Source organism: Acinetobacter sp. WC-323 (genome assembly GCF_000314615.1).
Lineage (GTDB): Bacteria > Pseudomonadota > Gammaproteobacteria > Pseudomonadales > Moraxellaceae > Acinetobacter > Acinetobacter courvalinii.
In genome coordinates, this window is record NZ_AMZS01000046.1 from 57672 (window position 1) to 115342 (window position 57671).

53 protein-coding genes and 3 pseudogenes (2 of these 56 cut by a window edge) are annotated in these 57671 nt (G+C 42.5%); 32 read left to right on the forward strand and 24 right to left on the reverse strand.

Annotated features, from left to right (window positions below; translation table 11 throughout):
• Both ACINWC323_RS08410 and ACINWC323_RS08405 read right to left on the reverse strand, forming a co-directional pair.
• Positions 1–512 carry the 5' portion of a type 1 glutamine amidotransferase domain-containing protein gene (locus tag ACINWC323_RS08410; protein WP_032881537.1) on the reverse strand. 292 nt of this gene lie to the left of the window's left edge, so the window shows 512 of its 804 coding nt (coding positions 1–512); it begins with the start codon at positions 510–512; the stop codon falls past the left edge of the window.
• Positions 513–618: 106 nt separating this feature from the next.
• Complete coding sequence (locus tag ACINWC323_RS08405) at positions 619–1038, reverse strand: MerR family transcriptional regulator (protein ID WP_009512542.1); 420 nt, start codon at positions 1036–1038, stop codon at positions 619–621.
• A gap of 89 nt (positions 1039–1127) precedes the next feature.
• On the opposite strand from ACINWC323_RS08405, the gene ACINWC323_RS08400 reads away from it, so the two are divergent.
• The 10 genes from ACINWC323_RS08400 to ACINWC323_RS08355 all read left to right on the forward strand — a co-directional run bounded on the left by ACINWC323_RS08400 (position 1128) and on the right by ACINWC323_RS08355 (position 14096).
• Positions 1128–1820, forward strand: a complete 693-nt coding sequence (locus ACINWC323_RS08400) for a type 1 glutamine amidotransferase domain-containing protein (RefSeq protein ID WP_009512803.1) — start codon at positions 1128–1130, stop codon at positions 1818–1820.
• Positions 1821–1926: 106 nt separating this feature from the next.
• Positions 1927–4335 carry a TonB-dependent hemoglobin/transferrin/lactoferrin family receptor gene (locus ACINWC323_RS08395; protein ID WP_009512870.1) on the forward strand — a complete coding sequence of 803 codons (2409 nt, stop codon included), beginning with the start codon at positions 1927–1929 and terminating at the stop codon, positions 4333–4335.
• 296 nt (positions 4336–4631) lie between these two features.
• Entirely contained in the window at positions 4632–5150 is a 519-nt protein-coding gene (locus ACINWC323_RS08390) for a sigma-70 family RNA polymerase sigma factor (RefSeq protein WP_005285884.1), read from the forward strand.
• Positions 5151–6161: a FecR family protein gene (locus ACINWC323_RS08385; protein ID WP_009512642.1), complete on the forward strand. Its 1011-nt coding sequence runs from the start codon at positions 5151–5153 to the stop codon at positions 6159–6161.
• Positions 6162–6355: 194 nt separating this feature from the next.
• Entirely contained in the window at positions 6356–9517 is a 3162-nt protein-coding gene (gene hphR, locus ACINWC323_RS08380) for a hemophilin receptor HphR (protein ID WP_283202001.1), read from the forward strand.
• A gap of 188 nt (positions 9518–9705) precedes the next feature.
• On the forward strand, positions 9706–10497 hold the full coding sequence (locus ACINWC323_RS08375; protein WP_009512545.1) for a Slam-dependent surface lipoprotein: 792 nt from the start codon (positions 9706–9708) through the stop codon (positions 10495–10497).
• Between the two features lie 77 nt (positions 10498–10574).
• On the forward strand, positions 10575–12065 hold the full coding sequence (hsmA, locus tag ACINWC323_RS08370) for a hemophilin secretion modulator (RefSeq protein WP_009512880.1): 1491 nt from the start codon (positions 10575–10577) through the stop codon (positions 12063–12065).
• Positions 12066–12074: 9 nt separating this feature from the next.
• Entirely contained in the window at positions 12075–12989 is a 915-nt protein-coding gene (locus ACINWC323_RS08365; protein ID WP_009512763.1) for an energy transducer TonB, read from the forward strand.
• Between the two features lie 32 nt (positions 12990–13021).
• Positions 13022–13621, forward strand: coding sequence for a biliverdin-producing heme oxygenase (locus ACINWC323_RS08360; protein WP_155758135.1), 600 nt, complete (start codon positions 13022–13024; stop codon positions 13619–13621).
• Between the two features lie 25 nt (positions 13622–13646).
• Complete coding sequence (locus ACINWC323_RS08355) at positions 13647–14096, forward strand: YbaN family protein (RefSeq protein WP_009512775.1); 450 nt, start codon at positions 13647–13649, stop codon at positions 14094–14096.
• An 87-nt stretch (positions 14097–14183) separates the two neighbouring features.
• On the opposite strand, the gene ACINWC323_RS08350 is transcribed toward ACINWC323_RS08355, so the two are convergent.
• Positions 14184–14618: a hypothetical protein gene (locus tag ACINWC323_RS08350; RefSeq protein WP_009512657.1), complete on the reverse strand. Its 435-nt coding sequence runs from the start codon at positions 14616–14618 to the stop codon at positions 14184–14186.
• A 163-nt stretch (positions 14619–14781) separates the two neighbouring features.
• Between ACINWC323_RS08350 and mhpT the strand changes: the two genes are divergently transcribed.
• Positions 14782–16038 (forward strand): 3-(3-hydroxy-phenyl)propionate transporter MhpT, encoded by a 1257-nt coding sequence (gene mhpT / locus ACINWC323_RS08345; RefSeq protein WP_009512555.1) that lies wholly within the window; start codon positions 14782–14784, stop codon positions 16036–16038.
• A gap of 174 nt (positions 16039–16212) precedes the next feature.
• Positions 16213–16887: a YjjG family noncanonical pyrimidine nucleotidase gene (locus ACINWC323_RS08340; protein WP_009512874.1), complete on the forward strand. Its 675-nt coding sequence runs from the start codon at positions 16213–16215 to the stop codon at positions 16885–16887.
• Positions 16888–16916: 29 nt separating this feature from the next.
• On the opposite strand, the gene ACINWC323_RS08335 is transcribed toward ACINWC323_RS08340, so the two are convergent.
• Entirely contained in the window at positions 16917–17486 is a 570-nt protein-coding gene (locus tag ACINWC323_RS08335) for a helix-turn-helix domain-containing protein (protein ID WP_009512943.1), read from the reverse strand.
• 94 nt (positions 17487–17580) lie between these two features.
• On the opposite strand from ACINWC323_RS08335, the gene ACINWC323_RS08330 reads away from it, so the two are divergent.
• Positions 17581–18756 carry a benzoate/H(+) symporter BenE family transporter gene (locus ACINWC323_RS08330; protein WP_032869687.1) on the forward strand — a complete coding sequence of 392 codons (1176 nt, stop codon included), beginning with the start codon at positions 17581–17583 and terminating at the stop codon, positions 18754–18756.
• Positions 18757–19156: 400 nt separating this feature from the next.
• Entirely contained in the window at positions 19157–20089 is a 933-nt protein-coding gene (locus tag ACINWC323_RS08325) for an LpxL/LpxP family acyltransferase (RefSeq protein ID WP_009512708.1), read from the forward strand.
• 113 nt (positions 20090–20202) lie between these two features.
• Here ACINWC323_RS08325 and ACINWC323_RS08320 read toward each other — a convergent pair whose 3' ends face one another.
• The gene (locus ACINWC323_RS08320; protein ID WP_005230470.1) at positions 20203–20436 is read right to left on the reverse strand and encodes a DUF2171 domain-containing protein; all 234 of its coding nucleotides are present in this window, start codon (positions 20434–20436) and stop codon (positions 20203–20205) included.
• Positions 20437–20698: 262 nt separating this feature from the next.
• On the opposite strand from ACINWC323_RS08320, the gene ACINWC323_RS08315 reads away from it, so the two are divergent.
• The 5 genes from ACINWC323_RS08315 to ACINWC323_RS08295 all read left to right on the forward strand — a co-directional run bounded on the left by ACINWC323_RS08315 (position 20699) and on the right by ACINWC323_RS08295 (position 24320).
• Positions 20699–21712, forward strand: coding sequence for an acyl-CoA dehydrogenase (locus tag ACINWC323_RS08315; RefSeq protein ID WP_032881538.1), 1014 nt, complete (start codon positions 20699–20701; stop codon positions 21710–21712).
• Positions 21700–22476, forward strand: a complete 777-nt coding sequence (locus ACINWC323_RS08310) for a PIG-L deacetylase family protein (protein ID WP_009512536.1) — start codon at positions 21700–21702, stop codon at positions 22474–22476. The genes ACINWC323_RS08315 and ACINWC323_RS08310 overlap by 13 nt, the downstream gene beginning before the upstream one ends.
• Positions 22469–23068: a class I SAM-dependent methyltransferase gene (locus ACINWC323_RS08305; RefSeq protein ID WP_009512685.1), complete on the forward strand. Its 600-nt coding sequence runs from the start codon at positions 22469–22471 to the stop codon at positions 23066–23068. The genes ACINWC323_RS08310 and ACINWC323_RS08305 overlap by 8 nt, the downstream gene beginning before the upstream one ends.
• Positions 23065–23709, forward strand: a complete 645-nt coding sequence (locus ACINWC323_RS08300; protein ID WP_009512809.1) for a glycosyltransferase family 2 protein — start codon at positions 23065–23067, stop codon at positions 23707–23709. Before ACINWC323_RS08305 ends, ACINWC323_RS08300 begins: the two co-directional genes overlap by 4 nt.
• A 140-nt stretch (positions 23710–23849) precedes the next feature.
• Positions 23850–24320, forward strand: coding sequence for a BLUF domain-containing protein (locus ACINWC323_RS08295; protein WP_005230460.1), 471 nt, complete (start codon positions 23850–23852; stop codon positions 24318–24320).
• Here the strand turns inward: ACINWC323_RS08295 and ACINWC323_RS08290 are convergent.
• Both ACINWC323_RS08290 and ACINWC323_RS0119095 read right to left on the reverse strand, forming a co-directional pair.
• Positions 24307–24660: a hypothetical protein gene (locus ACINWC323_RS08290; RefSeq protein WP_009512591.1), complete on the reverse strand. Its 354-nt coding sequence runs from the start codon at positions 24658–24660 to the stop codon at positions 24307–24309. The two genes, ACINWC323_RS08295 and ACINWC323_RS08290, sit on opposite strands and share 14 nt — an antisense overlap.
• Positions 24661–25201: 541 nt before the next feature.
• Positions 25202–25844 (reverse strand): annotated as a pseudogene (locus ACINWC323_RS0119095) (SOS response-associated peptidase).
• 469 nt (positions 25845–26313) lie between these two features.
• On the opposite strand from ACINWC323_RS0119095, the gene gltS reads away from it, so the two are divergent.
• The 4 genes from gltS to yddG all read left to right on the forward strand — a co-directional run bounded on the left by gltS (position 26314) and on the right by yddG (position 30980).
• Positions 26314–27534, forward strand: a complete 1221-nt coding sequence (gene gltS, locus ACINWC323_RS08285) for a sodium/glutamate symporter (RefSeq protein ID WP_009512569.1) — start codon at positions 26314–26316, stop codon at positions 27532–27534.
• Positions 27535–27820: 286 nt separating this feature from the next.
• On the forward strand, positions 27821–28984 hold the full coding sequence (locus tag ACINWC323_RS08280) for a zinc-dependent alcohol dehydrogenase (protein ID WP_009512911.1): 1164 nt from the start codon (positions 27821–27823) through the stop codon (positions 28982–28984).
• 150 nt (positions 28985–29134) lie between these two features.
• Positions 29135–29935 carry an SDR family NAD(P)-dependent oxidoreductase gene (locus tag ACINWC323_RS08275; protein ID WP_009512785.1) on the forward strand — a complete coding sequence of 267 codons (801 nt, stop codon included), beginning with the start codon at positions 29135–29137 and terminating at the stop codon, positions 29933–29935.
• Between the two features lie 160 nt (positions 29936–30095).
• Positions 30096–30980, forward strand: a complete 885-nt coding sequence (yddG, locus tag ACINWC323_RS08270) for an aromatic amino acid DMT transporter YddG (RefSeq protein WP_032881540.1) — start codon at positions 30096–30098, stop codon at positions 30978–30980.
• Positions 30981–31087: 107 nt separating this feature from the next.
• Here the strand turns inward: yddG and dsdA are convergent, their stop codons facing one another.
• Positions 31088–32413: a D-serine ammonia-lyase gene (gene dsdA, locus ACINWC323_RS08265; protein WP_009512514.1), complete on the reverse strand. Its 1326-nt coding sequence runs from the start codon at positions 32411–32413 to the stop codon at positions 31088–31090.
• A 496-nt stretch (positions 32414–32909) separates the two neighbouring features.
• Between dsdA and ACINWC323_RS08260 the strand changes: the two genes are divergently transcribed.
• The 4 genes from ACINWC323_RS08260 (at position 32910) to ACINWC323_RS08245 (ending at position 38409) form a co-directional block, all read left to right on the forward strand.
• The gene (locus tag ACINWC323_RS08260; protein WP_009512837.1) at positions 32910–34901 is read left to right on the forward strand and encodes a TonB-dependent receptor plug domain-containing protein; all 1992 of its coding nucleotides are present in this window, start codon (positions 32910–32912) and stop codon (positions 34899–34901) included.
• A 142-nt stretch (positions 34902–35043) separates the two neighbouring features.
• A complete protein-coding gene (locus ACINWC323_RS08255) occupies positions 35044–35424 on the forward strand; it encodes a Fur family transcriptional regulator (protein ID WP_009512558.1) in 381 nt (126 codons plus the stop codon).
• A gap of 153 nt (positions 35425–35577) precedes the next feature.
• On the forward strand, positions 35578–37746 hold the full coding sequence (locus tag ACINWC323_RS08250; protein ID WP_009512919.1) for a TonB-dependent siderophore receptor: 2169 nt from the start codon (positions 35578–35580) through the stop codon (positions 37744–37746).
• Positions 37747–38172: 426 nt separating this feature from the next.
• Positions 38173–38409, forward strand: a complete 237-nt coding sequence (locus ACINWC323_RS08245; protein WP_003651786.1) for a VF530 family protein — start codon at positions 38173–38175, stop codon at positions 38407–38409.
• Positions 38410–38426: 17 nt separating this feature from the next.
• Here the strand turns inward: ACINWC323_RS08245 and ACINWC323_RS08240 are convergent, their stop codons facing one another.
• Positions 38427–38768 carry a hypothetical protein gene (locus ACINWC323_RS08240; RefSeq protein ID WP_009512669.1) on the reverse strand — a complete coding sequence of 114 codons (342 nt, stop codon included), beginning with the start codon at positions 38766–38768 and terminating at the stop codon, positions 38427–38429.
• A gap of 408 nt (positions 38769–39176) precedes the next feature.
• Here ACINWC323_RS08240 and ACINWC323_RS08235 point away from each other — a divergent pair, with 408 nt between their 5' ends.
• Positions 39177–39878 (forward strand): SDR family oxidoreductase, encoded by a 702-nt coding sequence (locus ACINWC323_RS08235; protein WP_009512900.1) that lies wholly within the window; start codon positions 39177–39179, stop codon positions 39876–39878.
• Positions 39879–39970: 92 nt separating this feature from the next.
• Here the strand turns inward: ACINWC323_RS08235 and ACINWC323_RS08230 are convergent.
• Positions 39971–40848: pseudogene (locus ACINWC323_RS08230) on the reverse strand (LysR substrate-binding domain-containing protein).
• Between the two features lie 268 nt (positions 40849–41116).
• The gene (locus ACINWC323_RS08225) at positions 41117–42133 is read right to left on the reverse strand and encodes a helix-turn-helix domain-containing protein (protein WP_009512638.1); all 1017 of its coding nucleotides are present in this window, start codon (positions 42131–42133) and stop codon (positions 41117–41119) included.
• 128 nt (positions 42134–42261) lie between these two features.
• On the opposite strand from ACINWC323_RS08225, the gene ACINWC323_RS08220 reads away from it, so the two are divergent.
• From ACINWC323_RS08220 to ACINWC323_RS08215, 3 genes are all read left to right on the forward strand, one after another.
• Positions 42262–42960 carry an NAD(P)H-dependent oxidoreductase gene (locus tag ACINWC323_RS08220; protein WP_009512596.1) on the forward strand — a complete coding sequence of 233 codons (699 nt, stop codon included), beginning with the start codon at positions 42262–42264 and terminating at the stop codon, positions 42958–42960.
• Between the two features lie 250 nt (positions 42961–43210).
• Complete coding sequence (locus ACINWC323_RS20480; protein WP_283202002.1) at positions 43211–43345, forward strand: hypothetical protein; 135 nt, start codon at positions 43211–43213, stop codon at positions 43343–43345.
• Between the two features lie 27 nt (positions 43346–43372).
• A complete protein-coding gene (locus tag ACINWC323_RS08215) occupies positions 43373–45601 on the forward strand; it encodes a phosphocholine-specific phospholipase C (RefSeq protein WP_009512878.1) in 2229 nt (742 codons plus the stop codon).
• A 106-nt stretch (positions 45602–45707) separates the two neighbouring features.
• Here the strand turns inward: ACINWC323_RS08215 and ACINWC323_RS08210 are convergent, their stop codons facing one another.
• Positions 45708–46454: an iron-containing redox enzyme family protein gene (locus ACINWC323_RS08210; RefSeq protein ID WP_009512776.1), complete on the reverse strand. Its 747-nt coding sequence runs from the start codon at positions 46452–46454 to the stop codon at positions 45708–45710.
• Between the two features lie 297 nt (positions 46455–46751).
• Here ACINWC323_RS08210 and ACINWC323_RS08205 point away from each other — a divergent pair, with 297 nt between their 5' ends.
• Positions 46752–47981: a GGDEF domain-containing protein gene (locus ACINWC323_RS08205; protein WP_009512761.1), complete on the forward strand. Its 1230-nt coding sequence runs from the start codon at positions 46752–46754 to the stop codon at positions 47979–47981.
• 112 nt (positions 47982–48093) lie between these two features.
• Here the strand turns inward: ACINWC323_RS08205 and aroC are convergent, their stop codons facing one another.
• The 12 genes and pseudogenes from aroC to kdsA form a co-directional block, all read right to left on the reverse strand.
• Positions 48094–49185: a chorismate synthase gene (gene aroC / locus ACINWC323_RS08200; protein WP_009512640.1), complete on the reverse strand. Its 1092-nt coding sequence runs from the start codon at positions 49183–49185 to the stop codon at positions 48094–48096.
• A gap of 13 nt (positions 49186–49198) precedes the next feature.
• Positions 49199–50209, reverse strand: a complete 1011-nt coding sequence (prmB, locus tag ACINWC323_RS08195; RefSeq protein ID WP_009512939.1) for a 50S ribosomal protein L3 N(5)-glutamine methyltransferase — start codon at positions 50207–50209, stop codon at positions 49199–49201.
• A 125-nt stretch (positions 50210–50334) separates the two neighbouring features.
• A pseudogene (locus ACINWC323_RS08190) lies at positions 50335–51090 on the reverse strand (pyridoxal-phosphate dependent enzyme); the annotation flags it as partial.
• A 212-nt stretch (positions 51091–51302) separates the two neighbouring features.
• Complete coding sequence (locus tag ACINWC323_RS08185) at positions 51303–52001, reverse strand: histidine phosphatase family protein (RefSeq protein ID WP_009512676.1); 699 nt, start codon at positions 51999–52001, stop codon at positions 51303–51305.
• Between the two features lie 189 nt (positions 52002–52190).
• Entirely contained in the window at positions 52191–53063 is an 873-nt protein-coding gene (locus tag ACINWC323_RS08180) for an MBL fold metallo-hydrolase (RefSeq protein ID WP_009512540.1), read from the reverse strand.
• Positions 53064–53065: 2 nt separating this feature from the next.
• A complete protein-coding gene (locus ACINWC323_RS08175) occupies positions 53066–53485 on the reverse strand; it encodes a DUF6691 family protein (RefSeq protein WP_009512850.1) in 420 nt (139 codons plus the stop codon).
• Positions 53485–53901, reverse strand: a complete 417-nt coding sequence (locus ACINWC323_RS08170) for a YeeE/YedE family protein (protein WP_009512667.1) — start codon at positions 53899–53901, stop codon at positions 53485–53487. Before ACINWC323_RS08170 ends, ACINWC323_RS08175 begins: the two co-directional genes overlap by 1 nt.
• Positions 53902–54034: 133 nt before the next feature.
• Complete coding sequence (locus tag ACINWC323_RS08165) at positions 54035–54511, reverse strand: DUF6438 domain-containing protein (RefSeq protein WP_005230682.1); 477 nt, start codon at positions 54509–54511, stop codon at positions 54035–54037.
• Positions 54512–54669: 158 nt separating this feature from the next.
• Positions 54670–55374, reverse strand: coding sequence for a 2-C-methyl-D-erythritol 4-phosphate cytidylyltransferase (gene ispD / locus ACINWC323_RS08160; protein ID WP_009512581.1), 705 nt, complete (start codon positions 55372–55374; stop codon positions 54670–54672).
• Entirely contained in the window at positions 55358–55729 is a 372-nt protein-coding gene (ftsB, locus tag ACINWC323_RS08155; protein ID WP_005230686.1) for a cell division protein FtsB, read from the reverse strand. Before ftsB ends, ispD begins: the two co-directional genes overlap by 17 nt.
• A 125-nt stretch (positions 55730–55854) precedes the next feature.
• Positions 55855–57144, reverse strand: a complete 1290-nt coding sequence (eno, locus tag ACINWC323_RS08150) for a phosphopyruvate hydratase (RefSeq protein ID WP_005230688.1) — start codon at positions 57142–57144, stop codon at positions 55855–55857.
• A 45-nt stretch (positions 57145–57189) separates the two neighbouring features.
• A protein-coding gene (gene kdsA, locus ACINWC323_RS08145) for a 3-deoxy-8-phosphooctulonate synthase (RefSeq protein WP_005286061.1) crosses the window boundary here: on the reverse strand, positions 57190–57671 show its 3' portion. The gene runs 376 nt beyond the window's last position; the window shows 482 of its 858 coding nt (coding positions 377–858); its start codon lies off the right edge, out of view — the gene reads right to left on this strand; the stop codon is at positions 57190–57192.

Genomic DNA, 57671 nt, shown 5'->3' on the forward strand with positions numbered 1-57671 from the left:
CAAACTGCGGATAACACACCACCTTGCTGGTAAATCTGCTCACTGATCTTTTTCAGGTCCTCATTTTTTGGAAAATCCCACATGGTGCCGTGACCACCGGTATAATAAATTGCTTTGTAACGGGATGGATCAATCGCTTTCGGGGCAAGCGTGGTGTTTAAACGTTGCATAAACTTAGGATCGGCTAAATGAGCTTTGGCAGATTTATCCAGATAAATTGGTTTTAAGCTACGCTCATCCAGTGGAACTGCACCACCTTGCGGACTGACAAAATCCATGCCATAACCAGCGGCTTGGGCAATGTCATAAAAGTGGGTAAGTTCGGTTAGCCATAAGCCAGTATGGTCTGAACGGGTGGGGTAAGCTGAGTGGTTGGTCATGACCACCAGAATTTTGCCTAAGGACTGGGTGTGTACATTTTGCCCAGGTTCAGCAGCAAAGACTGGGTTAACCGAAAAGATCAGTATAAATAGGCTGATCCACCACTTTTGAAGATTCCAACGTTGCAACATGACAGGTTCCTCATCAATCACCTGTCAATCATCCTATGCTTAAAGTAGGCTTTAAGGTCAATAGCTTCCTATCCGTTGCTCGGCGGAAAACCATTACAAAAGATGATTATTTTTCAGCTTTATCAGCGGTATAGTAAAGATTGAGCAGGCGCTGTGCATTTTCTTCACAGGTAATTTCATCCGGCTTGTTATTAATCGCTGTAATCATCATTTGAAGATTGAGTTTACTCATGGCCAGTTTCTGTTCTAATTCTTCAATATCCTTAATTTTACTTTCCAGCAAACCAATCAGGATATCGTGATCCCAAGTCGTCACATTCGACGGTAAAAAAGCCTTGATCTCTGTCAGCGAAAAGCCAACCTGTTGTGCTTGCTGGATCAGGAACAATTGTTTCAGATCATTTTCACTATATTCCCGATAGCCATTAGATTTACGTTTAGCCTTGGGTAACAGTTTAATCTGTTCATAATAACGAATCGTAGGCGTACTTAAACCGCTTTGTTTTGATAATTCGCTAATATTCATTACTGATTTCCTCTTGACATTAAAGCTAACTTTAGACTTATAGTGGGTTAAAAGCAAGACTAAAAATAATGTAAAAGCTGAGGTGAAAAATGTCTAAACGTATCCTGCATGTGGTGACCAATATTGCTCAATATGAAACAGTTGATCGTCCCACAGGTTTATGGCTCGGTGAGTTGACCCATGCCTACGATGAATTTGAAAAACAGGGTTATATTCAGGATATTGTAAGCCCTTTGGGAGGTCACTCTCCAATTGAACCCAAATCACTGGAGCGTTTCGTCGCGGATGCATCTGTTTTAAAGCGCAAAAACGATCCTGCCTTTATGCAGTTGCTGGAAACCACCAAAAAGCCTGCCGAGATCAACTGGCAAGATTACGATGTGATCTATTACACCGGTGGGCACGGCGTGATGTGGGACTTTTTAGACAATCCCGAACTGCAACAGATCACCAGCAATCTTTATGAACATGGTGGCATCGTTGCCAGTGTCTGTCATGGTTATTGTGGATTGCTCAATGTTCAGCTTGCAAATGGACAATACTTGATTGCGGGTAAAGAACTGACCGGTTTTGCCTGGTGTGAAGAAGTACTGGCAGGGGTGGCGAAAAAAGTGCCCTATAATGCCGAACAACTTGCTAAACAACGTGGCGCGAAATATGAAAAGAAACTAATTCCGTTTATGCCAAATGTGGTTCAGGATGGCAAACTGATTACGGGGCAGAATCCTTTTTCAGCACGTGTGACTGCTTTAGCCATCATTGAAGCATTAGAAAAAGCTTAAATGAGCGGATAAACAGCTTAATTGATAGAAAAATAACATGATTTTGTTTACAAAATTACAAATGTAAACGATAATTATTATCAATTAGGTAAAGTTTTATAATTGAATGACACACTCCCTTAATTTCACCAAGAAACACAGTGTAATTCTTGGTGAATCACATCTGAATCAGCCACTTACACAGGGCATGGTATCTAAACCGTTGTTGTTGGCAACTGCGATAGCGTTATCCATGAATTTAAATGCGGGCCAAAGCGTTGCAGTGCAGCCGTTAAGCCATGCCGAAAGCACAGCGTCATTATCAAATAAATCACTTCAGAGTTCGACCCAAAGTAATGCCCAGAACCAGATTTATCAGATGACACCGATCGTGGTACAGGCCGAAAAAGATGATACCATCCAGTTTGGTCAGAGTGTATTAAACCAGAAAGCCATTGATCGTTATCAAGCCAATAATGTCGCACAATTGCTGGATCATATGCCCAGTGTAGGATCTGCAGGTTCTCCAAGACCAGGTGGGCAGACCATTAATATTTTAGGGATGGGCGGTGTCGAGGATGTTCCGATTACCCTGGATGACTCGGTTAAAAGTTTTGATAAATATCGGCAGGGCTCAGTGTTTATTGAACCCGAAATTTTAAAGAAAATTACGGTCGATAAAGGGCCGCATAATGTTGAAGTCGGTAATGGTGGTTTTGGCGGTAAAGTAACACTGGAAACCAAGGATGCAACGGATTTACTGGAAGATGATCAGCAGGTCGGTACATTTTTAAAGTATTCGCGTTTTTCCAATAACCAGCAAAATACTTATACCGGTGCGGTTTATGCTCAAAGCAACAATGGCCTGGTCGATGGCATGTTTTATTATACCAATCGTGATAGTGGCAATGTGACCCGCCCAGACGGCACAAAATTTTTATACTCTGCCCAAGAACAAAACACCTATCTGGCCAAGCTGAATTTCCATCCAACCGACAGTCAGAAAATCACTTTCAATGCCATGCAAAGCGGGCATGATGGCTGGGAACCTTTTGCTGCCATGCGTGATCAGGATGCAGTACCAACCGAAGCCGATATTAAGAAATATGGCTATGAAGAGGCATGGAAACGCCGACTGGTTTACCGTGACCAGAAAGATAGCAGTTATTCCATCGGATATGAGTTCAATCCGGCATCCAATCCTTATGTGAACTTTAAAGCCATGGCTTCGTATTCCAAGACAGATCAACATGACCAGCGCTTACCGAGTGTGAATGGATCAGCTGCAACCTTGGGCAATGAAAGCTGGGTCACTTATACCAACACGGCCCTTAAGCTCAGTAATATCAGTGATTTTGAGACTGACTATGGCACACATAAATTAAAAGTCGGTGCGCAATATCAGAAAATGGAGCAGAACTCCCTGATTTACGATAAAACCAACTCGAAAAAGCCAGATTATAATTTTGGTTATTATGAGCCAAATTATATGCCGGCAGGGGATCAGCAGATGCTGAGTGCCTTTGTAGAGGATCAATATCAGATCAATGATTTCACCATTACGCCTTCTATTCGCTACGATCACATTACCAACACGGGTAAACCGAACCGTGCGTCACGCTATAACGACCCTGAAGCGGGACATGATTATTCAAGCAAGACCTATACTGGCTGGTCGCCGCGTTTAGCCTTGGCATGGAAACAGGCCGATTATCTGACCTGGTTTGCCAATATCAGCAAAACCTGGCGTGCACCGCGTGTCGATGAACAATATTATGTACAATCCGCGGTCACCTCTGTGCCATCCACCAGTCGTTATTTATTGCCTGAAAAAATGCTCGCGCTTCGCTTAGGCAATGAAATGAACTTCGATGATGTATTTGCCGAAGATGACCATTTACAAGTTCGCCTGACCTATCATCGTAATCGTGGATCTGATGAAATCTTCCGTAACCGTTCCACCTTCTGCAAAGCACAAGCTGAAAACAATGCTAACGGCGGCAATGGCAGCATCAATGACTGCAATGGAAAATATCCTCATGGTTTTTATCGTAATGTGAATGATTATACGATCAAAGCCTATGAAGCCGAGCTTTTCTATAACCAGCCCATGTGGTTTACCGGGTTAACCTATTCTTATATTCGAGGGCAACGGGATAACTCCCCAGTCAACCCATGGTTTGACCAGAAAACCTGGATGACCGATATTCCACCGAGAAAAGCCACAGCAACTTTGGGCGTGAATGTGCCAGAGCATCACCTAACTATGGGCTGGCGCGGGATTTTTGTGGCGGCACAAGACCGTAGTCTTTCGGACAATGACAAATCTATCGCTGCCTCTTCATTTTCGCTGCCGAAAACCAAGGGTTATTCATTGCATGGCGTCTATGTGGACTGGCAACCTGTAGGGCAGAAAGGGCCTACCTTAAATATGTCGATTGATAACCTGTTTAATCGAGACTACAAGATGTATCTGGGTGAATATATGACTGGCACAGGCCGGGATTATAAATTCAGTATTTCCCATAAATTTTAACCGTCTCTGTAGAGTACACTCATTAAAGCTGAATGCATTACTCAACCGTACAGCGCTCCAACCAGCATGTGGCGCTGTATAAATCAGATGAAGTGGTTGCTGGCTTAAAACCATTAATTAACCACTAGACAAGATTTTTACTTTTTTAAAATTCACTAGTAATTTTAGTTTTCGTTGATATTTCCATCAACATATCATGTATTTAACATAAAAATCAGAGAAAGCATCAATCCATCTTGACTTTTGTTAATGATAATTATTATCATTTAAATATACATTGTTTGAGTCGGATCATTGTGAACAGAACCCCGCTGCTTATAGATGAATTATATAAAAACCATCGTGGCTGGCTTCACCAATGGTTGAGGCAAAAACTGGGCAATACCGAACAAGCGGCTGATCTGGTTCAGGATACATTTATTAAACTTCTACAGACCCGTGATGAACTTTTAGGGATCAAAGAACCGCGTGCCTATCTGACCTCTATTGCCAAGAACTTACTGATTGATCAGGTGCGCCGCAAGCGTATCGAGCAAGCATATCTGGATGGTTTAAGCCAGATGGAATACATGCTGGACGCCGTTGCTTCACCAGAAGACCAGATGCAGATTATTCAGGCGCTTGAACAACTGTGCAAGGCACTGGAAGGAGTGTCTGCCAAAGCCCAACAGGCGTTTATTCTGCACTATCTGGAAGGCTACACCCATAAGGAAACCGCACAGCAACTGGGTGTATCAAGCAAAATGATCCAAAAGTATCTGGCAAGCTGTCTGGTCCAGTGCTATCAGACACGACTGCTTATGGATGCGGTATAAATGGCGATAGATCAACCTGATCAACGTCAACTGGTAGAAGAAGCGGCACTATGGATTGTGCAACTCAGCTCAGATGACGAATCGACACGCCATCATGCTCAATTGAAGTTTAACCAATGGAAACAGCGCAGTCAGCATCATCAGAAAATAGCAGCAGATATTGAGCAATGCATCCATTCGATTCAGATCGTATCTCAAGCCACGCCTGATAAAAAGCTGGTTAAATCTGCGCTTAAGGCAGGGTTGGGCTCTAGCAAAACCTATAAATATCTGCGTGCAGGAAGTGCTTTTTCGCTTGCCTTATTTGCGTTCAGTTGCGGAATATTATTTTTAACGAATTATTCTGTGGCTTATTTGATGGCAGATATTCAAGGGGATACGGCCCAATGGACCGATCAAATCCTGACAGATGGTTCTCGTCTGATTTTACGTGGAAAGAGTGCCGTCAACATCGATTTTCAGGGCAAGCAACGTGTGGTCGAATTAGTACAAGGACAGATCTATATCGATGTAGCCAAAGATCCGCAGCGGCCATTGATTGTCAAAACGCCGCATGGCCAGATTCAGGCGCTAGGTACGGCGTTCAGCGTGGACTACTCAACTGAAGCGACGCAGTTAAAAATGTTACATTCCCGGGTACGGGTACATGCAGCCAATGCATATTCCCAACCGTCCGTCATTATCAACGCAGGTCAGGCTGTAAGTCTGAATCAACACGGCATACAAGCACTGTCCACAGTCAATATTTATAATGAACAACAAAAATGGCAGAAACATCAGCTGATGGTAGAAAATTTGCCGCTTGATCAGGTGTTAAAGCAACTGGATCAAAACTATAAGGGCAAAATCCTATTTAACTCAGCGGCATTACATAAGATTCAAGTCAATGCTGTTTTGCCTTTGGACCAGACCCAGGATTCACTCAAATTATTGGCAAGCGTTTTTCCAGAGATAGAGGTGTATCAAATTACGCCTTATCTGGTTGTCGTTACCACAAAAAATACCCGATGACCGGAATATGGCGGGCATTTATCTATTTATGTTCAAAAAAATTAAATTTTTTTAAATTCAGGTTCCACTTTTTTCAAAGCTGTTCGTCATAGTAAGTAGAAGCAATTCATTTGGATCATTTTATTCAAACAGGTTAAATGATTCTTATTTCGATTTACCGGGGCGGTACAATGAACAACACTGGAAAAGGGAAAATGCAAAATCGGAACTTCTTTCGATTTTCAACACTCGCATTTGCAATACATACGGTGTGTATAGGTAGTTTGACTTTGCCTTTACAACACGCCTATGCGGAAACTGCGGATATAAAGACCTACGATATTCCGGCAGGATCCCTGGCCAATGTATTGAACCAGTTTGCAGAACAATCCGGTACTTCAATTGCTATTGATGCGCAACAGTTAAAAGGACAAAGCAGTTCGGGTTTAAAAGGTAGCTTTGCGCTGGAACAAGGCTTTCAACACATTTTAACCTCTTCAACATTTCATGCCCTGAAAGTCGGCCAAGGCTATACGCTGGCGCCTAACACGACTCAAAATACTCATCGTATCGCTGCGCCCACAACGACATTGCTCAATAATACAACTTCTCAGCAAAATCAGAATGATGAAGTAGCCGTTCGTTTGACTCCGCTTGTAGTCTTTGGTCAGGAAAATCGTGATACTCAGGGCAGCAACAGGGTATATGATGCCAACCGCTCTTCAGTTTATGCAGGCAAAGACTATATCGAGCGCTTCAAAGGCACCAATCCCGCCGATGTGTTACAAGGGATGGTCGGTGTTTATAGTGGCGATGCCCGAAATAGCGGCGCACTGGACCCGAGTGTACGTGGTGTACAGGGCGTGGGTCGAGTCCCCTTGACCATTGATGGAACGGAACAGTCAATTGCGGTATGGCGTGGCTATAATGGCGTGAATAACCGAAATTATATCGATCCCAACCTGATCGCGGGCATTGAAGTAATTAAAGGCCCGTCCTTAGAACGTAATACCACGACTTCAGTCGGTGGCGGTGTGGTAGTCAAAACCCTGGAAGCGGATGATATCGTTCGCCCCGGTAAAACATTTGGTGCCGAGCTCAAAGTTGAAGGCTCAACTAACTCAATCGACCCATCGCTTCCGGACATGAGCAAAGTCGGCAAAAATTATGATGATACAACACCGTGGAACGATGTAAACGGGAAAAAGTACGATCCGGATATCTATAAAAAGAACCGCAGCAGAAATGATAACTCTAACTTCTCTGGCGATGATCTCGCGGGCCGACTGGCACTGGCAATGAAGCAGGACAAATTTGATTTATTGGCAGTTTATGCAGTACGCGAACGCGGCAACTATTTTTCAGGTACACATGGGGCAGGCTATTATAAACGGGCAGAACCGAGTAATAGCCTTGATTTTATTCCTTATTTTGCACATTCATACAAACCGGGCGATGAAGTACCGAATACCTCAAGCCAAATGGAATCGTGGTTATTCAAAGCCAACTATCGCCCAACTGATGATCAGGCACTGAAACTGACCTATCGAGACACCAAAAATAGATTTGGTGAAATCATGCCATCACGGATTGAATGGGGGCTAACGCCTGATATAGGTGTACCGCAATGGCCACTCAGCAATATTCGTTCTAAAGCCTATAGTCTGGAATATAAATTTAAACCCGAAAATATTCAGTGGGTCGATTTCTATGCCAATATCTGGCAGACCGATACCGAAAGCCAGACCTATACACGCGGTGGCTGGCCAACCACGATTGATTTTCGAGACAACCGCATTATCAATACCGCGATCAGCCATTCTGATAACCGGCGCCAAGGCATCACGATCAGTAACAAAGCCAGTTTGTCCCAACAACTTGATTTAACGCTGGGTGGAAGTTTTTTAAAAGAGAAACTCAGTTCTGATGATATCTATGGCGAATATGGGCCAATGTATAGCATATTTCAGGCTTTACCGCGTGCAGGCCGCCGTGAAGAAAAGACCTTTGATTTTAATTTTAACTATCGTCCCGCTTCATGGTTAAGTTTTGATGCAGGGATGCGTTATCGCTCCTACTGGGCTTTTGATGATTTCTTGAATAAATCCCTGCGAGATGGGGTTGATCCTGCCTTAAATCCGTTATTTACCAAGAAAAGCAAGCTCAAGGAATACAGTTTTGAATACCAGACCATGCCTGAAAGTTATAGCGCTCAGCAGCAACGCATGCTGGACCGGTTCACTCAACGTTATGCCAGCAGAAATCCAGACTGGGATGGCAAACTGGAAACGGTTCCTGCTTCAGAAAGCACTTTGTATAACCTTATTTGGTCACAGAAAAATACGCTTACCTGGAAAGCAGATGACAACGGTCAGCTAAATTTGGCCGATAATGTATTAGAACGACTGAATGCCTTAGGTCAAAAATATGTGATTACCGGCAGTGGTAATCTAAGCCCGGCAGTGATTGAACAGGTTCCGATTGAAACGGCGCAAAAAGTAAAAGACAGTGGCTGGGCACCTCAGCTTGGCGCCTCCCTGCATTTAACTGACAATAACCGGCTCTATGTCCGTTATGCAGAAGAGTATCGCTTACCTAGCCTATTTGAAAGCACGGTTGGCTTTTCCGCCCTGATGCCTTATCAACCGATCAAACCCGAACATGCATTTAATTATGAAGTGGGATATGTCTACGACATGCGTGAATGGTTGAGTTCAGCACGAAATGCCGATCTTAAACTGGCGTATTACTACAATAAAACCAAAAACGTGATCGAGCGCAATCAGAACCTGATTTTCACTAATATGGATGAGCAAAAACTTTCAGGGCTGGAACTGCAAAGCCGTTTTGATAATGGCGCTTTCTTCACCGATCTGAGCTTGGCTTATAACCTGAAGAATCAAGTCTGTGACAGCAATAGTGCCATCGATAAAATGATTAACAGCGGCACGGTGCAAACGGATCAGGGGATTCAGTTCCGTGATGCCTATAAACGTTGTGTCGATGATGGTTTTCCGAATGGCTATCTGGTTACCATGTCGACTCCCGAGCTGAGTGCCCATGCGTTGTTGGGCGCACGTTTTCTCGATGAAAGATTAGAGTTGGGTGCGCGTGCAACCTTCTACAAAGGCTATGAAAGTCCGCTGCGTAAAAATAATGATGCAGGGATCAACAAAGGCTATTACCTCAATGTGCCGTTGGCCTGGGATGATACCTGGCTTTTTGATGCTTATGCCCGTTATCAAATCGATACCTATAACACGCTTGAATTTGTGGGCAACAATCTTTCCAACCAGTTCTATATCGATCCTTTAACGCGAAGTGCCATGGCCGCACCCGGCCGTACTTTGAAAGTCAGCTGGACCACCAAGTTTTAACACCGAATTTAATTTCCTCTTTTAAATCAGCGGGAATTAGATAAGCGTAAATAATATAGTTGAATGATTATTATTTACAAAATCAAGGCGTAGTGATCGATCCAACTGCGCATACAACTACATGGATAACGAAATCGTTATCTTTATTGAAACAATAACTTAGCTTTAGAAAAATGGAGTAACAATAAATGAAAATCTCTCAACTGTTCATCGCTCTGGTTGCATGTTCTGCGGTATTCAGCCATGCAGCAATTGAAGGCGCTTCAAGCAACGAAGCAAATATCAAAGTCGGTGCGGCAGCAAATGCCAGTCATAGCGGTGGAACAGCTGCTGTTTCAGTAGAGGCGGCAGGTGCACCTTATAATGCATTCACCGGTTTTAGTTCACTCAAAGGTCTAGCGCAAGCATTTGCTGCACAAGGAACCAGCAATAGCAATGTAACTGTGGGTAGCAAGAGCTTTAATATCTCTCACATTCCTGCCTCTGCAATGCCGCCTTCACATAGCGCTTTAGGTAATTTTAACTTTGGACAGGTCGGCACACAGGAAGTTTATTTCGGTGAATGGTGGAAAGCCGGTGATACGCCTGCCAGCGCAAGCCATACGGTTTATTACGCAGGTGACAATACCAATACCACAGTACCTACTGCAGGAACGGCAACCTATACCGTTGCAGGGATTAATGGCTCGGCAGCCAATCTGTTAACTGGTAATTTCACTGCAAACTTCGGTGCAGGCACGCTCGAAGGATCATTAACCGGAACCGGCACTAGCGTTTCAAACTTAACACTGGATGGTGTGACCTTTAATCCGGGTTCGGCTGCATTTAGCGGTTTTGCAATTGCAAATGGTACCGCTGGCTTAAATGACTCCGGAGCGGTTCAGGGACATTTCTTTGGCGCAAATGCGGCTGCTTTAGCGGGTATCGCGAAATTTGACAATGTGTCTTATAACACGGCATTTGGCGGTGCGAAAAACTAATGGTGGCAAGAGGAATCTACAGCTGTAGATTCCTTTTTCTTGTTTAAGGACTCATGCTTTTCTTTTTTACGGTTGTTATGAACAAAACATTGCTGTGCTGTGTGATTTTACTGGCTGCTTCATCACTCTATGCCGATGATGAGACACAACTCCGCCTTAATCAGAGTCTGGATCAGAATCTGTTCCAGCAACAGCATCAATTACAACAACAAGGCACCATTCGTGACACCGAGAAACTACCCAGCATCCGTATTAATGGCCAAATTTACGCGGTAGAGCAGAATCCGGATGATCTGGCCAAAGCGCTATATCTGGCGGTTATGCAAAAGCAATGGGGCAATGCTGCGATTTACTTAAAACACTATCAGCAGTATCAAGGCTATGATCAGGCTTTAACCGATTTTGCCGAAGCGGCTTTGGCGCGCGCTCAGGGAAAGCTCAAATTAGCCGAACAAAAATTTCAAAGTAGTCTTAATCAACAACCGAATAATCTGATTTGTGAACTCGAGTTAGCGCGCGTGCTGTTTGAACAGCAGAAGAATAAACAAGCAGCACGCCTTTTTACATCGATTCAGGACAAGCTAGGGCAGAGCAATGGGGCAATGATCCCACCAGAAGTGCAACAAACGGTTGATCTGTTCGTCAAAGCACTTGATCAGCGGGATTCGTGGCAAGGCAGTGTCGCAATTGGCCCATCCTATGCCACAAATCTGAATAGCTCTTCTGAACAAAGCAAAACATGGACCTTGTATGGCATTGATGACAAGGGCAAGGCGACTCCAATTCAGGAAATTACCCGTGGCAGCCCCAAAGCAGCATCAGCAACAGGGGTTGACTATGAGGCCAGTCTAATCAAGCGCTTTTCGCTTTCGGGCAATCATGGCATTTCCTTACGCGGTTTAGCATTTGGGCAATCCTATGCTGATCATGCGCTCTATAACGAATCCACCCTGAATATCAATGCAGGCTATAGTTTTTTTGATTTAAAAAATCAAATCACCATTGCACCGCTATTTGAACATAAACGTTATGCCAATGATGGTTTATACAATGCATGGGGGGCACGTACTGAATGGATGCGATTTCTAGCACCAGACAAAGCCTTCAAGCTTGAAGCTGAAATCAAAGATCTGGGCTATCAAAAATATAAAAACCTAGATGGTAAAGAAAGCTCGGCCATGTTTACATTCTGGAAAATTCTACCGCAGCAATGGACACTTTTTAGCGGACTGGATGTACTGGACCATGACACCCAGGAAAAATATATGGCGGCTTATCAGCAACAAGGCATCCGTCTAGGACTGAGCAAATCCTGGAAAGCAGGTTTGAATACCACGCTATTAACCTCATACCGCTGGCGGCAGTTTGACCGCTACGTCGAGACCTTTGCTGCACGTCGCCATGATTTTGAACAGAACTATACCCTGGTTGTACAAATGCCACGGTTTAAGTTTTATGGTATGACGCCGAATTTGACCTATCGCTACAACCATAATGACAGTAATGTCGACTGGCTCTATTCCTACGATAAACACAATATCAGCTTAAAGCTGGAACATCGTTTTTAGGAGAGCGTGATGAAACCAAAATCCCAGTCACTCTCTTATGCATGGACTTCAACATTCGCCTCTAGAGCGGCTTTGATTCATTCATACCCTAAATCATTCATTAGCTTATTAGTCATTGCGCTGCATCTTTTAGCCATATGGTTTCTCAGCCATTTTATTGAACCTTATAGCCTGGCAACTTCACCCAAAGTGAATGCGCTCAAGGTGCACTTCGTCTGCTTGTCACCGGCAGAACAAGAGTCGCCTCATACATCGGCTCAAATTGCGCGTGCTCAACCACCAGCAGCACAACAGGTAAAACCACAATCTACCCGTCCTCGCATAGATAAACAGGACAGCAACGAGCAGAAGATTCTGGTCAGTCATAATGCTTCGCATAGCGTGTCCAACCAACAATTGAATAAACAACAACATGCTGACGCATCCCCACCAACACAACCGCTTGCTGTTCAAACTATAGAAAATAAAACGGCGAAATCACATTTACAGCCAGAACCATCCTCTGCTGCCGTGAATTCACATCAGCAAATACCTCAAGCAGATGGGGGAGAAAAGCACGAGCTCTCTGGTGGCGTAAAAGCGCCTGTAGCACAACAGCAGCTTAGCCGGGCACCTGACAGCCAGGTTGAACGTGATGCACCTATGCAAGTCAGTCATGTCGAGGTTCTCAGTTTTGGCAAGTTTGCCTACGACGACCGGGAACTGAGACAACAAACCCGCATGGTGGAGTTACGTTTACACATCAATGAAAACGGGCAGCCAATCGATATTCAGTTAAAACAAAGTTCAGGTATTGCCAGTTTAGATCAGCGCGTTCTAAACGCAGCCCGTCAGTCCAGATTCAAACCCTACACAGTCAATGGCCGAGCAGTGGCTATTGTTGTCGATTTTCCAGTGCAACTTAAACTCAGTCGGGATCGTTAACCGATGAGCAATATTCTTTCTTCAGGAGAATGATCATGAACGCAGTCACAGAACCAATGGTCGCCAACAGCCTTTCGCAGCGTTTAAAGCAAGAAACGGCAGCAGAGCATGAACGGATGCATCGCCTGATGGCGCAGGCCGATGTATTTGCCAACAAGGAAAAATATGCGCAATTCACCTTGTCACAATACTATTTCCAGCAGGAAATTGAACATCTTTTTGAACAGGAAGGTGTGGCTGGACTTATTCCAGACCTCGGTATTCGTGGTCGTTCTTTGCAGGCTTATGAAGATTTGCAGGACTTGGGTATTCAACCGGCAGGACAAGCGCTACAAAGTGCAGCAGTCAAATTACCTGAAGCCTTAGGCTGGATTTATGTCTCGGAAGGGTCAACCTTGGGCGCCGCTTTCTTATTTAAAGAAGCGCAAAAACGCTTAGGCTTCTCTGAAACCTTTGCTGCCCGTAATCTGGCTGCTTATCCGGAAGGACGTGCCAAGGTTTGGAAACGTTTTGTTCAGGCACTCGACGATGCGGATTTTGACCCGGCATTACAGGATCGCGTAGTGCAAGGTGCTTTGGATGCATTTGGCTATTTTGGAAAGGCCTTAAACCAGCTGGACGAATTGAAATAAGCAGGTGACTTAAGGATGAGCAGGTATGGAGAATATTGATCGCATGAATCATGATGTGAATAGCAAGGTTTTGCCACAACCCTCACAGCCGGCAAGCAAATTAGCACGCTCGTTCTGGTGGCGATTACTCTTTATCTGTCTGGCCTGGTTATGTATTGCACTCGGCATACTTGGAATTTTTATTCCAGGTCTGCCGACAGTTGATTTTATATTATTGGCGGTTTTCTTTGCAGCCAGAGGCTCAGAAAAACTGCATCAATGGTTCCTTAATCACCGCTTTATCGGGCCTATGCTCAAAGAATGGCAGCACAACCGCCGCATTCCCAAAAAAGCAAAATACATGTCAACCGTAAGTATGAGCATTGCTGCAGTCATCATGCTCTGGACCATTCCACATCCGTGGCTGGTCTATCCTTTAATTGCCTGTATGGCTGCGGTGTTGATCTGGATGTGGAGCAGGGATCATGGTCGCTAATCCTGTGTATTATCCAAATGTTCTATCTGGCCTGAGGAAATAACATCTGGCTCAGAGGACTCCGCATTTAACTGCTTCGACACAATTTTATCGCTCCAACTCGTTTACCGAGTGATTCGGTTTCAGATTAATTAATATCAACCAGTAGCACACTGCGGGGATCAAGGCGATAAAGAACGCAAAAATATCATCATAGAGCACGCCCCATTGTTTTGGCAGTTGGCCGGTATGGCTCCATTCCAGAACAATAAACAAAGGGGCTGCAAGCAATAATGCACTCAGACAAATCGTAAAAAAATTCAGGCACCGATAGTGGTTTAAGCCGAGTGACAATACCAAGGAAAAAGGAACGGTTAAAATGCAATAGGCGAGATAAACCAGAAAATGTCCAACCAGAATCATAAATAGCGAATAAGGTTTAAATTCACTATTCAGCAAGATAAACAGCAAGGCCATAAACACTAATAAAGGAATCGGCGCCAATAAAAGCGCATACAGTATGGTCTTGGTCTTATATTTCAATCAAACACCCTCGACCGCCTCAAGGTTACGTATTGCATAATTTTAATACATATTGCGTAATACCCTTTGCTCTGCTAGTCTTTTTTCGCTTTCTCTCAAAATATGTCAACTCAGGATAATATACAAGAGATTAAAAAATCGAATAATCATAAGGAATATGGACATGTTCAAGGATACGCACGCCACGTTGCATTCCTCAAAAAAAGCAGCAGTGATCACCTTACTACTTTGTTTTCTGTTTGCCATTATCGAAGGCTTTGATTTGCAATCGATGGGCGTTGCCGCACCCAGAATGAAAGCAGAAATGTTACTGAGCAGTACCGAGATGGGCTGGGTGTTTAGTGCAGCGGTGCTCGGTACTTTACCTGGCGCCATGCTTGCAGGAAGACTGGCCGATTCAATTGGGCGTAAGAAAGTATTCATTAGCTGTATTCTGATTTTTGGCCTGATGTCATTACTGACACCTTTTACCCAACAACTGAACAGCTTGCTTCTGGTGAGATTTCTGACCGGATTAGGCATGGGTGGGGCATTACCGCTTGTAATTACCATGGTGTCCGAGGCGGTGAGTGAAAAATATAAGGCCACAGCAGTGAGTGCCATGTATTGTGGTATGCCGATTGGTGGAGTGCTCACTTCCGTGGTGGCTTTGTCACTGACTGCCGATCATGAATGGCGGCATATCTTTTATTTCGGTGGCATCGCACCTTTATTACTTGTCCCTGTTCTGATTTTCTTTTTACCTGAATCGAAAGCCTATCTGAATAAAACAGCAAATAGCCTGGCAACACGCCCAAGTTTGATGACGGTCCTATTTGCGAAACCCCGTATACTGATTACGTCCAGTTTATGGTTGAGTTTCTTCGGCACACTTTTGGTATTAGCGCTATTCCAGAACTGGTTACCGACTTTAATTTCAGGCTTAGGTCTGAATAAAGCACAAGCCAGTTATATCCAGATTGGCTTTAATCTGGGCGGTTCGATTGGCATCCTGATTTTGGGCTTTATGCTGGACCGGTTAAATAAATTCCTGATTGTTGCAGGTGTTTATACCGGCATTCTGATTTCACTGATCGGACTGGCTTATTCCAATAGTGCATTTAGCTTCACCTTATTCGCCAGTGGATGCGGTATGTTTGTGATTGGTTGCCAGTCGATTTTATATACTTTGGCAGCCACGTATTATCCAACAGAAATGCGGGGAACCGGCGTCGGTGCTGCTGTTGCGATTGGCCGGATCGGTGCCTTTTCCGGCCCATTAGTGGCGGGCTATTTATTGGGAACCGGACAAAGTGAAATTGTGGTGATTGCTTCGAGTATTCCGATGATTTTATTGGCTGCCATCTCGGCATTGATCTTACTTCGTAAACCGGCACATTCAACCAAAGACAAAGATGCACTTAAGGCCGTGACCCAGTGATTTGATTTTTAGACTTTGTTATCACCGCAATATCAGGGAATAGCCATGCTATTTCCTTTTTTATTTTAGCCCGTTTAATTGCAATCCCTCGATAATGCGGCATTACATTGTGTTTTGGCGTATCGGTATAATAAAATAATGCCGATTTTAGGATGAACCGATAGGAAGAGTAGGATGTATAAGGCGATTTTCTTTGATATTGATGATACCTTGCTGAATTTTAGCGTGGCCAATCGCTCGGCATTTGTAAAATCCTTCGGAGAATTTAATCTACATCATGATGATCTGACCTATACCATTTATAAACACATTAACCATCTTTTATGGGAAAGACAGAAGTTAGGTGAAATTACGGTACAGGACGTAATTAATAACCGCTTTAAACAACTATTTACTGCTTTGAAAGTGGATATTAATCACGATCATTTTCGCGATACCTTTCAAGGCAATCTGGCCAAAGAACATACCCTTGAAGAGGGTGCCGCAGAAGCAATTCAATATTTAAGCCAAAAATATAAACTCTTCGCCGCCTCGAATAGCATTCTGCTTCAGCAAAAGGCACGTTTACACTTGGCCGGTCTATTGCCACATTTCTCTGATCTGTATGTATCTGATGATGTCGGTTATGAAAAACCTGATCAGCGTTTTTTCCAGACCTGTTTAGCCAGAAGTAAGATTGCTAAAGAAGAAATTCTTTTTATTGGCGACAGTCTTGAAGCAGACATCAAGGGTGCCTCTTCATGTGAAATTCCAACCTGCTGGTACAATCCCAAACAAATCAAGAATGAACAGAATCTGAATATCACGTATACCATTCAACATCTATCAGATCTGACTCAGATTCTATGAAACAGAAACTTGCCTTTGCTGCTGAAGGTTTATGGGGCAGGATGTGGATAGTGAATAATATTGTGCATGATCACACTCTGCTCACCCGTATTGGCATAGGTATGTGGAATATCGGCGTGAAAGCGGATCGATTCTCCAGCTGCCACCGTGTGATTAATCCCTTCAAGCTGTAGCTGCAATACCCCAGCAAATACAATAATATGTTCAATTACGCCAGCTTCATGCGGGCTAGATTCACTGCTTGCGCCGGGCAGTAATTCAATCTTTAGCACATCCATGCGAAGTTGCTCATCAAAAGCAATCAGGGGACTGACCCGCATGCCTGAATGACCCTGTTCAAAAACAGGCAAGTCTCTGAAATGATGGATTTCCGGTGCTGTTTGAGCTCGTCCACCTTCAAGAAAAGTCGAAAATGCAACATTGAAGCCGGTCGCAATTTTCCAGAGCGTTGCCACCGTCGGACTCGACTTGCCCAGCTCGATTTGACCCAGCATTGCTTTACTGACACCGGTCAATTCAGCAGTTTGGCTTAAACTCAAACCTCGCTCGGTTCTCAAGCTTTTTAAAGCTTCAGCAACATTGGGTGGAATATCTTGCATAAATAGACGTCTTCTTGAATAAAAACGATTGTCCGTTATAACAGACGATGATATTTTAGTCACTCTACCTTCATTCGTCAGTAAAGTATTTCCTATGCGTAACTTAGCATTTTTTAGGTCTTCCTCACCAGCCATGATTATGACCGGGCTTGTGGCAGTGCTGGTCGGCTATGCCAGTTCCTTAGCCATTATTTTGCAGGCGCTGGAAAGGGCGGGACTGGATGCTTCGCAAACAGGAAGCTGGCTGATGATGCTGGGTATCGGCATGGGAATTACCAGTATCGGATTGTCACTCTATTATCGTACCCCGATTTTAACGGCGTGGTCGACACCCGGGATTGCCTTGCTTGCGACTAGCCTGACTGGAGTCAGTATTAATGAAGTGGTGGGTGTGTTTATCTTTGCTTCAGGTCTGATGCTGTTATGTGGCGCGACAGGTATTTTTGCCAAGCTGATGAATTACATTCCACGCTCGATTGCTTCTGCCATGCTGGCAGGCATCCTGTTACGTTTTGGTTTAAGTACATTCGAAGCCTTACAGGTCAATTTTACCTTGTGTCTTGCCATGCTGGCGGCGTTTGTATTGACCCGACGCTGGTTCCCACTCTATGCCATTATTGCAACGCTGATTACAGGGATTGTTGTGGCCGGGATCAGCGGAGACCTGCATTTTACCCAGACCGGTAATGTGTTCACGCTGCCCACCTTCGTCCAGCCGCAGTTCACCATGACCACGCTGATTGGTGTGGGGATTCCATTTTTTATCGTTTCGCTGGCATCGCAAAATGCACCGGGTATTGCGATCTTACAGGCCAGTGGTTATACACCTAAAACCTCTATGTTGCTGGTCTGTACCTCTCTAACCGCGATTATTTTAGCGCCGTGGGGTGGTTTTAGTATCTGTATCGCAGCCATTACCGCAGCACTTTGTATGGCACCCGATGTTCATCCTAATCCGGCAAAACGTTATATTGCATCGACTTGGGCAGGTATTTTTTACTTAATCGCCGGGATTTTTGGCGGCGCTATTTTTATATTGTTTAATGGCTTACCAAGCGTATTAATCCATATTCTGGCTGGACTGGCATTATTGACAACCTTGATGAACAGTCTGCATCAATCATTAGTAGACGAACAGGGCCGCGATGCAGCAATGATCTGTTTTCTTCTCACCGCGTCAGGCATCACCTTACTAGGAATTGGTTCAGCGTTTTGGGGCTTGGTCGGCGGGATTCTGGCTTATCAGATTCTGGTGAAACCTGCCCGATAATATCGGATATTGTTGCAGGATCAGTTATATATAAAAAGCGATTATTAATTGAATATAATCGCTTTTTTACTATGCAATCTCAGATAGAATAGGTAAGGATAGAGTTATAGAATTTTTTTAAATTTTATAAAAAATAGTGCTAGGAAAAATGAACCCGATTATCCTTGTTTATAATATAAAAAGCTTAAATAAGACTTGCTTCACACAATAATTTAATTATGTATATTACCTTACTTAATTTATTTTATTTCATACAATCAATATTTTATTAATATTTTCATATCATTTTTCAGTAGATATATAAATTAAAGCAACTGAATTGTTGTATTTGTAGCAGCAGTCCGACATAAAAATATTTTATATGCTAGGCTGTTTAGTTTTTCTTAAGAAATGCGTTCAAATGGATTTAAAGCAGAAGTATGAAACAGGCCGGTTTTATTGGTCATTTTTATTACCGCGATACTGGGCAATATGGATTTGCCTGACTATTTTAATGTTATTTGCAATATTACCTTGGGCGGTACAATGGCGACTCGCTGACGCTTTATCAAAACTGGCCTGGAAAGTTTTAAAATCCAGACGAAAAACCACCTTAAGAAATTTCGAGCTCTGCTTTCCTGAAAAAAGCCAGCAACAAAGAGAAGCTGAAGCGAAGCAGGTGTTTTTCAATATGATGATCGGCTTGTTTGAGGCCCTGAATGCCTGGTACAGCCCGAAGTGGTATCGAAACCGCATTCATATTCATGGCTTGGAGCACATTTCACAAGCACGAGAGACCGGTATTCTGTTATTGGGTTCGCACACCACCTTGCTGGATGCGGGAGGTTATGTCAGCAGTTGCTTCTTCGATCTTGATGTAGTGTATCGTCCACAAAACAATCCTTTGTTAGATATGCTGATCAGCCGCTCACGTGCCACCATTTATAAAAATCAAATCTCCAAAAATGATATGAAAGGTTTGATTAGCAATCTGAAACAGGGGCGGGCAATCTGGTATAGCCCAGATCAGGATTTCGGTCTAAAACAAGGCGTAATGGCACCGTTCTTTAATATTCAGGCCGCGACCGTAACGGCGCATCGCCGTCTGATGAATATTTCCAAAGTCCCCGCGATTCCCTTATTTTTCTATCGCAAAGGTGATATTCGTAATCCTCAATATCACATTTTACTTGAACCTCGCTTAGAAAATTTTCCGAGTCGGGATGAAGTTGCCGATGCCACCAAAGTGAATCTGATTATTGAAAACCAGATCAGCATGTATCCGACCCAGTATATGTGGTTTCACCGAAGATTTAAAACCAGAGCATTAGGCGAGGCTACGCTATATTCATAATCGGGTCGTCTCTAATTTATTATTGATATCAACAATAAAAAAACCGACCGCCAATCCATTATGGCGGTCGGTTTTTTATAAGCACACTCAAATACTTTAGATCATCGAGTGGCTTATATCGCTTGCCACTGCTGCTTAACTTCTTCAGAGTTTTTAATCAGAATGACTTTGTCATCTTTGACTTCGCCAATCCAGGCTGTCGGGATCAGGTGATGCTGATCGTTTTCATCACGCGTCAATTTAAGTTGGCTGTCACCCTCGAGATGGTCAACTGTTCCCACCTTGGTGCCACAAGACGCAATTACATCAGAATGTTTTTTAATATCTTGAATATTTAAAGTACTCATTTCTAAACCTCTTCTATAAGTATCACAACACGGTAGTCACTAAGCTACTGCATATTTTCGGGTAATTGTTGGGTTTTAAATAAACCTTACAGGATGGTTTTATAGTTTCACCTAAACCTACCTTTTAGTTAACAATGAAACAAAACGAAATAAATAGTTCAATACTAATGAAGAATTATCTTTTTATTACAATTCATCTATTTAAATAAACGCAACTTTTCATTTACTTTTAAATAAACTGTCATGAATTAATATTTTAACAATGAATAGTAAAATATCGATAAAAAGATCAACCTTTGACATATTAAATTGCTTTGCGCAGTACACAGCTGAAGAGCAACAACGGCAACGTCCACGAGTACTCAAGCAGTTGATTCAAACACTAGGGCGCTTGCCAGAACCCGCTTCAGGACAGACTTATCAACGCTGGCAAATCTTTGCCCAGATTGCGGGATGTGATTTAAGTTTAGCCAAGCTGTTTGAATCACATTGTGATGCCTTAAGCATTCTGCATGAACTGGGTTATACCCAAGAAAATGATAAAGAAATGTGGGCTATTTGGGCTGCAGAGGGTGGGTCGGCACCGTTACAGGTCGAAAATGAGCGCTGTCATGGCATTAAACCGTGGTGCTCTGGTGCCGAGTTTATTCAAAAAGCATTAATCAGCTTTAAAGATCAACAGGGACAATCCCAACTTTGCGTTGCTGACTTGGATCATGTCTCTCTCAAGGTTGAGCTAGACCAATGGCACGCCGTAGGCATGCAAGGCACACAGACAGCCAGAGTTACCTTTCAGGACACCCCAGTCAACATGATCGCTAGCCCCAATGCCTATCTTGACCGGCCAGGTTTCTGGCACGGGGCTGCCGGTGTCGCAGCTTGCTGGTATGGGGCAGCAGTCCGCTTAATGGCCGAACTACAACACAGCTGCCTGACCACGCCTAATCCCTTTAAAAAAATGTATTTGGGTCAACTGGCAGCTCAACTGGGCGTGACCAGACAATATTTTCAACACGTGGCACAACTGATCGACAGTCAGCCAAAGCTTAGTCATGAACGCGAAGTACGTATTCTGCGTGCGCAAACCGAACAGTGTTGTCTGGCCGTTATAGAAGGCGTTGGCAAGGCATTGGGAGCACGGCCGTTTTGTGAACAGGCAAGCTTTGCCCGGTTAATGGCAGATTTACCGGTATTTATTCGGCAAAGTCATGCGGCATTTGATAATGAGCAGATTGCTGAACGATGTTTAGAGGAGCAAGTGTCGTGGGAACTCTAAATCATCCTCTGGTTGAAGATCGCATCATTGAGGGGTTAGGAACTTCAAAAGCACAATGGCTACACAGCTTTGAAACACAACCGTTGCCGCCGCTCAATCTTGAAAAATTTCAATCCAAAAGAATCGTGATTGTTGCACCACATCCTGATGACGAAATTCTGGGTTGTGGGGGGTTAATGCAACAGCTGATCACACTGAATTGCCGTCTGCTGATCCTCGCAGTGAGCAATGGCACACAAAGTCATCCACACTCTACCAAATACACTTCAGAACAACTGGATCAGATTCGTCCGCAAGAAAGTTTAGCGGCTTTAGACTGTTTGGGTGTTGCTGAACATGCTCAATGCATTGCACTCAATTTACCCGATGGACAGGTTCATTTGCACCAGCAACAACTGTGGCAAGAATTGGAAAAGCTGGTTCAAGCGGAAGATATCCTGATTTGTAGCTATGCACAGGATGGACATCCGGATCACGAAGCTGTTGGTAAAACCGTACAAGCCTTTGCTTCAGCCCATGATCAGCATTGTTTACACGTGCTGATCTGGGCCTGGCACTGGGCTCGACCTCTGGACCCCCGTATCGATTGGCAAAAGGCTCGTGCTTACCGTTTAGCCGAGCCGCAATTAATCAAAAAAGGTCAGGCCATTATGCAATTTAAAAGCCAGATTGAGGCGGATGAAAGTACCGGTCAGGCGGCCGTTCTATCTCCAGCGATCATCGACCGGTTGATGATGCCGTGGGAGGTTTATCTTTGTGAATGATTTCAGTCAATATTTTGAAGTGTTATATCACCAGAGTAATGATCCTTGGGGCTACGATCAACACTGGTATGAAGCACGTAAAAGGCAGATTTGTCTGGCTGTCCTGACCCAGCAACATTATCCCAGTGTACTGGAAATCGGCTGCTCCAACGGCCATTTAAGTATCTATCTGGCGAAACGTTGCAATCAGCTGTTATGTGTAGATGTTTCTGCGCATGCGGTTCAACTGGCTGCCCAACGTTTACAGAACCTGGACCATGTCAGTGTTCAACAGCACAAAATACCCGAAAATTTTCCTGAACAGAAGTTTGACCTGATTGTGATCAGTGAAGTGGCCTATTATCTATCATCTGTAGAGTTACAACAGTTGATCGGTCAGCTCAAACATAGCCTGACGCCACAAGGGGAAATCCTGTGTTGCCACTGGCGGCATGAGATTCGGGATTTTGAACTGGATGCCTTGCAAGTTCACGATCATTTAAAACAGTCTTTACCGTTCTCTCATTATTTAAGTCTGAATGATCCGGATTTCATGATTGATATCTGGACAGTGAATCCTTCTTCTCTAGCCAAACAACAGGGATTAATATGAAAATCGGTATTGTAATTCCAGCGCATAATGAAGAAATGTTTTTATCGGCCTGTTTGCAATCCATTCAACAGGCAACTCAGCATATACCGCAAGATCAGGTCGACATTCTGGTGGTTTTAGACAGTTGTACGGATCAGTCCCGCGCGATTGTACAGGCACATCAGGTGAACTGGATTGAATGTGATTATGCCTGTGTAGGCAAGGCCAGAGATTTGGGAATCCGTCATCTGATCCAACAGGGTGCGAACTGGATTGCCTGTACAGATGCCGATACGATTGTTGATCCAGACTGGTTATTGTGCCAGATGCAACATCAGCCTACAGATGCAATTTGTGGAATCGTGGTACTGGATGATCTCGATCCCTTGTCCGCATCACAGCAGCAAAAATATCTGGCTCATTATCAGGACAGCATGGATCATCAACATATTCATGGGGCAAATTTAAGCTTTAGTGTAGATGCCTACCTTCAGGCTGGCGGATTTGAGCCGATTCCTTGCCATGAGGATGTATGCTTAATTGAAAAATTCATGACCCAATGTTGCAAGATCACCTGGAGTAATCTGGTTCGGGTCACCACCAGCAGCCGCCTGCATGGCCGTGCACCACAAGGCTTATCGCACTTTTTAAAACAACTCTAATGGGTATTTAAGATAAAATTGATCAAACGGTAAAAAATAAAATGAGAAAATAAAAAAATTAAATATTCGTGATTCTGTAAATATATGATAGTTTTTAAAATTCTTCTTCACAAAAACTTTCATAGTTTGCGGAAATCTTAATGAATATACGACTGTGTTATGCCAGCAAACGCAATGAAAATAGCGACGATTTGCTGCAAGATTTACGCGACATTCTTACCGAAGCCCGGGATTTCAATACTCAACATTGTATCTATGGGGTGTTGTACTATGCCGATAATGCTTTTTTTCAATGCCTGGAAGGAGAGCAAGCCATCGTTGAAAGTTTATTTGAAAAAATAAAAACCGATGCCAGACATCTTGAAGTCAAACATTTCGGCACAGATCCCATTGACCAATATACGTTTAAGCGCTGGTCAATGAAATATGTACAGCGAAATACCAATATTGAGACTTTCTTTCTGAACTTGGGAGAAAATAGTTTTAATCCAGGCTGTCTAGAGCCAAATAGCCTGAATGCTTTTCTCGAGGAGTTGCTGCTCGCAGAACAGACCACGCTGCCGGTCGCTAAGAAAGTGGGGATGGTCAATCGTGGTGTTAATCCGTTCTAAGCGAATCATTATCTAGCTGTTTACTGCCAAGTTTAAAATTCAGATTTTTAAGCTTAGGTAACAGTTTGCTCATGAACAAATACACAGAGATGGAAGTACCAAACATCAGGATCACTTCCATACTCTGGCTAATAATCAACATGGCGCAATAGAAAAAACTAAATAAGGCCAGACATAATTCCGTACCTTTAAAATACCAGGTAATGAACATGCCAAATAAGGAGGAGGACAGTATCAGATTAACTGTTTCATTGAAGCCGAGATAATTAAAGAAAATGATTACCAGGCATAAGGCTAACATTGATAGTAAAAAGACAAAGATATTTTTTGCAATAAACATATTCTATTTCCTATCCTGAAGTTAATTTAAAAATCTTTCCTCTGTAACCAGAGGAAAGATTAGTACATATTTAGACGTTATTTGAGATTCTTTTCTATTATTCAGATTTCTTATATTAATAAAGATGCCTTTTTTATTTTACGGGATCTCTTCATTAATATTCAGCTTTCTATTGAATAGTAAAGAGCGCTTAAATGTACCGAGCTAATTATTAAAAAAATCAAATAGTTGATGTATAGGCTTTTGGCTTACACGCTTGTAAGATATTGCCTACAAATGTATATTTTTTGCTCAAAATTTACATTTTCATATTTATTATAATTGTTTAAAATCAACCACTTATTTATTTTTAGTATTTACCTTAAATTTACATTTTTAACAAAACGCAACATACAGGATTGTCTAATAAAGAGAGGGTTATTAAAAAAATTAATTAAACTCGGCTATGTGATTATCTTCACCCCAAAGACGTTATTATGTTTTTTATTTCCTCTTATTAATGTAAACCCAATAACCATCAAAATTCTAATTAATTTCATCCTCAGTCAGGGAAGAAAAAGTTATCGATCTGGTGTTTCGGTGCAGCAGTAAATTCATCAGCTGAAAACTCACGAATCAGTTCTACAGCCTGTGCATGTTGTGTATTTAGCCAGTCGAGACGATGACCTTCCGGAATGATCACAACAGATCTTTTTTCATGTTCTGGCGAATGAAACTGTTTCATTAAAGGATGAGTATCTGCGTTGATGGTCAGCATGGTCATGGAGAGAATTTCCTGACCGTCCACACTCGCATGTTCATAAAGGGCAGCAACGGTAAAAGGCTTTTTGTCCTGCCGATAAATAGCATACCAATGTGCCTGACCATCAATATATTTAGGTTCGAAAATCGCATCAACAGGGACCAAAGCAAATTGATTTTTCTTCCAGGCATGTCTAAAACTGTTTTTTTTCAGCCACTGTTTCAGCGCGTGCATTATAGGTATGTTGAGACAGCTTCAAGTCTTCGGCCCAAAAAGGAATGAGTCCAAAACGGGCAGAGCGCCATTGTACTTTTTCATTCGATGAGATCAGGATTGGACTGCTGTCCCCGGGATAAATATCCATTTTATAATCAAATGTCGGTTCGAATAAATCCAATAAGTGAGCCCGGCTTTTATGAATAGGTCGATAATTCGCACACATATCTCCACCCAAAGATGATCAATAAACATCCATTCAGTGTTCATCAAACTCAGGTTATTTATGAGGCACTTTTTGTATTTTGATTGCATCTCTGCGTTAAGTTTTGGTGGTTAATGCTAAGCGTATGAGACTTAAAAAAATTGAAACGGCGGATATCAGGTGAAGCAAATAAGTTTAAGACTTTCTAAATGAGGGTCGCTTTGGAAAATTATCTCATGATGATAATGCAATTACAGAAATTGCCAGAAAGAGGGATATTTTATGAATGGATTTAAAAGTTTCTCCATTCTTAATTTTTAAAGTTATTAAATCATTGTATTTATATCAATTTTTTTAATTCAAAAATGCCAGATAATTACTAAGCGTAACAAACAAAGCAGGATAATTGCTTTACCATCGCTCGCTTTATCTTTACGGCAAGGTTTTCCTTCGTCAGCCCCATTGCTCAAGGTTTTTGATTTGGTGAACAATGAATTTTGATATTGACATCTTTGGTACGATTGTCACTGCAGTCTTTGTACTGTTTATCGGTTATTTCCTCGTAAATAAAGTGAGTATTTTAAAACGCTACAATATGCCTGAACCTGTAATCGGGGGACTTGTAGCAGCAATTGTCACGTATTTTCTGTTCACACAGCTCAATATTACGGTGAACTTTAATACTGACATTCAGCGTAGTTTCATGCTGGTATTTTTTACTTCAGTCGGTTTAAGTGCCAGCCTGTCAAAACTTAAAGAAGGCGGAAAAACACTGATTATGTTTATGTTCTGTGTGGTTATATTTGTAATACTACAGAATGTTTTGGGCATAAGTCTGGCAACTGCTTTAGGTCTTGATCCATTGATTGGCCTGATTACCGGTTCGGTGACCTTAACTGGTGGTCATGGTACTGCAAGCGCATGGGGCAGCATATTCGAAAATGAATATGGCATTCAGGGTGCAGTAGTGTTGGGTATGGCAAGTGCAACCTTTGGTTTGGTCATCGGTGGCATGATGGGAGGTCCTGTGGCCAAACTTCTGATTCGCCGCTATCAACTGGCTGAAGAAATTGCACCAACACAGCAACGTACTGAAGCGCCTCCTGCAAATGAAACAGCGCCGTTTGAATATCCGGAAAAAACACGACTGATTACTGCAGACGATGCGGTAAAAACCTTGGGCATGTTTGCGCTGTGTATCTTCTTTGCCAACTTTATGACCGATTTTGCCAAAGGCTACTGGTTTGAATTACCGACTTTTGTCTGGGCTTTAGGTTGTGGTGTATTCATCCGTAATACCTTGGAATATGTCTTTGATATCAAACTGTTTGACCGCTGTATTGACGTATTTGGAAATGCCTCTTTAGCCTTGTTCCTGTCGATGGCATTAATGTCGTTACAGCTTTGGCTATTGGCAGGACTGGCAGGTCCGTTGCTGATTATTCTGATTGCTCAAACTTTGTTTCTGGCACTCTACCTGTTTTTTGTCACCTTTAAAGTTATGGGTAAAAATTACGATGCAGCAGTACTTTGTGCGGGACAATGTGGCGTCAACCTCGGGGCCACACCTACGGCGATTGCCAATATTCAGGCCGTCACCAATAGTTATGGGCCTTCGCATAAAGCTTTCCTGATTATTCCGCTGACGGGGGCATTTTTTGTGGATATTATTAATGCGCTGGTCATCCAGACCCTGATTAATTTTTTCTAGCACAGTGCTGTAACTTCATTTGATGGTTTAAAGAGCATTTCTGCCAAAACTTCATTATTCATATTGAAAATGCCAGTTGATCAACTGGCATTTTTTATTGTCTTCAAAGCAAGAGAGACGAATACCCTCCCTTTAATGTGTGCGTTTATTTTTCATGTTTAGTTACAAACCCTTAAATTCTTTTGCATATTCATAATATGGCTTACGTGAGTGCTAACAATTATTGCAAACGGTAAAAAAACACTGCCCATAATCAAATGACATCTTATAAATTAAAGGAATAACCATGCGTGCGCTTACTTACCACGGTGCTGAAGATGTCCGTGTTGAAACGGTAGCAGATCCCATCCTTAAGGAAGCTGACGATATTATTTTAAGGGTGACCGCTACTGCAATTTGTGGTTCAGACTTACATCTGTATCGGGGAAAAATCCCTCAAACCGAGCAGGGTGATATTTTTGGTCATGAATTCATGGGCATTGTTGAAGAGGTGGGTTCGGCTGTCACTCAGGTCAAAAAGGGCGATCGGGTTATCGTTCCTTTCGTGATTGCCTGTGGCGAATGCTTCTTTTGCCAGTTAAATCTGACCGCCGCCTGTGAAACCACCAATAGCGGACGAGGTGCGATCGTCAATAAAAAGCAGATTCCTTCAGGTGCTGCATTATTTGGCTATAGCCATCTCTATGGCGGTATTCCCGGTGGTCAGGCAGAATATGTACGTGTCCCCAAGGCCAATGCAGGTCCATTTAAAGTCCCGGGTTCATTGTCGGATGAAAAAGTGCTTTTTCTCACCGATATTCTACCCACCGCATGGCAGGCAGTAACCAATGCAAAAGTCAGCAAAGGTTCCACGCTGGCCATCTATGGGGCCGGACCGGTAGGACTGCTCAGTGCAGCCTGCGCGAAAATGCTCGGCGCAGAAAAGATCTTCATGGTTGATCATAATCAATATCGATTGAAATATGCCGCAGAAGCCTATGGTGCAATTCCTGTCGATTTTGAAGCGGTTGATGCTGCTGAATACATTATCCAGCATACCGACAATTATCGTGGGGTTGATGCCGTGATTGATGCGATTGGATTTGAGGCAAAGGGAAGTGTGATTGAAACGCTGTTGACCAATCTAAAACTGGAAGGTTCCAGTGGTGTGGTACTACGCCAATGTATTGCCGCTGTGCGCCGTGGAGGCGTCGTCAGTGTACCGGGAGTATATGCAGGGCCTATTCACGGTTTTCTATTTGGCGATGCTTTTGATAAAGGTCTGACATTTAAGATGGGACAAACCCATGTCCATCATTTTTTACCTCAACTCTTAGAACTGATTGAAGACGGTAAACTCGCGCCTGAAGCGATTATTACCCACCGGATGAAGCTAAAAGATGCAGCTGAAGGTTATCGTATTTTCGATAACAGGGAACAAGAATGTCGTAAGGTCATTCTTACGCCTTAAAAACTGATTAAACGTAAAAAACCTCTAAGTCATATTAGAGGTTTTTTTATACTCCAACTAACTTTTAAATAAGAAAGAATTCGAAATCACTTGTAGATAATTAAAAGGCGTACAATAAATAATCAATAAAAAATACAGGCAGCATCTTTCATGTTAGTTAAAAATAAAATTGCTGTGATTTTTGGAGGCAGTGGCGCTGTAGGTCACGCGATCGCTGATACCTTGGCCCGAGAAGGTGCTTTTGTCTATTTAGGCGCCCGACACCAGCACACACTGGATCAGGTTGCAGCACATATTCATAATGTAGAAGGTCGAGTAAAAACCTTTATTGTGGATGTACTGGATGAACAGGCGACCCAAACAGCGATAAAACAGTTGACTGGGCTAACGGATGGTATCGATGTTGTGATCAATGCCACAAGTTTTATGCATAACCAAGGTAAGGAACTTTCAGAACTCAACCAGCATGAATTTATGCAGGGCATCACACCTTTTTTAACTGCTCAATTTAATATTGCAAAAGCCGTCGTCCCCTATATGGGTACAAAGTCAATCGGGGCAATGATTAGCGTCATTGCACCCTCTGGTGCAATGGCGATCCCGGGTCATTTGGGGCATATTGTCGGTTGTGCCGGGAGCGAAGCATTTATCAAAGCACTCGCCAGTGAACTGGGTCCAAAGAATATTCGGGTGCTTGGGGTACGTTCCCATGCCATTGCGGATGCGGCTCAGGCAGGCTCTTATACGCGCGAGTTATTTAGTTTAAAAGCACAAGCGATGGGCATCACCTTGGATGAATGGCTCAATGGCGCTGCGCAAAGTACCATGTTAAAACGATTGCCGACACTCACTGAAATTGCTGAACTGGTGACATTTCTGGCCTCTGATCATGCCAGTGCAATGACTGCTACTATCGTCAATGTGACTGCGGGTGCGACCATAAATTCATAGCAAATGATTGATAGAATTTCTAAGTAATTCAGCATGATTGCTGTGCAAAACAGACGAGTCATGCTAAAAAGTGAATCCTTATAAACTCTAATATTCAAGTGAAGAATCAATATTGAGCTCTTCCTGATTAGAATATGAAAATTGATAAGTGATTAAGTGGATGATAAGCAAAAGAAATGCAACCCTAATAGGACTCATGGCGGTGCTGTTATGGAGTTCGATTGTTGGGCTAATTCGTGGTGTCAGTGAAAGTCTGGGCGCAACGGGTGGAGCGGCCATGATATATAGCGTGGCTTCGGTGTTTTTATTATTGAGTGTCGGATTTCCCAAGCTACGCGAATTTCCGCGCACCTACCTGTTCTGGGGCAGCTTACTGTTTGTGTCCTATGAGCTTTGTCTGGCCTTATCTATTGGTTATGCCAATAGCAGTCAGCAAGCGATTGAAGTCAGTATGGTGAACTACTTATGGCCGGCACTGACTATGGTCTGTGCAATTGTCTTTAATCATCAAAAAACAAATTTTTTGATTATTCCTGGTTTTATCATTGCCCTGATGGGAATTTGCTGGGTACTTGGAGGTGAGCGGGGACTTGATTTCGCCAGTATCACAGCCAATATTCAAGATAATCCGTTGAGCTATGCTTTGGCTTTTATGGGTGCTTTGATCTGGGCTGCGTATTGTACAGTCACCGCCAGAATTGCCAAGGGTAACAATGGTGTCACGCTTTTCTTTATACTGACGGCAGCGGCATTATGGGTCAAATATGTGCTCATGGGGGCCGAACCGATGCAGTTTGATCTGCATACCCTGATTTATCTTGTGCTTGCTGCTGCCGCGATGGGCTTTGGCTATGCTGCATGGAACGTCGGGATTCTACATGGCAATGTCACATTGCTTGCGGGTGCATCTTACTTTATTCCTGTATTTTCAGCCGCACTGGCAGCTCTTGTTTTACAAACCGCTCTTTCCTTGTCGTTCTGGCAAGGTGCAGCCATGGTCTGTATCGGTTCCGTGCTGTGCTGGGTGGCAACCCGTCAGAAATAAACAGGCCTTATGTCTGCACTCCCAGCGATAGAAAGGGATCAGCCAAAACAAACAGCATCCTATCCACGAGGCTGGATGCTGTTTGATAGATCAAAAACAGTAGTATGCTAAGCCTTTGCCAGATAATTTTGCATTTCTTCTGCAGGTACCATGCCACCACCTGTTCCCCATACAATATGATTGGCGTGCTGTAACTGCTGTTCAGTCAATTGATGTAGATCCTTGTAATCTTGATACTTACTGACTAAAACTGGTCCGAGCATACCTGCCAGTGCAGACGGTTCAAGTTTCAGGTTTTCGGACTGGTTGAGCATTCCGAGCAAGCGATACATAGTTTGATCATCCAGTGTATAAAAACCATCTAACAATCGTTGCATGGCACGGCCGACAAAGCCTGACGCACGGCCCACGGCGAGACCATCTGCCGCCGTAATATTATCAATCCCAATATCCTGAACCGAAATTTCATCATGTAACCCGGTGGCAACGCCCAACAACATACACGGGGAATGGGTAGGTTCGGCAAAAATGCAATGGACGTGATCGCCAAATGCCATTTTCAGGCCAAATGCTACGCCACCAGGCCCGCCACCGACACCACAAGGCAAATAAACAAAGAGGGGATGTTGCTGATCCACGCGAATCCGCTGTTGATCCAGCTGTTTCTTTAAGCGTTCACCCGCAACAGCATAGCCCAGAAACAGGGTCTTAGAATTTTCGTCATCAATAAAGAAGCAGTTCGGATTTTTTTGCGCTGCTTTCCGGCCTTCTTGCACCGCAATGCCATAGTCTTGCTCGTACTCAACCACGGTTACGCCATGAGCGCGTAACTTGTCTTTTTTCCATTGTCGTGCATCGGCTGACATATGCACCGTGACATCAAAGCCGAGTTGTGCACTCATGATGCCAATCGAGAGCCCAAGATTACCTGTTGAACCCACTGCGATGCTGTATTGACTAAAAAAGGCTCTAAATTCTGGGCTATTCAGTTTGGCATAATCATCGTCAAGACTGAGCAGATTGGCTTGTAACGCGAGCTGCTCCGCGCGAAAAAGCACTTCATAAATGCCTCCACGTGCCTTAATTGATCCTGAAATAGGCAAATGGCTGTCTTTTTTCAACCATAGTTTGCCTGCAATTTTTTGCTCGAAGTGCGTTTCAAGCGATTGCTGCATCTCTGGAATGGCGCTTAGCTCCGATTCGATAATGCCATGGCTGACACGGGTTTCTGGAAATACTGCCATGAGGTAGGGTGCAAAACGTTGTAAGCGGTCACGCGCATCATCAATATCCGCTTGCGTTAACCCGACATAGGGTAAGCCTTGCTCGAGCGTAGTGAATGAGGGGTTAAACCAGACTGTCTCTTTCAATTCAATTAGGTCTTTCACAATCGGATAATGGGTAACAAGGTCTTGAATTTGATTCCAATCCATTCAGTTTCTCATAAAGTTTGGTTGTAAGCGTGATTGTACAAAGTCATTTTATTGTTTGGAGTATGATTTCAGTCAAATTCAGATTAAAGCAATAAACAGAGCTTTAAGCGATAAAAATAATGAAAGTTATAAACAAATCATCATCGTGGTTTAGTTTGCCTCTAGCACGCGATATTCGTATCACTCAACCGCATATTCAGCAGTGCGATACACTGGCGTCAGACAAAGCACACAGTATAAAAACCATGATCCCCATACAAAACAAGTGGATAAATAAAAAAACGCAAGAGCATTATTTTTACCGACTAAAACACAAGTTAAACAATAGGGGAAGACCCCTCGATTTAAATGGTCAATGATAAACAAAGCTACAAATAAGAATGATTATTAATTTCAACTATTGAATGATCATTAATAAATGGCTATGATGCGCAAACTTTATAAATGATAACAACTAACAAATGAAAATTGTTATTAATAAGGAGAGTGCGACAACATGGTCTTGGCAAAGAACAAATTAGTGCTTGCAATTACAGCCTTGACGCCGTTTGCGGTATGGGCAGAACAGCATCAGACCGAGCAAGCAGGCACAAGCTTACCCACGATCGTGGTCACTGCCAGTCTGGCAGAGGAGAGCCCTGATACGGCGCCTGCTTCAATCACAGTGGTCAGTAAACAACAGATTGAACAATCCGCGGCAAATAGTCTGGCGGAAGTCTTGGGTAAAACCGTCGGGGTGCAAAATTATAATGGCGGGGGCCGCGAGAAACTGACCATCCGTGGGGTACGTGAATCAAACGGGGTATATACCTTGATTCTGGTCAATGGCAAACGTATTTCTTCTACAGGTGCCTTATGGCGCGATGCCGATCTGGATATTAGCTCGATTCCATTGTCCAGTATTGAGCGGGTAGAAGTGATTCGAGGACCGATGTCTGCGCTCTATGGTTCAGACGCGATTGGCGGTGTAATTAATATCATTACCAAAAAGCCAACGGATAAGTGGCAGGGGGCAATCAATGCTGAATATCATCTGGTCGACCGCGGTGCAGGAAAGCAGCAATATCGCTTGGGTGCCTCTGCATCCGGTGCATTGACCGACAAACTGGGTTTATCGGTTTCAGCAGAGCAATATGACCGTGATGCGTGGTTCTCACAAGGCAAACAAGCTACACCAGCTTATTATATCGAAGGCAAGAAAACCCAGAACTTACGTTCAACCCTGAGCTATGAGCTCAATGATCAGCAAGATCTTGATCTTGACTTAGGATATAACAAGGATAAACGTCCGTATGGTCAGACGGACTATCAATACTATCCCGCTACTGGTCATTTAAATGAGGGATTTGCCAGTCAGGAGATTGAACGACATTCCGTTGGCCTAACACATCGTGGTGACTGGAGCTGGGGGAAAACTACCGTTTCAGCACAACAGGAAAATAGTGAAATTAAAGACTATGATTCAGACTTTGATGAGCCCAAGCATCGTACTTTGAAAGAAAATAATACCAACTTGCGTGCCTATAGTAATTTTGATGTCAGTCTTCACGGCATTGTTGCGGGTGTTGAATACAATCATCAGGAAGTCAAAGACGGCGTAAGCTATCAAAACTCCGGTAAGGCTTCAGTTGGCACATCTTCGGTGTTTGTACAGGATGACATCCATATCACCGATCCACTGACCTTATCCTTGTCTGGCCGTTATGATGATCATGAGGTGTTTGGTCAGCATTTCAGTCCAAAAGCCTATCTGGTTTATCAGTTACCGCATGATATTGTGCTCAAGGGAGGTTATGGGCAAGCTTTTAAGGCGCCGTCTCTGGCACAAATGACCAAAGATTACGGCATTGTCAGTTGTGGCGGTGGGTGTACCTTATGGGGCAATCCTAACCTAGAGCCAGAAACCAGCGACAACTATGAAATGAGTGCATCCATCCGTAAAGCAAGCTGGAACGGCAGTGTCACTGTATTCCATAATAAAATTAAGGATATGATTAGCCGTGATATTACCTATAGCGTTGATCCGAATGGTGAATCCAGCCCCACGGGCGCTGCCTGGGTGAATTTAGGCCGGGTCAAAATCAAAGGGGTAGAGCTTGCAGCACAGGCTGATTTATTGCCTATGCTTTCGGTTGATACCAATGCCACCTATCTTGATGCGAAGAACAGTGAAACACATAAACGCCTGGATGAACGTCCACGTCTGCAAGCCAATACCAATCTTAATTTAAAACCGCTTGAATGGTTAACTCTAACTGCGGGTGCAAGTTATATCGGTGATCAGGTCATTAACCAGAAAAAATTACCTGATTATACCTTGGTCAATCTTGGTCTCTCAGCCAAAGTAGATCCCGCAGTGACTGTACGAGCAGGCATCCGTAACCTGACCGATGTCGATCTGGAAGAAAAGGGCAAAGATGCTGGAATTAAATTCAATGAAAAAGAACTGGGACGTAACTATTATGCTGGTGTGACCTATACCTTCTAATTTTGAATATTGAACGCAACAAGATGTCTTGAGAAATCATTTTCAAGGTATTATTCACTTCGATTTTTAAACATTTACTTAATTCCAAGTTGTTTATTTTTATAAAAATATTGTTGTTATTATTTTAATTGACAGGTTTCTTATGTACGCAAAATTATTAATCAATAAAGGCTTAACACCAACCGTTGCCCGAGTTTCTGTACTCGAAGTCCTTGCACAACATAATGGTCTTACCGCAGATGATATCTATATGATTGCCAATAAACAGAGTGGTCTCAAAATAGGCACCATTTACAGAGTCCTGTCTGATCTGGAAAAGCATCACCTGATTCAACGAATCCTGTTTGGTCGCAATAAAAGTATCTATAAGCTACTTAAACATAGAATCAATTGTAATGTGCGAGAAACAATTAACGGAAATATGCATCCCTACAGTAATCCTGAAATCAACACTTTGCTTGAACAAATCATGGACAAACTTGGAGATGAATTTTCAACAGCAGAACTAATTTTATATAAGTAAGACCTTTGGATCGCTAGTTAAATTCAATTTGTCGGCTAAATATAAAAAAGTCGTAGATAGATGGAAAATATGCTTGTCCAATCGAAAGAAATTGTGAATACTCGTGCCGCAAATTCGGACTGTAAAATTAATTTTTAGGACTCGGCAAATACTGTGAAAACCTTTCCATTTTCTCGTCTACAAACAGCATTACTGGCAGTTGGCTCATTTTCGTGTCTAGGACTGATTTCCACAGTGACACAGGCCGAAACTGAAAGTGAAGCCACTCGGCTTGCCACCATTACAGTGAATGCTCAGGCCGTAGAAAATGCGTATTATCAGCCAAAAGTCAATTTAACCGGTTTTAATCAACACCATCTGGCTAAAATACCTGCATCAATCAGTACCATTACGGCTGAACGTATTGCAGATCAACATGCAAAAACACTCACCGATGTGGTAAAGAATGATGCAGCAGTAGGGGACGGCTATGCACCGATTGGATATTACCCAAACTTTGTGATGCGTGGTTTTGCCCTAAATCTGGGTTCAAGTTATTTGCTCAATGGCAATGTAATTCGCGGTGAGCAGAATGTAGCGCTTGAAAATAAACAACAGGTCGAAATCCTCAAAGGAATCAGTGCGATTCAAAGTGGTATGTCAACTCCCGGTGGTGTGGTCAATTACGTCACTAAACGCCCTAAAGATATACGGTCAGTGACCGTGGGCGCAGATAGTGAAGGTGGCTATCGTATCGCAACAGATCTGGGTGGACTGTTGGGTGAGCAGCAACAATTGGGTTACCGGATTAATCTGGCCAGTGAGGAAATTCATCCTTATGTTGAACATGCCAATGGACGTCGTTTATTTGGCTCCATCGCTTTAGACTGGAACATCTCGGATCGTTCCAAGCTCGAATTTGATCTTGAATCACAGCATCAGCGTCAGCGTTCTGTACCAGGTTATCAATTATTGGGTGGCAACGCCGTACCCGATGGTGTGAAATGGGATCGTTTACTGGGTTATCAAAGCTGGAGTCAACCTATAAGCAGTGACAGCTTAAATACCGGATTAAAATATACTTATCAGATCAATGATAGTTGGACATCGTATTTAAGTGCTTCACAAAGCCGTGTGGTGGTCGATGATTATTCATCCTTTGCCTGGGGGTGTTATCGTGAAACTTGTCAGACGAAAGGTAATAGTTTTGACCCGAATGGTAATTACGATATTTATGACTTCCGCAACCCGGATGACAGCTATCTCACTAATCAATTTAAGGCAGGCATAAACGGTAAATTTAAGACCGGTGCATGGCTACACAACCTTAGTGCAGAATTGTCACACACAGCTAAACGTCATTCGCAATATGATGCTATTTTCCAAGCCCCAGAAGCATCTGGAAATATTTATGAAGATACTAAAGACTATATTCCATCCGAAAAAACTTTAGCCAACCATTATAAGTCATTAAAAAGCCAGCAAACTGCATTAACGCTGATCGATCAGATTGATTTCAATGCAGCTTGGTCAGTTTTAGCGGGGGGAAAACTGCTACATTTAGATGAAAATGCCTACAAAGCAGATGGTTCCCGCATTCGAAAGACAGATTTTAACCGTTTCTTACCGCAAGTTGCAGTGATGTATCAGCCTTGGGAAGATACACATGTCTATGCGTCTTATGCCAAAGGTTTAAGTGATGGTGGCCAAGCGCCGGCATCTGCCGCCAATGTATCAGTAACGCTAGCCCCAATCCATTCAGCTCAATATGAACTGGGTATTAAACAACAATGGCAGGATTTACTTTTTACCGCAGCAATATTTGATTTAAAACAGGACAATCAGTATACCAATGCAGCCAATAACTATGTGGCTGAAGGTGAACAGCACAATTTGGGATTAGAACTCGGCTTGCAAGGCCGTTTAAGTGATAATCTGGATATTACCTCAAGTCTAGCATTGACTCGTTCACGACTCACAGATGTTCAAGTGGCTGAATATAAAGGACATCAAACTCAAAATGTACCAAATGTACGTTTTGCCAGTCATTTATCGTATCAAGTGCCACAAATTGATGGATTACGTTTATTGGCAGGTATGCAGTACAGCAGCAGTAAATATGCCAATAAAACCGGCACAGTGAAGGTGTCAGGTTATAGCGTATTTGATGCTGGTGCAGCGTATAATTTTCATGCCTATGGTTATGACAACACACTGAGATTGAATGTAGACAACGTATTCAATAAGAAATACTGGCGCGATGTCGGCAATTTTCTTGGGGATGATTATTTATTCCTAGGTGCGCCACGCACAGCACAGTTGTCATGGACTGTTAATTTTTAACTTGAGATAGAAAAGCTAGATAGATACATCACGGTGTAAACTCTAAATCATTTAAGTTTACGCCGTTTTATTTAGATACGTATAAGAACATTGGAAGCTGCAAAACTGAAGTTTGGTGAGGAACATGTCGTGATCTTAATAAATTAATATTGTTTCGCATAATGTATATTATGTTAAATAGGATATCTAAAGACTGTGGCCTACACAACACTGTTTGTTGCCACAGCTCAGCAACGTGAATTATGATCGTAGAGATTCACGTTGCTGAGCTCGAGTTCTCATTCCATAAAAACAAAGGTCTAGATTTTAAGACACCAAATCAATAAGCTGTAATTTACTATGTAAATTACGCTTAAATGCTAACCCTCTCATTTTTCAACGAGCTCAGGTTATAATGATGGTCTCCCCAAATATAGTTGATCTATTATGAATGCCTCCAATGACCCTCTACACGGCAAAAAACTTGCTGATATTTTGGATGAGTTATTGGATTATTACGGTGGCTTTGAAGGCTTAAGTCGTAAAATTGAAATTAGATGTTTTTGTATAGATCCAAGTGTTAAGTCATCGTTACGATTCTTGCGTACCACACCATGGGCGCGTGAAAAAGTAGAAAGCTTATATTTGTATGTCTTACGCCAAAAAGCCAAACAGAAATCGTAGTTATCAAAGCTATGACTTCAGTGTGCTTTCATGTTTGCTTCTGTTAAATAAGCTTTCTTCGAAGTCTTGTTCCATAAACACAATTCTTGCCCTGTTTTGTTTTTCATATGGGCTTGAGGATATTTTCCTTCAATCAAGAGTGCCGAATATCCAACACGATCATCAAACAGCATGACATTGCTCACTGTCTTGGCATTTTTAAGTTGACTCGCTTTGATACAAGCCGCTTTTATTTCCTGATCATGTTTGCTCCATGCCTGCTCAGAACTTGCGAAAGTTATGCTGCTCATCACGGATGTACTTGCCACAAAACCTAAAATAGCAAGATATTTAAATAAGATACATTGTCTCAATGTCATGATTATTGTCCTAAAAATTTGAGTATTTAAATCTATACTGAAACAATCTCATGAGAGAATCTAGCAAGTTACACATGTTGTAACAGCACATATTCAGGATTACACATCGTTCTTATCTGCGTAACTTAAGCTTGTTTAAATGAAATACAATCCTATCGGCTTAGTATGAAAAATAATACCTAAAAATCTTTCTATACCTTTGATATAGCCCATTTAATTTAAACCTGTTTCGCTTGTTTTTTTAGGATATCCCTTTTTTAACTTGATTCGATTACGGATCAAGCCTGTAGATTTTCTACTGCCTTTAACCAAAATTTATCGTTTGCTCAGCACACTGTTGAACTTTAATATTATTTTAAAAGTTAGTTAATTCTTTCATATTCCGAATAACATAAAGAGGTAAAAATCATGACTGAGAAAGTCGCTATTGTTACGGCTGCAGGAAGTGGTATGGGCGCAGCTGTTGCAAAAAAACTAGCAGCAGAGGGATACAAAGTTGCAATCTTATCTTCATCAGACAAAGGTGAAATTCTCGCGAATCAACTGAATGGCTTAGGTATTACTGGATCTAATCAATCAATAGAAGATATTCAACGCCTGATTAATGAAACACTGGCTCGTTGGGGACGTATCGATGTTTTAGTCAACAGTGCTGGACATGGACCACGCAAAGGAATTTTAGAATTAACAGATCAAGATTGGCATGATGGTATAGATACTTATTTTCTCAATACTGTACGCCCTACCCGTTTAGTTATTCCGATCATGCAACAACAAAAACACGGCGTGATTGTAAATATTTCCAGTGCATGGACATTTGAGCCTAGTTCACTCTTTCCAACATCTGCCGTTGCCCGTTCTGGATTAGCAGCTTTTACGAAGATTTGTGCAGACACATATGCTGTTGATAATATTCGTATTAACAATGTTTTACCTGGATGGATTGATAGCCTGCCAAAAACAGATGAACGCGCTGACAGTGTTCCAATGAAACGATATGGTTCAACAGAAGAGATTGCCGCTACAGTAGCTTTTCTTGCATCTGATGGTGCGGCTTATATCACAGGACAAAATATCCGTGTAGATGGCGGCTTAACTCGCTCTGTATAGTGATTTTAAAAAAAATTTGAAGGGATAAATTACTTTCATATTATCCCTTTAAAATTAAAAGATATCTCATCATACTGATAAGTATAATTTTTCTATTTTTGCTCAGTCCCTAAATATTCTATACACCACTGCCAAACTTTATCGACTGTGCTATTCGAATGTGAGATTTTTTTCTGACCAGATAATAACTGGGCTCGACTGTTTTTATTTCTGAAATGACTTGTACGAGTTTTCCTGACTTAATATCAGCATCCACAAATGCTCGACATGCTAAAGCGATGCCTTGCCCTGTCAAAGCTGCATCTAATGCTAGCGTGGTTTGATTAAATACAGCTCCAGATAACTTCGCATGAGTATTCAGAAAATTCGACCAATGATCATGGGCATCGTGTAGCAATGGCATGCTTATCAACTGTTCAAGTTTCAGAGGAAGCGTTACATCCCTAACAAAATCAGGACTGGCTACAGCAATAAGCTCTTGATGAAACAATAATTGTGTTTCGAGATGTTCTGGAAATGATTTTTGGGTGAGCCTTATCGCGATATCAACTTGATCACGATCAAAGTCGGATACAGCCTCGGTTGCAAGTGTACATAAATTGATATCCGGTAGTACATCATGTAAATCACCTAATCGAGGAATCAATATTTTAGTCGCAAACGTTGGTGTCACACTTATAGTGACACGATCAGGCTGGTCTAATAATGATTCTGTTGATTCAGTAAGAATATCAAAGGCTCGAGTTATATCGACCAGATACTTTGTCCCTTCCTGAGTCAAAGACAGTCCCCGAGGAAGTCGCTGAAATAGAGTAACCTTTAGATGATCTTCCAATGCTCGAACTTGCTGAGCAATCGCACCTTGGGTAACCCCCAATTCATCAGCAGCAGCGCGAAAACTTAACTTTCTCCCCGCTGTTTCAAACGCGCGTAAGGCATTTAAAGATGGAAGTTTTCGACGAGATACCATAAATACATAAGAAAGTAGTTTTTCTACACTTTAATTTTTTAGCTCATTCTATACAAGCCATTAACTTATTTTTAACAAACAAGAGAGTTCTTAATTCCTTCGTTATAACTCTAATAAAAGTGGCAATCCCCTTCTTGTAATCTCATAGTCTTCGTATAGAAAAATCCTCTACCTTCTACCCGACAAATTTATAAACTAAGGTCGATAAGAGAGGTGGCCTTAGCCTTCTCTATACGATCTCAAACGCTTGTTATAACCTAAATGGAATTTAAAGCACTTTGTTTACTTCCCGATAGAACTTAGGTGTTACATTGGTCCAGCGTTTAAATGCACGTGAAAAATGAGAAATATCAGCGTAGCCCAAACGATCTGCCACCTCTTGAATGGAAAGCTTTGACTGTTTTAGTAAATACTCGGCCTGCTGTCTACGCACTTCAGCCAATAGCATCTGAAACGTTGTTTGCTGCTGTCCCAATTGCCGTTGTAATGATCTTTCTGAAATATGCAGTTTCCCTGCAACTTGTTTGATCGATAAAAAGCCCTCATGTTCATCATAAATTATGGCTTTAATCACAGCATCCAGACGATCCTTATCCATCCTTTTTTGTGCCAGTTTCTGTGCATCCTGCAGGCACTGTTGTCTGCTTAAACGTGCAAGCATGGCATCTGCAGTTTTGAGGGGTAAATATAAGTATTCTTGCTTAAAAGTCAGGTAATCCGCTTCAGCAGAAAACACTACGTTCAAGTTCTTGTCCGGATGGATTCTTTTATAAAAATCAGGCTGGTCTTGCTGAAATTTATAATCAATTTCCAGATTAACTTGAGCCAGATTTTGCAGAATTTGTCCAAATCCAAATATCAGAAAACAAGTGGCATGCTGATTTAATCGCTCCTGAGATAAAGGCTGCGCAAAATATAAATGCACCCTCTCTCCGTCAATCCTAAGCCGAGGTTTAAAAACGGCGCAATGTAAACCAATAAATTGCTCTAAAATCTCGATCGCATCGCCTAAGGTAGGTGCGGTGGTCGCCGCTATTCCTACATTGCCATAGCAAGACACCCGCATGTCTCGGGCAAGGTATAAACTAATTGCAGATTCCCGGGTTAATGTAGCTGCTTTCTCTAGCAAGTAATTGAAAACATTCAGGTCAACATACCAAAATGGCGCATCCAGTTTTTGGACCTTAATTCCTGTACCCGCCAGCATTTGCTGAGGTGAAACATTCCATTTTCCTACGACATCAACCAATAAGTTGACGTAGCTTCCGGGTAATTCTGGATTCATTCTTGTTCCGTGACTTAGGGATAAATTGGCGTGAAATGGTAAATATTGGCAGCTTATGAACTATGCCAGTTTTAAGCTTTTCGGCATAGTTCATTTATCTAAAATGTGTTTATGAATGTGACTTACCAATGAATATACTGATTGTTCATGCCCATCCAGAAAACTTATCGTTTACCGCAGCCTTAAAGAATAAAGCACAGGAAACATTTGAAAAACTCGGCCATCACGTTGAACTTTCTGACCTGTATGCCATGAATTTTAACCCTGTGGCTTCTCAAGATGATTTTGAAAGTTTAAACCAGCCTGATTACCTAAATTATGCCTTGGAGCAGCGTCATGCCTTCAAGCATCAGCAATTTTCACCGGATATCCAGACCGAACTTGAAAAAGTACAACGTGCAGACCTGCTGATATTGAGCTTTCCTTTGTACTGGACTTCCGTTCCCGCCATCTTAAAGGGCTGGATTGACCGTGTATTTGTATCAGGACTATTTTATGGCGGAAAACGCTTTTACAATCACGGCGGCATGCGTGGGAAAAAAGCCATGCTGTGCTTAACGCTGGGTGGTCGTGAGCATATGTTTGGTGAAAACACCATTCACGGGCCAATTGAACATTATCTGGCACCGATCCAGCGTGGGACATTGGCTTATGCCGGGTTTGAAGTATTACCGCCCTTTATCGCTTATCACGTACCCTATATCAGCAACGAAGCCCGACAAAAGCTGTTAATTGATTTTGAGCGCTATTTGTCTCATCTCGATGCGCTACAGCCGCTTGAGTTTCCAGTACTCGAAAATTTTGATGACAAGATGCATCCGCTTTAATTCAAAAACTCAGCTCTCTATGGACAGTCAAAGCAGTTGACTGTCCATAGAGAGCTAGCATTGATCAAATCCCTATCGCTTTAGATGGGTGAGTATTTTCCCCCATCTAAATTCACATGCTCCATCTTCTTTTCCTCATTCATATAGCGATGAAACGTCAAGGAATCTTCATCTAGATGACACTATGCTGTCATCAGCGCTGCCTAGAGTGTTGACATCTTTATTCTGGATGAAACAGATGTTAAAAAAAATGAAACGATGGCTCCCCTGCCTGGCTATTGTTCCCGTGCTATTGGCACTCACCGCCTGTAATGATTCAAATGACGATCAGGTTGCAGTGAAACCTGATGATGCCAAAAAACCTGTGATGCGCTGTGCACCATAACCATAAAGAACAATAAGAGGAAATCGCGTGATTAATCGCCGTCAATTTTTAGCAAACACACTTAAAACAGGTTTTGGTGCTGCCGCTTTAACCACTTTTCCAGCAAGTATTCAAAAAGCGCTAGCGATTCCAGCCAACAATAAAACTGGAACGATTCAGGACGTTGAGCATGTGGTGATCCTGATGCAGGAAAATCGCTCATTCGACCATTATTTTGGCACACTGAAAGGTGTTCGTGGCTTTGCTGATCGCCTCACCATTCCTTTGCCGAATGGTCGTACAGTTTGGCAGCAACAACGCAGTAATGGTGCACTGTTAACTCCATTCCATTTAGATGGCTCCAGCAATAATGCCCAACGTGCGCCCGGCACCCACCATACTTGGGTGGATAGCCAAAAAGCCTGGGACAATGGTCGTATGACTCACTGGCCAAGCTATAAAACGGACTATGCCATGGGATATTACAAGGAACAGGAAATTCCTTACCAATTTGCCTTGGCCAATGCGTTTACGATTTGTGATGCTTATCATTGTTCCATGCATACCGGTACAGATGCCAATCGTTCGTTCCATTTGACCGGAACCAATGGTGCAGTCCCAACCAGTACCGCATTTGTAAATAATGAATGGGACTGGATTGATGGTGATCCCAAAACGGTTGATGTCGGTTACACATGGAAAACCTATGCGGAACGACTCGAAGAAGCTGGCATCAACTGGATTTGTTATCAAAATATGCCTGATGAATGGGGTGATAACATGTTAGGTGCATTCCGCACCTTTAGAAAAGCCAATATTGATTCTGGCTATCCAGTTTCCAGTGGTGGCGCACCCAATCGTCCTTATAACAAGGCTGCACAAAAACTGCCGTACAAAGCCTATGATGCAACAACCGATAATGCCAACAATCCACTGTATAAAGGCATTGCCAATACCTTGCCGGGTAACTCCCCAGAAGAATTCTTAAATGCATTTAAAAATGACATCAAAACTGGCAGGTTGCCGCAGGTGTCTTGGATCAATGCCCCGTCCATTTATTGTGAACATCCAGGACCGTCGAGCCCAGTACAAGGCTCCTGGTTTATTCAAGAAATCTTAGATGCGTTAACAGCCGTGCCTGAAGTGTGGAGCAAAACCGTATTCCTGATCAATTTTGATGAAAATGATGGTTATTTTGACCACGTTCCCTCTCCCTCAGCACCGACATTGCAAGCGGATAACACGTATGCAGGTAAATCAACGCTAAGCCAGACCGATATGCGTCATGAATACTATGTGCATGATGCTCCACTGGGTAGTACTAGCCAACCTGAAAAAGACAAGGGGGTGTATGGGCCAGGTCCTCGTGTTCCCCTGTTTGTGATTTCACCCTGGAGTCGTGGGGGAATTGTGAACTCTCAAGTATTTGACCATACCTCGGTATTGATGTTTCTGGAAAAACGTTTTGGTGTTAAAGAAACCAATATCAGCCCGTATCGCCGGGCCATCTGTGGTGATCTCAGTTCCGCCTTTAACTTTAAAACCCCGAATGAAGAGGTGTTACCGCAACTCAACGGCAAACAAAGCAGAGAGCAAGCCGATCAACTCCGTGATGCACAACAAAAACTACCTAATGTACCTATTCCCAGCAATTTACAACTGCCGATTCAGGCCAGCGGTATTCGTCGTTCTAAAGCACTGCCTTATGAACTACATACCAGTGCACGTTGCCTGAACGATGGAACGGTCAAGCTGCTATTTTCAAATACAGGCAGCCAAGGTGCGGTCTTTCATGTCTACGACACATTAAATTTAAATCGGGTTCCGCGCCGCTACATTGTAGAAGCAGGTAAAAGTCTGGATGATGTTTGGAATGCGCAAAAAGACAATCAAGGTCGATATGATCTGTGGGTGCTGGGAACCAATGGCTTTCATCGACATTTCAAAGGTGACTTGAATTGTAATCAGGATTTACGCATCAATCCCGAAATTCGGGTTTGCTATGATATTGCCAATGGCAATGTCTATGTCGACCTGAATAATTCAGGAACGCAGGATATTGAACTGGTGATTAGCCCTGTGGCATATCGCACTGACCCTGCACTCAAAATCGCCGTAAAAGCAGGACAGAGCTCAACTCAACACTGGGACCTGGCTGATACCGGACACTGGTACGACTTCGCTGTAACCTGCGTACAGGAAGTCAAGTTCTATCGTCGCTTTGCGGGTCGAGTCGAAACAGGTGAAGATTCGGTCAGTGACCCTGCGATGGTTTAAGACTTTTCCTCGAAGCATGACTTTTATCTCCTCGGTTGCAGGCAAAACCGAGGAGGTTCCATTTCTGGATATCCATCATTTATAAAAACTGAATACTCAACAGCCTTTAATTCTTATGCTGTAACTTATAGCACTCATCCAAAGCCAGCTCATAATAGGCTAGACCTTCCTGAGCAGCCAGAAAAGCCTTTTGCTGCAGCACAGGGTCTTTATCGCATAGCCGTTTAATCAGTTCCATCGCTTCATAGGGATGCAAATCATCATAATGGGCATGCGCTCTCAGCCAAGCCAAAGAGCGCTTGTTGATATTGACTTCTGGATGTTGAGTATACGCCTGAATCCCTTTATAGACCTGAATGGTCCAGTCGCCTGTTGCCCATTCAATCGCAAGATTGGTTGCTGCAATACTTTCGGCCAGTGTCCCCCGGAAGTTAACATCCCACAAAAAGTGATTGACCGCGTTCATGGCCACAGGTGGCTTTACTTGATTCAACATCTCAACTGTCAGACCAAAGCCCCCCGCCCAGTCCTGATACCAGTTTAAATGCCGTTCTTCCACCTTAATATTCTGGATCAGCCAGTCTCGGGTTTCAGTCACTCCATCCAGTTCAAATGAGGTGGCCTTCGCCAATGATCCGGCCATATAGGACGGAAAATGGGCCACCAAAGGATAGAAATTCAATAAGGCCGAACGAAAACATTCCAGACTTAATGAGCCATTGGCCATATCCGTGAATAGTGGGTGTTTGCTTACTCGCTCTTTCGAAGGTAACAGGTCATCCCAGAACTGTTGCGCCCATTCGGAGTGAGGTGTGATTTCCAGTTTTGTTCCATATTGATTCATAGCAGTCATTGCGATGCATCCTATTTCGTATGACTTAATTCAATCATTGACCATGATCGATGCTTTTTTATAAATTGTAGCTCAATACCACCAAGATACAATCGATTGCCGTTTAATTTGTAACAGCTTTTTATTTCTTGAATCTAATTTAAGCTTGAATCATTATTTTAGGCAATGCTTATTATTTAAAAATTAATATTTTTTTATAATCTAATACACATTCCTTTTAAATCAGTGTAACGTAGTAAAAAAATAATCCCTATTTTGACATTTATAAGAACATTTTTGGGAGTGGTGAGAGATAAGATGAAGTTGAAAGCTTCCAATATATTGGGACAAGAACAAATCGACTTGTTAATTTCTCGCGGGCTAAATTTAGTTTGGTTTCCTAAAGAATTAGAAGTGATCTATCGTGATCAGTACAGAAATGAGGCTGCACATGAGTTCCGTTATCGCGCCCCTATTATTTTAGGTTTATATCTATTTCTAAGCTTCGGTATCTATCAGGTCCTACCGACAGACCTGCGGATCACCTGGATGGCAACCTATGGCTGGGTTGGGATCATTATTACCTTGGCATGGATGCTGTCTTTCCTGCCCATGATGAATAAATGGTTTGATCACTATGTCTGTATTGGTTCCATGGGCGCCGTGGCCATTTCGTTTACGATCATTAACGTACTCGAGCAAGGACAAAACAACGTTCTGTTCCATGCCGCCATGATGTATGCCGTGGTGATCATCTATGGTTTCGTCGGTATGCGCTTCTATACGGCGATTATTGCCGGCTGGGTCGGCGGTTTGATCGGGATTATTGCCAGTACCTGGCTCAGTGGTGCCATCGACTGGACCTTCCTGAACCGTACCTATACCTTCAGCAGTTTTCTGGGCATGGCACTCGCCTACGCCACCGATCGGCAACACCGTGAAAACTATCTGCAAAACTGCATGATTGAGCTCAACCGTTTAGAACTGATGCGACAGGCGCAGCAGCTTTCGATTCTGTCTCAACAGGATGCCTTAACAGGTCTGGCCAATCGCCGCTATCTGGATGAGGTGCTGGAGAATGAATGGAAACGCGCCACGCGACATGGATTACCAATCACTATCATGATGATCGATATCGATTTCTTTAAGCTCTATAACGATACGCTGGGGCATATCCAGGGTGATCAATGTTTACGGCGCATTGCGATCATGCTCGGCTCTATCGCCTCACGTAGTGGTGATCTTGCAGCGCGTTATGGTGGAGAAGAGTTCCTGCTACTGTTTGCCATGACGGATCGCGAGCAGGCACTGGTACAAGTCAAGCGATTGATGGAAATTATTAATAATATCGGGATTGCCCATCCCAAAAGTCAGGTTTCCAAATATGTGACCATCAGTGTGGGGGCTGCTACCATGATGCCAAAAATTGGAGATAGCCTGTCAGAGTTTATTGCGCAAGCGGATCATGCGTTATATATCGCGAAAAGTAATGGTCGCAATCAATATCATATTGCGTCAACTAATAATATAATTTCAGAAACTTTATAATGGATGTATATTATTAAATACAGGTTAAATTACTTTAATTTTAAACTGAATGATAATGAGACGTAAGCCACACATATAATAAATTATTTGTGTGGCTTAATCTTTTTTTATATTAAGGTTCGATGGGTTTAAATGGAGCAACCACATCGGCATTTTGAGCTCGATGTCTTAAAAAGTGATCCATTAATACAATCGCCAGCATCGCTTCAGCAATCGGCGTTGCACGCACACCCACACACGGATCATGACGACCTTTGGTCAATACATCGGTATTTTCACGATCAATGGTAATGGTTTTACCTGGCGTGGTAATACTTGCAGTCGGCTTTAATGCAATCGCAACACGGATGGTCTGCCCACTGGAAATTCCCCCCAAGATACCGCCAGCATGATTGGCAAGGAAACCGTCTGTGGTCAGCTCATCACGGGTTTCATGACCAAACTGCCCGGCAACTGCAAAGCCGTCACCAATCTCAACACCTTTAACCGCATTGATACTCATCATGGCATGAGCAATATCTGCATCTAAACGATCAAATACGGGTTCGCCCCAACCCACAGGTACTTTTTCAGCAACGATTTCAAGTTTGGCACCACAACTGGTGCCTTGCTCACGTAAAGCAGTGACCAGCTGCTCAAAACGCGGAACGGCATCTACATCACCACAGAAGAACGGATTATTTGATACTTCCGCCCAATCCAGTTTTTCTGCAACTTCATTACCAATTTGTGTGACATGTCCACGAATATCAATACCAAACTTTTCAGCAAGATATTTCTTGGCAATCGCACCCGCAGCAACACGCATGGCAGTTTCACGCGCACTTGAACGACCACCGCCACGATAGTCACGGAAGCCGTATTTTTGCGTATAGGTATAGTCCGCATGGCCCGGACGGAATGTTTGGGCAATATTGCCGTAATCTTTGGATTTCTGATCGGTGTTCCGGATCAACAAACCGATCGATGTGCCTGTGGTTTTACCTTCAAACACACCCGAGATAATCTCGACCTGATCCGGTTCTTTTCGTTGCGTCGCAAACTTTGACGTTCCCGGTTTACGGCGATCAAGATCTTTTTGCAAATCGGCTTCACAAAGCTCAAGACCAGGTGGCACCCCATCGACAATTGCCATCAAGCCAACACCATGTGACTCACCACAGGTTGTTACTCGAAACAGTTGCCCAATACTATTCCCTGCCATGTTTTATCGCCTCTTAATTTTGAACGGATTGCTGAAATAATTCTTTATAACGACGGCATTGTTCAGCAGTTAATGCAAAAATACCAGAACCACCTTTCTGGAAAGTCAGCCAATGGAAGTCAACGGTGTTGAAGTTCTGGCGCATTGCCCATTCAGAATTACCCACTTCAATCACGATCAAGCCATCTTCTGTTAGATAATCTGCCGCTTGAGCCAACATTTTACGAACCAGATCCAGACCATCCTGACCCGCAGCAAGCGCGAGCTCAGGCTCATGCAAGAACTCTTCCGGCAAATCAGCCATATCTTCGGCATCGACATATGGCGGATTGCTCACGATCAGGTCATATTGATTTTCAGCAGGAATCTTCGAGAACAAATCTGATTCAAGCAAAGCCACCTGATATTGCTTATCGTGATGCTCGGTATTAATTGAAGCTACTTCCAACGCTTCTTTGGAGATATCTGTTGCATCCACTTCAGCATCCGGATAAGCATAAGCCAAGGCAATCGCGATACAACCTGAACCCGTACACATATCCAGAATACGTTGCGGTGTTTTTGGATTATTATTTTCAGGTAAGTTGTTTAACGCTTCCAGCATACGACCATTCTCATCAAGGCAGTATGGTGCAAAACGCTGCTCAATCAACTCGGCAATGGGTGAACGTGGAATCAGCACGCGCTCATCGACATAAAATGGCTTATTGAAGAAATACGCCAGGTTTAATAAATATGAGGTTGGAATACGGTCATTGATACGACGTTCTAATAAGCTCAGGAATTCCGCTTTTTCACTTGGCAGTAACTTCGCATCAAGAATCTCAGCATCCGCTTTCCACTCAAGTGACAATGTTTGTAGTACCAATGCAGCACTCTCGGCAAAATAGTCCTGAGTGCCTTGACCTAAGTGTGCGTCATATTGACGCATTGCAGTTACCCCAAAACGGATAAAATCTCGAATGGTTACTAGGTTTTCAGCCGCTTCTTGTAAATGTTCAGGGCTGATTGTCGGTCGCTCCACTTAGGCGTCTCCAAAAGTGCTAATTGCAAAACGCTTTATTCTAACGGGATTAAGATTGATTTAACAATAAAAAAACCGCCTCTCTACAAGAAGCGGCCTATTAACATGAGATATTCAGTCAGAACTTATAGGCCTAGCTTTTCTGCCACATAGTCCGAGTCTTTATCACCACGACCTGAAAGATTGACCACGATCTTGATGTTCTTCTCCATTTTAGGGGCTTCACGTAAAGCCCATGCCACGGCATGTGAACTTTCCAGTGCCGGTACAATCCCTTCCACCCGTGAAAGTGTCATAAATGCATCAAGACATTCTTGATCCGTCGCCGTTTCATAGTTCACACGGCCCAGCTCTTTCAGGTAACTATGTTGTGGCCCGACACCTGGATAATCCAGTCCCGATGCAATCGAATGTACTGGTAAGGGTTCACCGTGCTCATCTTCCAGTACATAACATGCCATACCATGAATCTGCCCCGGCTTGCCCAAGGTCAGCGTTGCAGAGTGCTTATCAGTATCCAGCCCATGACCTGCTGGCTCTACACCCACCAGTTTGACATCAGTTTCGTTTAAAAATGCAGTAAATGCACCAATCGCATTTGAGCCACCACCGACGCAAGCCACCACATAATCAGGATTCTGACCAAAATGCGCATTGGATTGTTGTTTGATTTCCTTGCCAATAATTGACTGGAAGTCACGTACCATTTTAGGAAACGGGTGTGGACCCACCACTGAACCAATCGCATAGATATAGTTTTTCGAATCTTTTAAATACTCTTCAAAGGCACTATCAACTGCATCTTTTAAAGTGGCTGTACCTTGACTGACCGAAACCAGTTTTGTACCCGGAATCTTCATCTTTACGACATTGGGATGCTGTATGAATATACTGGATCGTATGGCTAGCTGTTATCAAATCATTTTTAATGCCATTATTGATTTTTATATTACTGTAATATGCATACATTAGACCAAAACTAATCTAGGGACTAAATTTATTAATATCACATTGACCATAACCTTAAGTCACTTCTATTGCTTCTGATGATGATTAGCTTAAATACAAAATCAATATGATACCCAGCTCTTGTTTAGAGCCAGGTTAACAAGTCCGGATTTTTTGATTTAATAAATTGATGTTCATTCATGCTGATGAGCTGAAGTTGGCCATTATTCAGTTTTAATGTAGTCACGCTCGTATTGGCAATCGACCAGCTGAGTGCAAAAGTACGTTGCACGCTTAGTTCAAGTAGTTTTCCGATAATCACGGAAATTACACCACCAGACGTATATACGATCGCTTCTTTAGGCTGCTGTTCAGCTAATTCTATACATAAATTCTGTAAAGCCTGATCTACTCTGGTTTTAAAAATAGGCCATGATTCATCGTATTCATGATGAAACGCTTCATCAGCCCAGCGCTCAATCGCCTTATCAAAGATTTGTGCCAGATAAGCTCTAGGGTCGACCTCTTTAAAGATATCCTGCTTTAATACTTCTGGCTGGGAAAATCTCGGTTCATACAATGAAAAGACCTGCTGATGATTAAACTCATTCCATAAACCATCTGTTTTATACAACGCTTCAGGAAAACACTCGCGCAAAGAGATTTGTGTGGTTTGCTGGTGACGTTTCATACTGCCTGAGACGATAAAAGGCTGTTCAGTAAAAATATTCTTAAAATATTGACCCAAAAGTTTGGCTTGTGCTTCACCATTTTCTGACAGCTCATCATAATTAGTTTTGCCAAATGAAGCCTGGCCATGTCTGACTAAATAGATGATGGTCATTTTTATATCCTAACTGCTACGAGTTCCAAAATAAGAGCTAGTTTTAACATAGCCCTTTCATAAAGTACAAAATTTTTGTTTTGATTTTTATTGACGATTGCTTGTGCTGCTTTTTAAATCTTTATATTTACTTAGGCTATTTTGAGTCTAAATATCAAGGTGGCAATACTTTGCCACAGTTTCAATGCATCAGGATTTGAAATAATTTAAAGGAAGTTTTAAATAACGAATTCCATTGGCTTCTGGTTCAGGAAAACGCCCTGCATCCATGTTGATCTGAATCGCAGGCAAAATTAGCTTGGGCATCGATAAAGTTGCATCACGCTCCTGCCGCTTACGCACAAACTCCTGTTTCCGGGTGTTGGCATTTAAATGAATATTGGACTGTTTTTGTGCTTGAATGCTGGTTTCGCAAATATATTCTTCGCGCCCTTCTGGTTTATAGTCATGACAAAGAAAAACCCGGGTCTGTTCAGGTAATTGATAAAGTTTTTGTATCGAATCAAATAACTGGTCTGCACTGCCTTTAGGGAAATCACAGCGTGCTGTACCATAATCAGGCATAAACAGGGTATCACCGATAAAAACGGTATCCCCTATCACATAGCTCAAGCATGCCGGGGTATGACCTGGCGTTGGAATATTGTATGCCTCTAACTGCCCAATCTTGAAAGATTCATTATCCTTAAATAGATGATCAAATATTTGTTGGGAATTAAAATGCTTTATATCAAGATGATAGATCGCACTGAAAGTTTCCTGAACCACTGCAATTTTCTCACTCATGGCAATCTTTCCGCCAAGTTGTGACTTTAAATATTGCGAAGCGGTTAAATGGTCCGCATGTACGTGCGTTTCCAGAATCCATTGTACTTGAAGCGCATGATGCCGAATGTAAGCAATGATTTCATCCGCATGTGTAGTGGAAGTTGTCGCAGAAGCTGCATCATAATCCAGTACACTATCGATAATTGCACAATGGAGAGTTTCTGGATCAGTCACAACATAGCTAAAAGTATGACTATCGTTATCAAAAAAAGCTTTTACTAATGGATTTGACATTGCTACTCTCCTCGCGATTTAGCCCAAAGATGATGAATAAACATACCGATTAACATGGCAATAATGAAATACCAGATTTGGGTATAACCCAGTCCGATCAAGGTAATCGCGGGTGCCGGGCAGATCCCTGCAATTCCCCAGCCGATTCCAAATAGTACAGCGCCGACAATAAGCTTTTTATCAATCTGGCGATTTTGAGGTAAGACGATGGTTTCACCCGAGATCGTTCTAGGATGACGGATTGCTTTTTGAAAAGGAATGAATGCCACAGCAATTGCACCAATCATTACAAACATTAAACTGATATCCCAATCACCAAAGATATCTAAAAAACTTAATACTTTTGCTGGATTAGACATGCCGGAAATAATCAAACCTAATGCAAATATACTGCCAAAGATAAAGGCAAATAAGTTTTTCATTATATTGCTCCGAATAGATGGCGTAAGACATAAACGGTTAACATTCCTGCCAACATAAAGGTCATAGTTGCAATCATTGAACGCAGAGATAAACGGCTAATTCCACAAATTCCATGACCGCTGGTACAACCAGAACCTAAACGTGTACCAAAGCCCACCAGTAAACCTGCTACCATCAACACAACCGGAGAAGAATTCAAATCAATCTGTGGTTTTAAGAATAGTTGATAAATGAAAGGCGTACCCATGAGTCCCAGTAAAAACCAGAAAGCAGAACTTCCGACAAAGGATTGAGGGTGTAAAATTTGTGAAATTAAACCACTGATGCCAGCAACTCGACCATTTACATATAAATAGCCAACAACAGCCAGACCAATAAGGGCCCCACCGAGGAGCGCTAGGATAATGCCAGACATGTGTCACCATAAAATCATTATATATTTTTATAATATATTATTTATGAAATTAATTAAAGCAATTAATTTACTTTATAAAAAAAGGCTTAACTACTTTAAGTAATCAAGCCTTTTAATTAAGCCAAAAACCAGCTTAACGTACTAAGTCTTCAATACCGATTAATTTAGGTAATTTTTCAATTACTTTGTTCAACTCAGCATTTGCTGGTGAAATACAGCCGGTGTAATGGCTCAGCTTTGTTACCGTACCGTCCGCTTGTTTCCATGCAAAATATGCACTTTGCTGGTCAGTTGCAGTTTCTGCACAACCGGTGGTTTTAACACTTGCACCTGTGGCAGGACGATAAGTTTGAAGCTCTTGCTGAAGCTTTTTATAAACAGAAGGATCAACTTTTAAATCCTGAGTTCCAGTCACTTTGGTGTACTGTTTACCATCAAAATGAACAGCACCTTCAGGAGTAATCTCAACAGAATAGATTGGACAAGCGCCAAAGCATGGACTGGTAGAATAACGAATCGTTTCTTGAGCAGTCTCTTGTGGTTGTTGAGGAGTCGTTGCACAGCCCACTAAAGAAAAAGTAAAAAGGCCCGCAAGTAATAATTTTTTCATTTATTGATCCATTGTTAAGTATGTTATTCAAATTTAACAAATCGTCAGTTTTTTGTCATTTAGGTTAATGTAAAAAAACAGTAAACTTCACTTAAGTTTACTTAGGCTATTTATAAAGAGAACATCTTAACCCTGCCTTTTAGCTAAAAAATTAAAATCTAAGATGGATTTTGAGATTGTAGAATCAGTCGTGCCAGTTCCAGATCATCGGCATAGGTGATTTTAATGTTGTCCGATCTTCCCTGTACCACTTGCACAGGTTGCTGTGTATATTCCAAAGCACTGGCTTCATCTGTTATCACAACATGATCAGCCAGAGCCTGTTCAATGGCATTTTTTAGTACCCCCAATCTCGCCATTTGCGGGGTTTGGGCTTGCCATAACAGTTCACGGCTTACCGTTTTATCAATCAGATTTTGCTGTGCAACCTGCTTTAAGGTATCACGAACAGGAATGGCCAGAATTGAACTTTGATTTGAATGCTGTGCAGATTCAACCAGACGGGTTAAACAATCTGTCGTTACACACGGACGAGCCGCATCATGAACCAGTACCCAGTCATTTTCATCTGCGATTTCAGATAAATACATCAAAGCATTTAAAACAGAATGCACACGCTCTGCACCACCTTCACAAAAATGCAGTTTATCTTTATGTTGAAATGCTAGTGTCGCGGCAAAATGATCTTGCTCACCAATGGCCAGTACACATCCGGCCAGCTCAAGTGTATGAAGGCGATTAACGGTATGCTCAAGCACAGTATGATTTTGAATATACTGATATTGTTTTAATTCGGTTTTGGAAAAACGACTGCCCGATCCCGCTGCTGGTACAACCGCCCACAGCTTAGTCTGGGTTTTCATTGGTTGCCGTATCTTCTTTTGCGTTTGGATCAATATAAATCGGTTTGTAATGGGTACTAATTGTACTCATTTGTACAAAGGTTTCATTTGGCTTAATTAAACCTAAGTCTAGACGGGCATGCTCTTCAATCGCTTCGCTGCCATTTTTCAAATCAAACACTTCGGCTGCCAAAATACGATTACGTTCTTTTAACTCAGTATTAATTTCAGCTTGCTGACTGATTTGCTGAGTTAAGGCTTGGTGAGGGAAATAACCACCCTCACCTAACCAGAATTGGTACTGTAAGCTTGCAACCAAAACGACTGCAAGCAACAGAATCAATTTACTCGAGGTCGATCGAAATATCTCTAACATGAAAAAGCCCCTACATCCTTCTGAAAGGAAGATCATCTGCGAATTCTATAGGATTATGAATTTGCAGAGTTTCTCTCTTTTGTAAAGAAAGATGATCAGAAGTTTTCAACATAGAGTATTTGACCTTATTTTAGACCTTTGAATTCAGCTTTACCGCGGTAAGCTGCTTTCGTTAACTCTTCAATACGAAGCAATTGGTTATATTTCGCGACACGGTCAGAACGGCAGAGAGAACCAGTCTTGATTTGACCCGCTGCTGTACCAACTGCCAAGTCAGCAATTGTTGAATCTTCAGTTTCACCTGAACGGTGTGAAATTACAGTGCTATAGCCATTGGCTTTCGCAAGGTAGATTGCATCTAAAGTTTCAGTCAATGTACCAATCTGGTTGTATTTGATCAGAATCGAGTTACCGACTTTCTCATTAATACCACGTTGTAAAATCTTAGGATTGGTTACGAATAAATCGTCGCCAACCAACTGGATTTTGTCACCCAGGATTGATGTTAAGTAGCTCCAGCCTTCCCAGTCAGATTCATCTAGACCATCTTCAATCGAAATAATTGGGTACTGGTTTACAAGACCAGCTAAATAGTCAGAGAACTGGTTGCTTGTGAATGCTTTATTGCCTTCACCCGCAAGGACATATTGACCATTTTTGTAGAATTCTGAAGAAGCACAGTCAAGTGCCAGCATGATATCAGAACCAGCTTTGTAACCTGTTTGACCAATCGCTTCAAGAATAACAGTGATCGCTTCTTCGTTTGAACGCAAGTTTGGCGCAAAACCACCTTCATCACCTACAGCAGTGTTTAAACCTTTTTTGTTTAAAACTGATTTAAGCGAATGGAAGATTTCTGCACCTGCACGTAATGCTTCAGCAAATGATGTGAAACCTACAGGCTCAATCATGAACTCTTGAATATCAACATTGTTATCTGCATGCGAACCACCATTGATGATATTCATCATTGGTACAGGCATCGTCAAAGTCGTTTGACCACGAAGATCTGCGATATATTGGAAAAGAGGAATTTTCTTTTCTTCAGCAGCAGCGCGAGCAGCAGCCAATGACACAGCTAAAGTTGCGTTAGCACCTAATTTTTCTTTATTTTCAGTACCATCAAGTTCGATCATCGTATTATCGATGTCTTTTTGTTCAAATACTGATTTGCCCACTAAAGCGTCACGGATAATCGTATTTACGTTATTAACCGCAGTTTTAACACCTTTACCCAAATAACGTGCTTTATCGCCATCACGAAGTTCTAAAGCTTCACGAGAACCAGTTGAAGCACCAGATGGTGCACATGCACGACCAACAACACCAGATTCTAAAATAACGTCTGCTTCGATGGTTGGGTTACCACGAGAATCCAAAATTTCACGTGCACGGATGTCAACGATTTGGCTCATGAACAATTCCTCTGTTGAATGAAAAACAAGATGCAAGTTATTGCATCAGTGGGTGTCTAACTTTTTGAATCCTTTAACTAAAGTATCCAATTCTTTTAATTGTGCCAAGAATGGCTCAAGCTGAGATAAACGCAATGCACATGGTCCATCACATTTTGCAATTTCCGGTTCCGGATGCGCTTCCAGGAATAAACCCGCTAAACCGGTTGCCATACCCGAACGTGCTAAGGTTGTGATTTGCGCACGACGGCCACCCGCGGAATCAGCACGTCCGCCTGGTGTTTGTAAAGCATGGGTTACATCAAAGAATACTGGCACATTCATTTCTTTCATGGTGTCAAAGCCAAGCATATCTACAATCAGGTTGTTGTAGCCAAAAGCTGAACCACGTTCACAAAGAATGAGTTTGTCATTCCCGGCTTCCAGACATTTATGCAAGATATGACGCATTTCATGTGGCGCTAAGAACTGTGCTTTTTTGATATTGATAATGGCTTGGGTTTTTGCCATTGCTTCAACAAGATCAG

What these genes read in the sequence shown, in the direction of transcription:
- ACINWC323_RS08320 (WP_005230470.1), bottom strand. Translation starts at nt 20,436, where the DNA reads ATGAGTACTTTAAATATTCAAGATATTAAAAAACATTCTGATGTAATT.
- ACINWC323_RS08175 (WP_009512850.1), bottom strand. Translation starts at nt 53,485, where the DNA reads ATGAAAAACTTATTTGCCTTTATCTTTGGCAGTATATTTGCATTAGGT.
- ACINWC323_RS08330 (WP_032869687.1), top strand. Translation starts at nt 17,581, where the DNA reads ATGCGTAACTTAGCATTTTTTAGGTCTTCCTCACCAGCCATGATTATG.
- ACINWC323_RS08220 (WP_009512596.1), top strand. Translation starts at nt 42,262, where the DNA reads ATGAATATACTGATTGTTCATGCCCATCCAGAAAACTTATCGTTTACC.
- ACINWC323_RS08315 (WP_032881538.1), top strand. Translation starts at nt 20,699, where the DNA reads ATGAATAGTAAAATATCGATAAAAAGATCAACCTTTGACATATTAAAT.
- ACINWC323_RS08245 (WP_003651786.1), top strand. Translation starts at nt 38,173, where the DNA reads ATGAATGCCTCCAATGACCCTCTACACGGCAAAAAACTTGCTGATATT.
- ACINWC323_RS08355 (WP_009512775.1), top strand. Translation starts at nt 13,647, where the DNA reads ATGGAGAATATTGATCGCATGAATCATGATGTGAATAGCAAGGTTTTG.
- ACINWC323_RS08295 (WP_005230460.1), top strand. Translation starts at nt 23,850, where the DNA reads ATGAATATACGACTGTGTTATGCCAGCAAACGCAATGAAAATAGCGAC.
- gltS (WP_009512569.1), top strand. Translation starts at nt 26,314, where the DNA reads ATGAATTTTGATATTGACATCTTTGGTACGATTGTCACTGCAGTCTTT.
- ACINWC323_RS08235 (WP_009512900.1), top strand. Translation starts at nt 39,177, where the DNA reads ATGACTGAGAAAGTCGCTATTGTTACGGCTGCAGGAAGTGGTATGGGC.
- ACINWC323_RS08275 (WP_009512785.1), top strand. Translation starts at nt 29,135, where the DNA reads ATGTTAGTTAAAAATAAAATTGCTGTGATTTTTGGAGGCAGTGGCGCT.
- ACINWC323_RS08205 (WP_009512761.1), top strand. Translation starts at nt 46,752, where the DNA reads ATGAAGTTGAAAGCTTCCAATATATTGGGACAAGAACAAATCGACTTG.
- aroC (WP_009512640.1), bottom strand. Translation starts at nt 49,185, where the DNA reads ATGGCAGGGAATAGTATTGGGCAACTGTTTCGAGTAACAACCTGTGGT.
- ACINWC323_RS08225 (WP_009512638.1), bottom strand. Translation starts at nt 42,133, where the DNA reads ATGAATCCAGAATTACCCGGAAGCTACGTCAACTTATTGGTTGATGTC.
- ACINWC323_RS08165 (WP_005230682.1), bottom strand. Translation starts at nt 54,511, where the DNA reads ATGAAAAAATTATTACTTGCGGGCCTTTTTACTTTTTCTTTAGTGGGC.
- hphR (WP_283202001.1), top strand. Translation starts at nt 6,356, where the DNA reads ATGCAAAATCGGAACTTCTTTCGATTTTCAACACTCGCATTTGCAATA.
- mhpT (WP_009512555.1), top strand. Translation starts at nt 14,782, where the DNA reads ATGTTCAAGGATACGCACGCCACGTTGCATTCCTCAAAAAAAGCAGCA.
- ACINWC323_RS08170 (WP_009512667.1), bottom strand. Translation starts at nt 53,901, where the DNA reads ATGTCTGGCATTATCCTAGCGCTCCTCGGTGGGGCCCTTATTGGTCTG.
- ispD (WP_009512581.1), bottom strand. Translation starts at nt 55,374, where the DNA reads ATGAAAACCCAGACTAAGCTGTGGGCGGTTGTACCAGCAGCGGGATCG.
- ACINWC323_RS08335 (WP_009512943.1), bottom strand. Translation starts at nt 17,486, where the DNA reads ATGCAAGATATTCCACCCAATGTTGCTGAAGCTTTAAAAAGCTTGAGA.
- ACINWC323_RS08260 (WP_009512837.1), top strand. Translation starts at nt 32,910, where the DNA reads ATGGTCTTGGCAAAGAACAAATTAGTGCTTGCAATTACAGCCTTGACG.
- ACINWC323_RS08210 (WP_009512776.1), bottom strand. Translation starts at nt 46,454, where the DNA reads ATGACTGCTATGAATCAATATGGAACAAAACTGGAAATCACACCTCAC.
- ACINWC323_RS08385 (WP_009512642.1), top strand. Translation starts at nt 5,151, where the DNA reads ATGGCGATAGATCAACCTGATCAACGTCAACTGGTAGAAGAAGCGGCA.
- dsdA (WP_009512514.1), bottom strand. Translation starts at nt 32,413, where the DNA reads ATGGATTGGAATCAAATTCAAGACCTTGTTACCCATTATCCGATTGTG.
- ACINWC323_RS08280 (WP_009512911.1), top strand. Translation starts at nt 27,821, where the DNA reads ATGCGTGCGCTTACTTACCACGGTGCTGAAGATGTCCGTGTTGAAACG.
- ACINWC323_RS08400 (WP_009512803.1), top strand. Translation starts at nt 1,128, where the DNA reads ATGTCTAAACGTATCCTGCATGTGGTGACCAATATTGCTCAATATGAA.
- ACINWC323_RS08185 (WP_009512676.1), bottom strand. Translation starts at nt 52,001, where the DNA reads ATGACCATCATCTATTTAGTCAGACATGGCCAGGCTTCATTTGGCAAA.
- ACINWC323_RS08365 (WP_009512763.1), top strand. Translation starts at nt 12,075, where the DNA reads ATGAAACCAAAATCCCAGTCACTCTCTTATGCATGGACTTCAACATTC.
- ACINWC323_RS08395 (WP_009512870.1), top strand. Translation starts at nt 1,927, where the DNA reads ATGACACACTCCCTTAATTTCACCAAGAAACACAGTGTAATTCTTGGT.
- ACINWC323_RS08240 (WP_009512669.1), bottom strand. Translation starts at nt 38,768, where the DNA reads ATGACATTGAGACAATGTATCTTATTTAAATATCTTGCTATTTTAGGT.
- ACINWC323_RS08340 (WP_009512874.1), top strand. Translation starts at nt 16,213, where the DNA reads ATGTATAAGGCGATTTTCTTTGATATTGATGATACCTTGCTGAATTTT.
- ACINWC323_RS08255 (WP_009512558.1), top strand. Translation starts at nt 35,044, where the DNA reads ATGTACGCAAAATTATTAATCAATAAAGGCTTAACACCAACCGTTGCC.
- eno (WP_005230688.1), bottom strand. Translation starts at nt 57,144, where the DNA reads ATGAGCCAAATCGTTGACATCCGTGCACGTGAAATTTTGGATTCTCGT.
- ACINWC323_RS20480 (WP_283202002.1), top strand. Translation starts at nt 43,211, where the DNA reads ATGAAACGATGGCTCCCCTGCCTGGCTATTGTTCCCGTGCTATTGGCA.
- ACINWC323_RS08300 (WP_009512809.1), top strand. Translation starts at nt 23,065, where the DNA reads ATGAAAATCGGTATTGTAATTCCAGCGCATAATGAAGAAATGTTTTTA.
- ACINWC323_RS08180 (WP_009512540.1), bottom strand. Translation starts at nt 53,063, where the DNA reads ATGTCAAATCCATTAGTAAAAGCTTTTTTTGATAACGATAGTCATACT.
- ACINWC323_RS08405 (WP_009512542.1), bottom strand. Translation starts at nt 1,038, where the DNA reads ATGAATATTAGCGAATTATCAAAACAAAGCGGTTTAAGTACGCCTACG.
- ftsB (WP_005230686.1), bottom strand. Translation starts at nt 55,729, where the DNA reads ATGTTAGAGATATTTCGATCGACCTCGAGTAAATTGATTCTGTTGCTT.
- ACINWC323_RS08375 (WP_009512545.1), top strand. Translation starts at nt 9,706, where the DNA reads ATGAAAATCTCTCAACTGTTCATCGCTCTGGTTGCATGTTCTGCGGTA.
- ACINWC323_RS08290 (WP_009512591.1), bottom strand. Translation starts at nt 24,660, where the DNA reads ATGTTTATTGCAAAAAATATCTTTGTCTTTTTACTATCAATGTTAGCC.
- ACINWC323_RS08325 (WP_009512708.1), top strand. Translation starts at nt 19,157, where the DNA reads ATGGATTTAAAGCAGAAGTATGAAACAGGCCGGTTTTATTGGTCATTT.
- yddG (WP_032881540.1), top strand. Translation starts at nt 30,096, where the DNA reads ATGATAAGCAAAAGAAATGCAACCCTAATAGGACTCATGGCGGTGCTG.
- hsmA (WP_009512880.1), top strand. Translation starts at nt 10,575, where the DNA reads ATGAACAAAACATTGCTGTGCTGTGTGATTTTACTGGCTGCTTCATCA.